Consider the following 57,671-nt stretch of genomic DNA (forward strand, 5'->3'; position numbering starts at 1 on the left):
GTGCATCTTCGCTTAGCTCAGATTGGAATGATTTCAAGGCAACAGCACCGAGTGGCGTGTCGTCATTTACTTTACGTAAACCATCGTTAGTTAGCAGGTAGTTTTCAATAAACTCGACAGCTAAATCTTGGTTAGGTGATGCAGTACTGATACCCGCGGTTAGTACACCAACGAAAGGCTTAGAAGGGTTACCATTTAGTTTAGGTAGAACAGCGACACCATAGTCGATACCCGCTTTATCAATGTTGCCCCAAGACCAAGGGCCATTGATAGTCATTGCCACTTCGCCTTTGTTAAAGCCAGATTCTGCAATTGAGTAATCAACGTCTGGTGCAATCACACCGCCATCAACCAGTTTTTTCACGAAGGTCATCGCGCGTTTTGCGCCATCGTTGTTCACACCCACATCTTTTGCATCGTAGCCGTTAGCTGTGAATTTGAATGCGTAACCGCCATCAGCCGCAAGTACAGGCCATGTGAAGAAGGGTTCTTGTAGGTTCCACATGATGGCTTTCTTACCATCTTTTTGTAGTTCCTTATCAAGCGCAGCCATTTCTTCCCAGTTTTTAGGTGGCGTTTTGATCAAGGCTTTGTTGTAAATAAGAGAAAGAGCTTCTACTGCAACAGGGTAACCAACGTATTGACCGTTGTAAGAAACAGCATCCCATGTGAAATCAACAAACTTCTTCTTAAAGTTAGCTGATGGCTTCACTTCTGCTAAAAGACCCGCTTGTGCATAACCACCAAAGCGATCGTGGGCCCAGAAAATGATATCTGGACCATCGCCAGTAGAAGCTTGCTGTGGGAACTTCTCTTCTAGTTTGTCAGGATGAGAAACAGTCACCTTAATACCTGTTTCTGCTTCAAATTGTTTACCGACTTCAGCTAAACCGTTGTAGCCCTTGTCACCATTGATCCAGATGGTCAATTGACCTTCTTCAATTGCTGCATGCGCATTGATTGAACCAAGAGCAGCTAGGGTACAAAGCGCTACAGTACTGAGGACTTTCTTCATTTTAAACATCCTTCGTGATTGTTATTTTTTATAGGTATGACAGACCTGTTCACACCGTAATTTCAGTCTTCATCTTCCATTACTCACCAGCAAGTCACATCCTCCTATCTACTACGCCCCCGAAGGCTAAGAAGCAAAAGCGTGATCACTGTCGATATGAGTCCGTGACAGAGATCTAATAACCTCTGTTTTTTGTGATAGAAAGCACATGTTATTGGGGTATAAAAAAAACCTCACCCCTTTAGTTTTTAAACTGTGATCTAGGCACTCCTCCCCCTTTGTCACCCTATTTTAATTTCTAGCAAGGAGGATGTTATTGATTGCTATCTTAATGAAAATGGCTCCATACCCAACAGGGTTGTTGAAGATGTTTAACCGCATTGACAGTTATTGTTTTTTGACCGATGTAATTCTGGTGTCGACATACCGCTGGAATTAAATACCACATAGCTTCTTGGGGAAGTAAGCTATGTGAGATTGGTAAGGTAGCGGACTGATAGCCGTTAGGTGAAAGCCGCTACCGTTTTTTCTTCAACATACTCATAAAATTCTTTACCTGTAAGCATATGAATGAATACCATAATGCTTACAGGCGACAACAAAACTTAGAGGAATGGCTCGATGACGAGTGTCACTTTACGAAATGTATGTAAAGCATATGGAGATAACCTGATTTCCAAGAATGTCGATCTCGACATCGCTGAAGGAGAGTTCGTTGTATTCGTTGGGCCATCAGGTTGTGGTAAATCAACGCTACTACGCTGTATTGCTGGCTTAGAAGAGATCACATCAGGTGACCTATTCATTGGTGATAAGCGAATGAATGATGTCCCACCATCTGAACGTGGTGTTGGTATGGTATTCCAATCCTATGCACTGTATCCGCACTTGAATCTTTTTGACAACATGTCATTTGGCATGAAGATCGCCAAAGCCGATAAAGCTGAAACTAAAAAACGCGTTGACCATGCTGCTGATATTCTACAGCTCGGTCACCTGCTAGAGCGTAAGCCAAAAGCCCTTTCTGGTGGCCAACGTCAACGTGTTGCTATCGGCCGTACGCTTGTTGCTCAACCCGATGTATTCCTATTAGATGAACCACTGTCTAACCTAGATGCTGCACTGCGTGTTCAAATGCGTATCGAGCTATCTAAGCTGCACAAACAACTTGGCAGCACCATGATTTACGTTACCCACGACCAAATTGAAGCCATGACAATGGCTGATAAAATCGTCGTGCTTGATGATGGTTTTGTATCGCAAGTGGGTAAACCATTAGAACTCTACCACTACCCTCAAAACCGCTTTGTTGCTGGGTTTATTGGTTCGCCAAAAATGAACTTTATGAGCGTGTTCATTGAACAGGCAGAAAAAGACCGCGTCATGGTACAACTCGCCAATGGAAAAGCGTTCTGGATCCCAGTTGATGGAACAACTGTCACCCGTGGTGAGCGTATGTCACTGGGTATTCGCCCTGAACATTTAGTGCCTTGCGCTGAAGGTGATGCGTGTATCGAAGGTAAAGTACAAGTGGTAGAGAAACTAGGCCATGAAACACAAGTATACCTAAGCCTAAGTGGCGTCGATGCTAACTTCATTTACCGTGAAACCGATACCCTGAACATCGATGCGGGAGATACCTTCGAGATTGGTATCCCAGCTAACCGTTGTCACCTATTCCACAGTGATGGTAAAGCGTGTCAACGTCTGCATAAAGAAGACGGTGTATAACGTTTACTGATTTTTGCTCGCATTTCACCTTATCCCCTGTGGTGCTAGCATGGTTTAGTCTATAGAAAAAAGGCTGGTAGTTTAGTCACTACCAGCCTTTTTGTATCTATTCCATGAATTCACTACACAGACGCTCCTAAGCCAAAAGAACCATTGGGTCATGGATAGAATGGGTCGTCATTATTCACTCTCTGACAGTACTGGTGATTTAAAAGAATCTGGCTTTAATGTAACCACCGAGCAGTCTAACTGATTCAAAATAGATTCTGCGGTATTGCCCATCAGAAAACCGGCAATTCCTTCCCGCGAAAGTGAGCCAAGAATCACTAAATCAATATCACTATTTACGACATACTCAGGTAAAACTTCACGCGTCTCGCCCTCAAGTAATTCAACGTTCGTAGTGATGGCACTATTCTTATAAGGTTCAAGCAAAGACTGTAACCGAGCCATACGATCATCTCGCATACTTTTAGAAAGCAAAGCGATATCAATATCTTCATATCGGTTCCACTTTCTCAAAAAACCCTCTGACTCTAATCGCCAAGCGTGGCAAAGGATCAGCTCTGCGCCAAACACAGAACAAACATCTGACGCTAGTGCTATGATTTTATGATTAAAGTTCTGATAATCTTGATTGGTAAGATCAATCGCAGCAACGACTCGCTGAACTAATGTCGCATTTGTACTGATCGACCAAATTGGTACTTCAGACTTTCTCATCAAATTCAGCGTATTACTCCCTCTCTGACAAGCGACTGTTTTATCAGCACGGTGAGAGTCAATCGCCACCATAGTTGCATTTAATTCTTTGGCCTCCTTAATAATTTCAATATAAGGAACACCAATACGGATCTTGGTATGAAACTTAATATTAGCGTATTGGCTTTTCAATAATTGAGCCTGTTGAGTGAGTGCCTGCTCATAAACCTTTGTCGCTTCATCTAAAATATTAAGTGTGGTACCCGAGTAGCGATAAATTTCTTTAAACTCAGCAAGATCCTCAATCACAGTCAGTAAAGTGACATGTGAAGAACATTGATCAGCGAGCTTCAACGCTTGGTGGAGGGAGTCATTGATGGATTGGTCTGGCACAATGGGGAACAATAGTTGAATACATTTCATACAAGCTCCTGATCGCAATTTATGGTACTGGCATTGCTTGTTAGCCTACCGTGCAGAAATATTTATTAGCATAGATAAACAGTCGCAATAAGTCATTAAACGCAAAGCAGTTGTATGTAACGAAAATAGGAAAGCCCCACCATCACTAATTAAAGCAATAAATGGGGCTTTGATATTAAGCTAAAACAAGCCTCAGCAGTGATTCTTATTCAATACGATTAAGCAGATACTGCGGCTTCTTCTGTTTCATCTAACTCGCGTTGTTTCACTAAGTCGTTAAACTCAATACGTGCAGCTTGTGCTAGCTCAGATGCTTCAATTTTATCTTCTTTCGCTAGCATTGCTTCATTGGTTAAACGATCCAATTCATCAATCAAATCTTGTGGAATAGCATCGTCTTCACTTTCATGAACACCTTTTTCAAGAGCAGCAACACGAATAGCCTTCTTAATTTTCCAGATTGCATTCAAGGCCGCTCTTTCATTCACTGCAGCTTCGATTGCAACATCTTTCAGCTGTTCAAACTTAGAAAGTGCCATGCCTTCTTTAGACCAAGGATCAACATCCGGTAATTCTTCAATGTTAATCACTGGATCTTCATAGCCATCCTGATGCGTTAGATCGAGTGTCGCCGCTTTCACCGCCGATATCATCAACATCACCGCAATCACAAGCAATGGTAAACCACCGACAATCGCCGCCGTTTGTAAGGTTGATAAGCCCCCCATGAACAGCAGAACTGCAGGCATGAATGACAACGCAAATGCCCAGAACAGGCGATTCCAACGTAGTGGGTCTCCTGTTACATTCGTTTGTACAACAGATGCAAGAATATAAGAAATTGAATCAAATGTTGTCGCCGTGAAAATCAAACAAAGCAGCGTAAATACCGCAATCACAAACGTGCTGAATGGCAATTGTTGTAAAATAGAGAAGATCGCTTTATTTGCACCTTCAGTATTTAGGATACCCACAACATCTAGCGCACCAGATAGCTGTAACGATAAGCCATAGTTACCTAAAATCATGAAGAAAAGGAAACAACCCATCGATCCAAAAAAGATCGAACCAGTTACCATTTGCTTGATAGTACGCCCACGTGAAATACGCGTAATAAATAAACCCATACTTGGCGCAAACACTAACCACCAAGCCCAGTAGAAGATTGTCCAATCTTGTGGGAAGTGAGTATTTTCAAATGAGCCATAACCACCAAAAGGTTCAGCCCATGTCGCCATCACAAAGAAATTAGACAGCATGCGGCCTAATGAATCTAAGCCTGTTTCCAACATGAAAATGGTTGGGCCAGCAATAAGAATAAACGCAAGTAAGCCGATCGCACCCCAAAAGTTAATGTTACTCAGTAACTTAATACCTTTTTCCATACCAGCATAAGCAGAGTAACCAAAAATTGCGGTACAAACGAAGAGTACACCAATCTGTGTCATCATCGTTTTTGGTATACCAAATAAGTAGTTCACACCTTCGGTAATCAAAGGGGCTGCTAAGCCTAGGGTAGTTGCACCACCACCTAACAAACCAAAAATGAACAATACATCAATAACTTTACCAATCCAGCCATGGCTACGTGCTTCACCAAGCACAGGCATCAGTGCTGCAGAAACTTTCAGTACAGGCTGCTTACGTACATAGAAGAAGTAAGCCATTGGAATCGCAGGTACTAAATAAATAGACCAAGCAATCGGACCCCAGTGGAAAATACCGTAAGTAGCCGCCCAACGAACGGCTTCTTCACTGCCCGCTTCTAACTGAAACGGGGGATTTTGATAGTAATACGCCCATTCAATTGCGCCCCAGAATAAAATACTGGCCCCGATACCACCACAGAAAAGCATGGCAGCCCAAGACGCAGTTTTAAATTCGGGTTCTTCATCGCTGTCACCCAGTTTAATCTGACCAATATCCGAAAAAACGATATAAATCATAAAGAAGAAAGATGCAAGACCAAGACCTAAATATAAGAAACCTAGCTTATCTGTCATGAATGTTTTAGCAACGCTAATCCATTCTGCACCTTCAGTTGGAAAAATAAGTAGTGGTAGCACAACCGCTATCAGCATGCCTAACGCACCGAAAAAAGTGGGTTTATCTATTAGCTCAAAGTGTTTATTACGAGTATTCACTGTGTCTCCTTACAGCGATGAATCCAATCTGGATACCGCGATAATCAAGACTTCTCACTACGATGACAAACGAACTATTTTATCGTGTTCATTAATAATTTTATTTAATCTTTTATATGGCAACAAACATCAAAAAAAAACTTTAATAAGTATTGCGTACGATTTATAAAACCTCTTTTTACTTTCTTTTATGCACAGGAAAAAAGCCTCAAAGTGGCATAAACTGATCATGAAAATCCATTTATTTATGTAGATGAAAATCATGGGAGGATTTCTAATGCACAATAGAGAGAGACTCGAAGATATCGAACTTCGTATTGCGATGGCATATGAAGAGGGTAACTACCACGAAGCTGCATTACTTGAGCAAAAGCTAACTCACTTTCGTGGTAAAGCAAATCTCTACGAGAGTAATGAGCCATACTCCATTGAAGGGCGTACATTTTTAGATGAATAACAGCGTCCATTTCAACTACATGTAAAACACTAAACGCCTTCGGCCCTTTTATACGAAGTGACAAGGGCTTTTATACGCAGTGCCAAAGGCGTTTGTGATTTTGAATAGTGAAAGAAAGCGAAGTAAAAGCGGTCTGTTTTTCTGAGTCACTTCATCCGAGGATTCAGTATGTTTATCAAAACCGCACTTGCAGTGCTGACATTAGCTTGCAGTTTTATAGCCGAAGCAGACTTACAGAATATAGGTCATTTTAATGCTAATGGTATCTACCAGCCCGGCTACACCAACTACAACCACGCCCGTGAAAGATCGACGGATACCGCAAGCAAACCGCTATCCATTAACCACCAAGCGAGAACAGGTGCCATAGAACCCAACTATGTGAACTACCCGATAGATACACGCACACATCGCACAGCATCGACTGGCGATCAACTCTCTAAAATTGGGAATTATAAAAATGGTATTTATGAGCCTGGTTATTTGAATCATCAACACATCAGAAATTAAATTCAATTAAAGGCATTTGTTTTCATACCCAAATGCCTTTTTAATATTCAGCAGCCTGCATTCAGTTATGAGTATAAAACCGTGACCAAAATCTTATTATCAACACTAAATAGAAAATAGATTGTGAATTGATCACAGTTATAATTTCACGTTATTCATTAACAAACACTGTCTTGTCACAATTTTTATTCATAATAAAAAGCAAAACGTTTAATAAGCCTCACTCATCCCCCTAGGGCATTACTTATTACGTGATTAAGTTCAAATTAATTACATGACGACGATCACACCTTTTTTATTAAAGTGATCTTCAACACATAAAATTCGCCATTTAGCTCAATTTTCCTTTATGAAATAACAAAGTGTGACCTACGCACTCCTCCTCCCTACTCCTCCTAAAATTAATATCAAGGAGGAGGATGCTGTTAATTAACAGCAAGAGCACAATGAGTTCATCCAAATACGGATAAGAGTTTTATTGCTGAGTTCACTCTTTTTCTCACATGCACATTTGAGATTTGACCAAACGGTCGGCGGGAGGAAAACCCTGATTCCCGCCAATTCTTTGCAAAGCTTTATTGTCATAAGCAATGGCTTTGCAAAGAACTATAAAAAGGGCGGTTTCATCAGCCTAATTGTTATAACGGAAAAACAACAAGAACATAATGTTTCACTTAAGGAGTTACAAATGAAGATGAGCAAAATCTGCCTAACAGCAGCTGCTGTCTCTGCAGCTTTAGTATCAGCATCTGCAATGGCATCTGATGGCGTTGATTTCCATGGTTACATGCGTGCTGGTGCAGGTATCAGCGGCGACAATGGCGGCATGATCTCTGAAGCGAAAAACGGTATCGGTCGTTTAGGTAACGAAAATGACGCTTACGGTGAAATCGGTTTAGGTAAAGAAGTTTACAACCAAGACGGTAAGTCATTCTACCTAGATTCAATGCTTGCAGGCGGTTCAACTTCAGACAAGCTATGGAGTGGTCAAAACCCACAAATCGTTCAATTTAACGCACAAGCGAAAGGCCTAATTGAGTCTGACGCTGATGCCGTTATCTGGGCTGGTAAGCGTTACTACCAACGTCACGACATCCACATCACAGATTTCTACTACTGGAACACATCTGGTGCTGGTGGTGGTGTTGAAAACCTAACTGCAGGCCCAGGTAAACTATCTCTTGCTTGGATCCGTGATGACGTAGATGTTAAGACTATCGGTGAAAAAACAGAGCTTAAAGTAAACCCTGATGGCACTGTTAAAGAAGTTAAAACACCAGCTCAAGAAACTGCTTCTGTTAACAACAACATCATAGATGTTCGTTACGCAGGCCTAGGTCTTTGGGAAAATGGTTCACTAGAACTGGGTGTGAATGCATTCATTCCTAACGAAACCAAATCTCAAAGCGATTCAGACCTTAAGTCTAAAAGCAGCTACATGTTCACGGCTGAGTTAACTCAAGGTGACCTATTTGGTGGCTTCAACAAAACTGTTCTTCAATACGGTACTAACGGTAGTGCAGAACAAATGACGACTTACGGCGCAGGTATGGGTGTGAAAGCCGTTACTAACGCTGACCAAGGTTACCGCTTGATCAACTGGGGTGTTGCTGCACCATCAGAGAAAATTGAAATCGGCCACCAGCTAATGTACGCAAACACTAGCTTCAAAGAAAACCAAGATGACCACAGCGTGTACAGCATTGTTGTTCGCCCTATGTACAAGTGGAACGACACTATGCGTACCATCGTAGAAGCGGGTTACACCGCTGAGAAAAACGGTGATCTACGCGATGGTAATGCAATCACTAGCGATTACCTACCAAACACTGAAACTGGTGATAAAGCACTGAGCAAGTTCACTGTTGCACAGGCATGGTCTGCGGGCTCTAGCTTCTGGGCACGTCCTGAAATCCGTGTATTTGCAAGCTACATCACAGATCACGAAAACGACAATGCATTCGGCGACAGCAAATCTGAATACAATGTTGGTATCCAAGCTGAAGCTTGGTGGTAAGCACTGCGCTCACCCAATAAGTTAATGTATCAGCCAGTCTCAATGACTGGCTGTATTTGGTTTAGCCTATCGCTATTTTCTTAGTAGATTAAACCAAATACAGCTCATAAAAAGGTGGAAGACATAATGAAAAAAACACTCTCCATGCTCATCGTTGCCGCGTTACTCGGTGGTTGTGTCACAAACACTGAAACCGTCACTACCCAAGCGCCAACCAATGCTGTGAACACCGTCAATACATCATTAGCGAACCTACAATGGCTCCCTCTTAGTGCCCCAAGCAGCAGTAAATTCACTATTGATGCTAATAGCCAAAAATTGGTTGATAACATCAGTGCGGGAAACATCGCCGCCTTTACTTTACCAGCTGACCAAGGGGCCTTAACCATTAAACTGGATAGCTTCGCTAAAAAAACAGTTTATGCCCCTGTCGTGTCTGTTTATAACGAAAAAAATGCACTGATCGCGACCATTCCTGCAGAAAACTTCAATTATGTACCTGCAGCCATGTTAATGGATGATCACCTATCTGGCGCAATCACTTTCATGCCGCCAAAAGACACCAAAGAAATACGTGTTTTGATTTCAACTACACGCGATGCACTGACAGAAACAACAACCTTATTGCACCCAGCCAAAGCCTCCGCCATTGCCCGTAATACCCAGCCGCCCGCAATTGCAGATCCAATCGCAACTCACACCGATATGGGTCGACTCGAATTGACAGTGATGACAGTCGCAGATGACAAGCAATATCAAGCTGAACGCACTGACTATGCACCAAGCCCTGAAGAAAGATCATCTTACTACTTGAATTCCATTGAGAATGCTGTAAATAATGGTGATCTTAATAAAGCTATGAAACTACTTGATGAAGCAGAAAAACTGGGGATTGCCGATGCACGACCAACCTTCATCAACGCCGTTGAAGCTAAGAAATAATGACAATCAGGACATTTATTCAATTACCATTATAAATATTTTGCAGTTTTCTGCTGATTATTGGTTTGAATAGACAAAGGCTGCCTTGGCAGCCTTTATTGCGTATTGAGGATCCCATGGACTGGCAAGTAACCAAAGGCACCGCAGCCCCACTTGGTGCAACTATCACAGCGACAGGGTGTAATTTTGCAATTCACGCCCCACATGCAAAAGGGCTCACTCTTGTTATTTTTGATGACAAAAATGATCATCACTCTATTGCGCTACATAAAAATCATAGCCATATCTATTCAGCCCATGTCAGCGGTATTCAAGCAGGTACTCGCTACGCTTATAGTGTTGTATCATCGAAAAAAACACAGTGGCTGATCGACCCTTATGCTTATAAGCTGGGTCTAAATCCACTGTCAGAAACAGTACCCGTCGCGATTACTGTGCAACATGCATTTGATTGGCAAAGCACAGAAAAACCACATATCGAGCAGGCTAATACGCTTGTCTACGAACTGCATGTCAAAGGCTTTACCCAGCTCCACCCCGATATTCCTACGGAACTTCAGGGTAAATACCTTGGCCTTTGTCACCCTGCATGTATTGAACATTTTAAATCGTTAGGTATCACAACTCTTCAGCTGATGCCTATCGCAACCAGCTTAGATGAAGAACATCTTCACGATAAAAAACTCACGAATTTTTGGGGCTATAACCCACTCAGCTGGTTTGCTCCGGACAAAAAATTTGCAGTTTGTGACCCGGTTACTGAACTAAAAACCATGGTACGTACCCTGCATCAGCATGGTATAGAAGTGATTTTAGACGTTGTTTATAACCACACAGCCGAAAGTGGTGATGGCGGGTTAATCTTTAACTTTAAGCAACTGGCGCCAAAAACCTACCTAATGAATGGCCAAGGCCAATTTGAGAATTACTCAGGCTGCGGCAATACCGTTGATCTTAACTACCCACCCGCGCTAAGAACCGTGATGGACTCTTTGCGTCATTGGGTTGAAGAATATCAAATTGATGGCTTTCGTTTTGATTTAGCGGCAACTTTAGGTCGCCGAGGGCCTCTGTTCGATCGCAGAGCTGCCTTTTTCCAAAGTATCCACCAAGATCCCGCCTTGCAGTCCACCAAACTCATTGCTGAACCGTGGGATATTGGCCCAAATGGTTATCAACTGGGTGGCTTCCCAATGCGCTGGAATGAGTGCAATGATAAATTCCGCGACATAACGCGGAGCTTTTGGAACCACAAATCAAGCTTGGGTGATTTTGCCACCCGCTTAATGGGATCTCGTGACTTGTTTAGCGCCTCAAAATGGCCCGATAAACTCAGTGTTAATTACATTAGTTACCACGATGGTTTTACTTTGCAAGACCTGGTGTCTTATAACAACAAACACAACGAAGCGAACAAAGAAAATAACCGAGATGGTCATGGTGATAATCGCTCCTTTAACCACGGTGTCGAAGGACCTACCGATACAGCAACCATTGTTACACTACGAGAAAGACAGAAGCGTAACCTGATCACTAGCTTATTATTTAGCTTTGGTATCCCGCACCTACTGGCTGTTGATAGCCTATCACATACCCAAAAAGGCAATAACAATGCCTACTGCCAAGACTCAGACATTAGCTGGGCAAACTGGCAATTAGACAATGAGCAAGCCCGTTTCTATCAGTGGCTACAGCAAATTATTACTGCCCGCAGTAAATACATGGTGCCTTTTATTGAAGGATTTTCTGGGGAGAGCCGGGGTGAGCACCGCATTAACTGGATGAAGCCCAATAGCCAACGCTTAAACGTAGATGACTGGCATCAGCATTCGCCAATCATTTTACATTTGGGGTTATATCACTGCGGTTCTGAATTACTGTATCTGATCAATCCAGACAAAATCCCAACGCGCTTTCGTCTACCAAAAGGCAGCCCGTGGGAGATTATTTGTGATACATCAGATCTAAATCCAAGTCAGCCAACAGTGTGTACCACTTACATGCAGTCTGCACATTCAATGACAATTCTGCACCGAAGATAAGTATTCCTACATTATAAATACCAAACAAAACGCCCGCTCTGATTACCAGAACGGGCGTTTACTTATCAACTTTATAGTTTGGTGCTAAACCCTGTGTACAAAATAGCAATACAACTTAGTTCTGCAATTCTAATCAGACAACAAAAGCCGCGACTTTATCATTCAAATCTGATGCTTGGCTGCTTAATCTTTGTGCTTGTCCACGAGATGATTGTGCATCCACCGCGAGCTGATCAGTCACATCTTTGATCGTCGTAGTATTTTGCGTAATCTCATCGGTTACGTGCGTTTGCTCTTCAGCAGCGGTCGCAATCTGAGTCGCCATATCACTAATCAATGCCACAGAACTACTGATCTGATCCAGTGCTGCCGTCGCCTGATCGGCATCATCTACCGAACATTGCGCAAGCTGCGTACTGGTTTCCATCAAACCGACCGCTTTCGACGTTGTTGTTTGCAGTGTGGCAATCATGCTTTGAATTTCTTCAGTCGAAGTATGCGTACGCTGAGAAAGTACACGTACTTCATCTGCAACAACTGCAAAGCCACGACCCTGTTCACCCGCACGCGCCGCCTCTATCGCCGCATTCAATGCCAGCAGGTTCGTTTGCTCTGCAATACCTTGAATCGTCGATAGAATACTATTGATGCCTTGTGCATGGCTGTTTAACTCACCAATCACTTGAGTCGCTTCATTCACTTCCGTTGCAAGGTTATTAATAGATGCACGGCTTTGTGTCACAAGTGCATGACCACTGCTGGTATGGGAAGTTGAATCTTGTGCCGCCCGCGCAGTTTGCTCTGCATGAGAAGCGATCTCTTGGGTCGCAGAGGCCATTTCGGTGACAGCTGTCGCAACAAGAGTGATTTCATCTTGCTGACGGTTTAATTCAAGCGCCGATTGTTCAGCACGTCTTTCGGCTTCTGCAGATGTTTGATTTAGCTCTACACCTTGCGCACGAATATGGCTAATCAAGGTCTGAAGGCTAGCCACAAAGCGGTTAAAGTTGCGGGCAAGGTCACCCACTTCATCTTTAGTATCAATATCAATTCGCTGTGTTAAATCTCCGCCGCCTTGTGCTATTAGCGCAAGAGCATCCGAGACTTGCTGTAGTGGCTTGAACAAATAAGCGCATAGCATATTAAATAAGAACACACAGACAATAACAGCTAATAGTGTGGTAAATAGCTGCTCATACAAGGAAGTATAAAGTGGCGAAACAACCGAATCGTAATCAATCACTATCACGGTATTAAGGTTAGTACCTTGAATCGGCGCCACAAAAACATAACTCTCATTGCCAGTAATGTCTTGCTGAGAAACCTTACCAGTACGGGCAAGACGCTGTAATAAATCAAAGGTTAAATCATGGTCTTTAGCATTCACTGGCTTATTAAGTAAAGAGGTATCAGCATGCGCAAAAATATTGCCTTTATCGTTGGCAATAAACATATAACCTTTACCCGGTAAGATAACCTCATCGAGCTGCTTAATAATATCAACCATCTCAACATCGGCCCCCAATACAGCCTGCTGTCCAAAGATATTGATCGCCTTGCCCATAGATACAACACTCGCACCTGTCGCTGCTGCAACTGTTGGGTTTTCGACAGTAACTTTACCGTTTAGCTTGATCGCATTTTGAAACCAACCCCACTGGCGAGGATCATCATTTCCTGGTGGTAAAGCCACCTTATTTGCGTTGTCTTGCGAACCATCGCTATACGCAAGGAAGACATTGTCAAACTTGCCAGAATCACGAACTTGCTCTAGATGCTGTTGTGTCGAATTTGGTGAAATAGCTGTTGGCATTGCTGATAACGCCGTTCCCTTTGCATCTAACCAATCAATTACATAATGGTTATATGCCGACGCAACCCCTTTTAAGCGCGTACTTAAATCTTGATCTAATCGCCCCAAAGAAGAAACAAAAGATAAGGCTGTTACTACTAATCCGCCTAAAATAATGGCAATACTTGCCGACATTGCCAGTTTTTGCCTAAGTGTTAAATTCATTATGTTTAACCTTAACGTTATAATTGTGTGTGAATACTTTAAATAAACAATCAAAACCTGTATTTTTTTCACAGGTTGAAATAAATACAATTATTACATTTTAAGTACAAAAAATAAATCGCCAAAGGAATAAGTGAAATATCCAATACCACATGCGACATTTATACGCACCACTTATGTATTGGAGGTATGCAGGCGCAAAAAAGCCCCCATTACTGGAGGCTTTGGTATATACAATGAAAAACTAGATTTACGGCGAAATAGACTCAGAACTGATTGCAGCTTGGTTACTATCAAGTACATCGCTCATATACATTTCAACGTATCGCTCTGCAGATTCTTGCCAAGAGAACTTACACGCCATTGCATTTTGCTGCATACGTTTAAATTCTTGGGGTTGCTGGCAATACAATAGCAAGCTGCGTTGCAATGTAATTAGCAGTCCTTCCGCTGTTGGTGCGTCAAACATAAAGCCTGTTGCCACTTGTGGCGTCTGATCGTAATCAATCACCGTATCTTTCAAGCCGCCAACACTACGTACAATCGGCAATGTGCCATACGCTAAACTATACATCTGGTTCAAACCACAGGGTTCAAACTCTGACGGCATTAAGAAGAAGTCAGATCCCGCTTCCACACAGTGTGCGAGTGGGTTGCTGTAAGTTTCAACAAATGCGAGTTTTTCAGAGTTTGCTTTTACCAAGTCATGCAGTTGTTCAGCAAGGCGTGGGTCACCAGTGCCAACAATCGCGACCTGCACATCGTGTACAAGGAATTGTTGTAAGATTGGCAGTAAGTAATGAATACCTTTCTGCTCAGTCAAGCGACATACCATACCGTACAAGGGCACATCTTTAACTGGTAAATGGACTTGCTGTTGCAAATCACGCTTACACGCTTTTTTACCGCGCGTCATGCTGATCTTATTCGCTTTGAAATGTTGCTTAATGAATGGATCCGTTTCAGGGTTCCAATCATCGTAATCACAACCGTTCACAATACCGAATAGGTCACTGGCACGTTGATTAAAGTCAAAATCCATCCCATGCGCACCCAATGGAGTGAGTAATTCAGACGCATAGTTTGGACTTACAGCATTGATTTTATTCGCATAAGCAACACCCGCTTTTAACATGCTAATGTGTGCAGCATCCATTTCTAAATGCATATAACGGTGCTGAATAAGCTCTGGGATCAAACTAAATTGATCGTAGTTATATACACCTTTAAATACGGCGTTATGGACAGTTAATACACTCTTTGTCTCAGCAAAGAAATGGCTGCCTGCATAACGAGTGCGTAATAAAAATGGAACTAAACCTGTGTGCCAATCATTACAGTGGATAAAATCAGGCTGGAAGCCCACTTTTTCACATAAATCGAGCGAAGCTGCACTGAAAAATGAAAAGCGTTCACCATTATCAACGTAGGCTTCATTATTTTCAGCATAGAGCTCTGCACGATCAAAATACTGTGGTGCATCAATCGCATATACAGATACATCACCGCTACGTAACGGCATGACCTGATAAGGTACTGCTGTAGGCTGCGAAGCAACCTTCAACTCAGTACTTAGACAAGGTTCAAGCTGTTCGCGCTGTGCAAGAACACGATAATAAGGCATCGCAATGCGCACATCGTGCCCCATCGCTTTCAGTGCCGCAGGTAGAGACTTCGCCACATCGGCAAGCCCTCCTGTTTTCACTAAGCCTTCAACCTCAGAAGATACAAATAAGATTTTTAACGGCTTATTCGTTACCACTTTTTTCTTAGTAACCAATTTTTGCTCCTTTAGGGATAACGACGATTCCTTCGTCTGAAACGTGATATTTCTTACGATCTTCCTCTAGGTTTTCACCTATCACAGTCCCTGGTGCAATCATGACATTTTTATCAATAATTGTGCGGCGGATTGAACAGTTGGCACCAATTTTTACATCACCCAAAAGGATAGATTCTGAAATTGTGCTACAGCAGTCCACATTGGTACGGAAGCCAAGTACTGACTTATGAATGCGCGCACCGCGGATATAGCTGCCTGCTGAAATCATACAGTTATTAATATCAACTTTACATTCTTCGCTATCAAGCACAGTTGCTGGTGGTAGCGGTGGGTAGAAAGTATGCAGTTGCCATTGACGGTTATAAAGCGAGAATGGGGCATCTTCCGACAATAAATCCATGTGTGCCTGCCAGTACGATTCAATCGTACCTACATCACGCCAGTAACCGTTATTTTGTTCGCCAGGGATAACATTGGTGTTGAAGTCGTAAACAAACACCTTACCTTGAGGAACCAGTTTTGGAATGATGTCTTTGCCGAAGTCATGGCTTGAATTTTCATTCTCAGCATCTTCTTCAAGCTCTTTGCACAATACGCCTGTTTCAAAGACGTAGTTACCCATAGACACAAGTGCGTGCTCTGGATCACCAGGGATCGATTTTGGATTAGCTGGTTTTTCTTCAAAACCCACCATGCGCCCTTCTGCATCCACTTCAATTACACCGAATGCGCTTGCTTCATGCAGTGGCATACGGATAGCTGAAACAGTAAGTTGTGCTTCTTTTTCCTTGTGGTAGTCAAGCATTTGCTTTACATCCATTTTATAGATGTGGTCACTACCAAAAATACACACTTGCTCTGGCTCTGCGAGTTCGATAAATCGAATATTTTGATAAATGGCGTCAGCCGTACCGTCATACCAGCGTTTACCCATACGCATCTGAGCAGGAATAGGATCGATGAAACGATCTGTGATACCTGTGATGTTCCAGCCTTTTTTCATATGAACGTAAAGAGACTGAGATTTGAACTGAGTAAGAACGTAGATTTTCATTAAGTCTGCATTAACAAAATTGTTTAACGCAAAATCAACCAGTCGGTAACTGCCACCAAATGGCACTGCAGGTTTTGTACGTGAATCCGTTAACGGACGAAGACGAGATCCTTCTCCGCCTGCCAAAATCATTCCTAAAACGCCAGCCATGGTGTACCTCCGTGTTATTAATTTAAGCAATCGCTGTCATATATATCACACTCTGTAGGTGGTTGAGAATATCCTTGCAGTGAATACTGGTGAATATTTCCCAAAAGTGCGACATTAACTGCCAGTACAAAAAACCAAAAGCAAACGAAAAAACCCGCCATAACACCTTATGATACACTGAAATACCAGCAGTTAAAGCTAAAAATTAAATAAAAAATAGATAATTAATCTAACAAATAAAGAGGAAGTAATTTAATTTTTCTGTAATAATAATTACAACATTACTTAACCGCACAGATACAGAGAAGGCATCATAACCGTAATTATGTGAAGAGTGATGATGAAAACATGACATATTTATTACGCATAAAAGAAACCAGCCGACTTAAAACTTGGGATGTAGTATGAATAATGAGTCATTCGCTATTGTTCAAATCAGTTACAAATAGCAGCCACCGAAAATGGTACTAGATTGTTAATTTACAACATAAAACAAACAACAACTGAAGAGTAATTCAGAAAAGGGATATTGTAGTGGAGTTAATTTGCAATGAAAAATCAGCTATAGGCATACAAAGTAACAACATTTTAGCGCATCGCGTTAGTGTTGTTACTCGTTAAAAGCATGAAAAAACATATGCCAATTTTTGTCGCTAGTCGTGATCAATCGTCATGATTTGTCCCGTATAAAGATCTAGTTCAATCTCAACTTTATTACCTATTTTATTACGTGCTTCCACCTCAATCTCTCTGTCATCTTGCTCGAGCTTGATCTTCCTAAAATCGTAATAGCCTTGGTCTTGCAATATACGTAATGCTTTTTGCACGGTCAGTGCATTACTAGGAGCTGTATGGATAGGATCTGCAATACAAGTAACAGGGGCTATTGCTAATGTTAAAGTCAATAAGCTGGCTGCTATAAACAACTTCATCTTTATATCTCCAAATGTGGTCGCAAGCATCATAACAAAGCTAAACCTCTCTCGAATAGCGATGTATCTGCCACCTCGTGAATCGGATCACACATTCATTTCATTGTGCTCGTTACAGTAGTCTCCTATTGATTAACCATGAAGTTGTTATGTCTACTCATCTAACTGGCGTATTTGACCCTATTCGCTTTCGCCACCATTTACACCGTTATCCCGAGCTTTCATTACAAGAACAAAAGACCGCATCGGTCATTATTGATCAGCTTTTAAAGTTTGGGCTATCCCCTCATACCAATATAGGTGGCTTCGGCATTGTCGTTGACATCAATAGTGGGAATCCAGGAAAGGAAACATTATTACGAGCTGATTTTGATGCCTTGCCAATCAGTGAACAAGCAGAGCATGACCATACATCTCGACATGGAGGCTGTATGCATGCATGTGGCCATGATGGCCATACTGCAAGTTTATTAAGTGTCGCTGAGCATCTCAGCCTGCACCCTCCCGTTAATGGCCGTATTATTTTACTGTTTCAGCCTGCTGAAGAGATTGGGCTTGGCGCAAAAATGATGCTGGCGGATCCAAGGCTGCAACAGTTTAATCCTGACGCCGTCTACGCCTATCATAATTTGCCGGGCTATCCGCTTGGCACTGTGGTCGTCAAAGAAGGGGCATTTGCATGCGCATCCACCGGTGTGAGTATTTCGCTAAAAGGTAAAACATCGCACGCAGCTAAACCTGAAAATGGTCGTAGCCCAGCCACCGCAGTCAGCCGAATTATGGCCTATTTAGAAGATCTTCCAGACAGCATTGAGAATGCATTCTGCTTAGTCACTTTAGTGCACGTCAAAATTGGTAATCCAGGATTTGGTACCTCTCCAGGCAGAGCGGATGTAATGGCAACAATACGCAGCGATAGTGACCATGCACTTGCCAGCATGCAAAAACAGTTACAGGCTTTTGTTGATACACAAGCAATTGAACAGGGATTAACCTCAACCATTGAATGGGTTGAACCTTTCTCTGCAACTCATAACCATCCAGCTTGTACCCAGCAACTGATTTCAGCAGCAAGAGAATTGGGATACCCAATTGAAATCCCATCGAAACCTATGCGATGGTCTGAAGACGTTGGCGAATTTTTAAGCCACTGGCAAGGAACACTATTTTGCCTTGGCAGCGGTGAAACACACCCTGAATTACATAACCCTGATTTTGATTTCCCCGATGAACTTATCGGTATTGCATCTCGCTTATTCATCAAGCTACTAGAAGAACGTCATACCCATTCAGGTAAGTAAGTGTTCATAAAAAAGCGCGCTTTAGATAAGGCGCGCTTTAATCACTCAACGTAGAGCGAGTGTTTTCTCTTTACAGCGATGACTGATGCTCACTAATTAGTGCTGCCATTTGTACTTCCGCACGCTGTTTTGCATCTTCGTAGCTCTCATCTTCAAGCATCTGCTCGACAACTTCGTAATAGCACTTCACTTTAGGTTCGGTACCAGATGGACGTACCACCACCCGTGCGCCATTCTCAAGATGATAAATCAACACATCACTGGCTGGTAAATCTATCGACTCTGTAGGCTTCGCAGCAAGAGAGCCAGAGAAGGTGCGTTGGGCAATTTGCAAGTCATCTGTTTGTACAATATCGACGCCAGCAATACGCGATGGTGGCGATGCACGTAAAACACTCCCAATGGCAGGAGAATCGGGTATCAAAGCGATACTGCGCTGTGCATTCAAATAAAAGCCGTGCTGACGGTAAATAGCTTCAAGCTGAGACCAAATCGACTGACCTTTTGCTGTAAGTTCGGCTGTCATTTGGGCAAAAGCAACCAAAGCGGTTAAACCATCTTTGTCCCACACTTTGCTACCCACGGTGTAACCCAAAGCTTCCTCATAAGCGAACAAGAATTGGCTCGTTTCAGTCTGCTTTTGCATCGCAACGTTCGTCAGCCATTTAAACCCAGTCAGAGTTTGAAAGAAATTCGCCTGATGTGCGTGGGCAATTTTTTCAAGCAAACTCGAAGACACTATCGTTGTCCCCACTAGATTCTCACAACTGCCACTCGCCACATTCAGCAAATAATGTCCAAATAAAATACCAACCTGATCCCCTGTTAGCATTTTATACTCGCCATGCAAGTCACGAACAGCAACCGCAAAGCGGTCTGCATCTGGGTCGTTGGCGCACGCTAAGGTCGCATTATGCTTTTTGGCTTCTGCAATGACTAAATCCATAGCCCCTGCTTCTTCAGGGTTGGGAAAATTAACAGTAGGGAAAGTACCATCAGGTTCGCGCTGGGCAGCCACACTATAAACATGTTCAAAACCAACGCGTTTAAGCATAGTTTCTGCCATATCAGCCCCCACACCATGCATGGCGGTGTACGCAATCGAAACGGCTTCTGGTTGGTGGTGATTCTGCAACAGCGGGTTCACTAACTGTGCATCTAAATACGCTTGATAAAAATCATCTTCTAACCACACAAGCAAGCCTTGGTGCTCTGCTTGCTCAAGATCCATCAAGTGCAAAGGTTGGGCTGCGGCTTTATCAATTTCAGCGGCAATGCCTGAATCATGTGGGGCGATAATTTGTGCACCATTCTCCCAGTACACTTTAAAGCCATTGTACTCAGGGGGATTATGGCTTGCCGTTACCACTATACCTGCCGCTGTTCCCAGCTGTTTTACACCAAAAGCCACTAGCGGTGTCGCAGCCACTTTACTTGTTAGGTATACCTTAATGCCCATGGCTGTTAGCGCCGCAGCAGCATCTTGAGCAAATTGTTTCGAATCTAATCGGCCGTCATAACCAATAACGACACCACGATGATCGGCCTCTTCAATTTGCAACAGCAAGTACTGCCCTAAGCCCGTTGCTGTTTCTTGAATCACGAGGCGGTTCATACGATTCGGACCGGCACCAACTACACCACGTAACCCTGCGGTTCCAAATTCAAGGCGTCCCGAAAAACGAGCTTGCAGTTCAGCCTCATTACCTGCGTCGATCAAACCTTTAAGTTCTTGCTGAGTTTTAGGGTCTGGATCTCGAGTAATCCACTGAGAGATGATTGTATTCATGATTAGATTCCTGCGGCTTTGTTTTAACTGAAACTACAGCAAATGATATTTATTCTCATTAAGTTTATTGAAGTAGAATCAATTTTGAGGACGGTATCGATTTCGTCCTATGTTCATTAAGGTGATTTATTGAATGAAGTATAGATATAAGAAAGTGATAACCCTGAATAATAGAGTGTGACCCTGTCGGCATTATGAGAGAAAGAGGCGAAACCACCTCTTATCTCACACACGACCATTAAACCACTATCACTCTGGGATGCAGGCTAGTTTAGCGGAGCAGTTTAGTCTCTTTGGAATGGATAGACCGAGCCTAATTGAAGAATTTGAGTCAACTCATCCAGCGCGGTGCGTGACTCAATCAATAATTGCGGATCGGCTAAGTCTGATTCTTGTAGTTCATCACGATAATGAAAATCAACCCAAGTATTTAAGCGTTCAAATAATTCCTCATTCATCAAGGTAGATGCATTCACTGCTTTTAATTCATCATCATTTAATACAACTCTTAAACGTAAACATGCAGGCCCACCGCCATTAGCCATACTCTGTTTAAGATCGAAGACTTCAACCCTATCTATACCTTGCTGCTGAGCTAACATCGACTCTACATAGGCCCATACGTTTTTATTTTGACGGCATTCATCTGGCAAGACCAATACAGTTTCACCATTTGGCATGCTCAATAACTGAGAGTTAAATAAATAACTATTTACCGCATCATTAATTGATACCGCACTTGTCGGCACTTCAATCACTTTAAAAGATTCGCCCACTTTAGCCGTTAGTTCATCATAAACCCCTTGTTGATCTAAAAAAGCTTGTTGATGGCAAAATAATAAATTTCGATTACCCACCGCAATTACATCGTTATGGAATACGCCTTGATCAATAACCGCTGGGTTTTGTTGTGCCATAACCGTATGAGTTCCATCTAACTGGTGTAACCGAGCAATGGCTTCACAAGCTTCATAGGTATGCCTTGCAGGAAATGTAGTTGGCGCAGGATGACGACTATCAAACGCATGACGGCCATAGACAAAAAATTCGACGCCCTTGTCACCATATTGCTGACAAAAACGGGTATGGTTTGCGGCACCTTCATCACCATAATGCTCAACACTGGGTAACGCGGCATGGTGGGCAAAGTAACGCTCATCAGCAAAGGTCGCCTGTAATATTCGCCCTGTTGTTTCATGTTCTATTGAACGATGGAATTTATTGGTAAGGTTTGCAGGTGTGAAATGTACGCGACCATCAGCAGTATCGGCCGAAGGGGAAACAGTAGAAGCATTTGCCGTCCACATACTGGACGCAGAACAACACGCAGCCAACACTTTAGGCGCTTGCTTCGCAGCTTGGGCAATAACATCACTGTCTGAGCCACTAAAACCAAGTCGGCGTAAGGTGAAAACATCAGGCCGTTCTTGTGGTGCTAATACGCCTTGCACTAATCCCATATCAGCCAAGGCCTTCATTTTGGCAAGCCCTTGTTTGGCTGCTTGTTTAGGTTTTGAAGGCGCAGCTTGGTTTTTAGCTGAAGCGACATTGCCAAAAGATAAACCACTGTAGTTATGCGTTGGGCCCACTAACCCATCAAAATTTGCTTCATACGCTTTCATAAACATTCCATGTTGATAAATCACCCATTAAACATAACAAAGTATTTACATTTTAAGCAAGTGCCGAGCAAACACACACAAAACACCTAAAAAGAAGATACTCATTCTGCTTTGACACATAAAGATTCACCGACACTTTCAGAACAAAACCAAGAAATCAACAAGGAAATAGTACCGCCATCTGTTGCAACTCACTGTTATAGAGAGCGATAGCTCACTTATTCTTTATCAATTAGTGTACTAATCAAGCACGGTAAATTGTCAAAAAAGGCATACGTAGTTTAATACTTATATAACTGTCGAATAAAAATTGAGCGGATATTTTTCTAAAAAAAATGACAAATAAACAGAAAAGCCCTTCGAAAAAGGCAGACAATTCGTTAACAACTGAGCAACTTGATTATATTGATGATCAAAGCGCAGCCTTGTTATTAAACACCCCCAAAAGTGCACGTCGTATGCTGTGGGTGATTGTATTGTTTTTCGTTATTGCTTTCGTATGGGCTTCACAAGCGCAGCTTGATCAGGTCACTGTAGGTAGCGGCAAAGTTATTGCCTCTTCACAACTACAAGTAGTTCAAAACCTTGAGGGAGGCATAGTCAAATCCTTGCTCGTTACCGAAGGCGATGCTGTCGTGAAAGGGCAAGAACTACTAATAATTGATGACACTCAATTTCAGTCTGATTTCAACGAACAGAGTCAATCTCTGGTAGGGACACAAGCCGATAGTGTTCGCCTTAATACCTTGCTCGCCAGTATTCACATTGATAAGTCACAAGCGAAAAAAAATTGGCAAAAAAGCATAGTGATCAAGCAGCAAACTTTGACGTTTCCTAATGAACTAACCCAGAATCAAGTTCGCTTAGTTCAGCGCCAGAAAAATGAGTTTGCCGACCAATTGTCGCAACTCGAAGGCCAACTTGCCGTAGTTGAACAACAGATCAACCAAAAAGCACGCGAACGAATAGAGACCCAATCACGCGTAGGCAGCTTACGTAACAGCTATGGCATTGCCAGCAAAGAATTAGCAATCACCAAACCGCTTGCCGATGAAGGGGTGGTGCCAGAAATAGAACTACTTAAACTGCGACGCCAGCTTAACGATATCCGCCGAGAGCTTAAATCTGCCGAATTACAGCTGCCTATCATCAAAGCTGCAATTCAAGAGGCAATATTAAAACGTATCGACATCGCGCAAAATTTTCGTTCTGATTTGCAGCGTGAGCTCAACGAAATAAGCGATCAACTTGCCAGTTTATCGGCCTCACAGATAGGGCTTCAAGATCGAGTAAACCGAACGACCATTACCTCACCTGTGGCAGGCATCATACAAACACTACATACCAACACGGTTGGTGGTGTCATTCAACCCGGCATGGATGTCATCACCATAGTCCCCACCGACGATAACTTGCTGATTGAAGCGCAAATCGCGCCAAAAGATATTGCCTTCCTGAGACCAAAACTTCGCGCAATGATCAAATTCAGCGCCTATGATTTTACTGTCTTTGGTGGATTAGAAGGCACACTAGAAACTATCAGTGCCGATACCATTAAAGACGATGAAGGCAATAGCTTTTACCAAATCAGGATCCGCACCGCTCAAAATTATTTACTCAGCGGCAGTGGTGAAATCTTGCCTATCATCCCAGGAATGACGGCATCTGCCGACATCATCACAGGGAAGCGCACGGTACTCGATTATTTGTTAAAGCCCGTGATATCCGCTCAACGAAATGCGCTAAGAGAGTGAATATGAAGAGAAATGCTTTTATCGTCACTTTGGCTTGCATGGGGTACAGCCTAATTAACTCCCCAAGTGTATTAGGGCAATCGTTAGAACAAGCTATTGCCCAAACACTCGCCAGTAACCCAGATATACGCCATGCTTATCATGAGTTTATGATCCGCAACGAGCAAATACGTGCTTCGCAAGGTGATTACTTGCCAGATGTTAACCTTGACGCAGGCGCTGGGTACGAAAACTACAATAACGAAAGAGGCAGCAAAGGGGACTTTCAACCCCGTGAAGTACGATTAAGCGTCCAGCAATTATTATGGGATGGTGCCATTACCTACAACGATATCACACGGAATAAATCTGAAACTGAAGCGCAACGCTATCAACTGCTTGCTGACGCGCAAGATAATGCACTGCGCACCACACTAGCCTACTTAGATGTCCTACAAGCTCAAGAAGTCTTGTCGCTTTCACAGGCCAATTTCGATGTCCACCAGCGCATTTATAGCGACATTAAAAAGCGCGCCGATTCAGGCATAGGTTCAACCGCTGATTTAGCACAAGTTGAAGGGCGTTTAGCACGCTCAAACACCAATTTAATTTCGGCGCAAAGTAACTTAAATGACCAAATTACCGAATTTGTCCGTATTGTTGGTCAGTACCCTACCGCACTTGAAAAGCCAGAAGTCGACATCAATTTCATTGCAACATCACTTGACGATGCAATGGCTAAAGCCAAGGAAAACAATCCAATCGTCAAAGTCGCGCTCAATGACATTGATGCCGCGCATTCCCAATATGATCAAGCAACTGGGACTTTCTACCCAACCTTCTATGTCGAAGCGTCACAGCAATGGGGCGAAGAATTGGATGGCGTACCAGGCAGTAATGATGAATTTAAGGCCATGCTCAGAATGCGCTATAACTTGTACAACGGTGGGAGCGATCAGGCCAAAAGCCGCCGTGCTGCGTATCAAGTAAACCAGTCTAAAGACGTGCGCGATAGAGCATTACGTCAACTCGAAGAAGGAACCCGTCTCGCATGGAGTGCTATGGCTCTCGCCAATGATCAGACCGAATTTTTACAGCGCCATGTCGATGCATCTGCCCGTACCGTCATTGCTTATGAAAAACAATTTAAGATCAGTAAACGCACCCTACTTGATGTGCTAAACACCGAAAATGAGCTGTTCGAAGCGCGTAAAGCCTATCTGGATGCTCATTACAATGGCATTTATTCTAAATACCGCTTACTCAATGCCACGGGGTTATTATTGTCTGAATTACGCGTTGATGTACCTGAACAGTGGCTCACTTCTGTTAAGTAATACAAGGAGGTATTACGATGAGATATCTACTTTTTCCGTTCCTACTACTGCTCGCAGCGTGTGCAACCTCAGTGCCCAATGACATGCCGCTGGCGGAACAATCAAAAGATTTACGTGACGACGACGACGATGGCGTCATCAATGCTCGCGACAAATGTGCTAACACACCGCACACTGCGATTGTCGATAATGATGGTTGCCCTACCTACGTCGCGAATCCAGAGGAAGGACGAATTCATATCTTATTTGCTAATGACTCCACCCAAATCACAACAGAGTACCAAAGCCAAATCAGCGAAATGAGCCAATTTCTTAAAATGCACCCGTCCACCTATATCGAGCTAAAAGGCTATGCGAGCCCAGTAGGCAGCAGCGACTACAATGTCGGGTTATCACAGCGTCGCGCTCAAGCTGTTAAGCAATCTCTGCTTGGTGCTGGTATTACGCAAAACCGCATCATGACAGTCGGATTCGGTGATACAGAGCCCGTTAGTGCTGAAAGCCAAGAAGTCACCAATACATTGAGCCGCAGAGTCACTGCGCAAGTCAAAACCGCTTTCAATAAGGTTGTTGAAGAATGGACTATCTTTACTCTTCGCCAAAATTAGATTTCATCAACAGCGCTCACAATGGCTAGTTTTTTCAATGTTTTATGCTATTCGTTAATAGTATGCGCGTTGTTAACGCAGCACTTGGTCGCCAGTGATGAAAGACGCGAGCCGTTAACAGCCATTAATCGACAAAATATTGATTTAATCCGCCAGTTTTACGGTGAGAGAGCAGGAAAACGTGCGACAGCGTGGCGACAGCTTTTGCACCAATTAACGAACACGCACAATGAAACTCGGACGGATAAAACATCGATTTCTGAGTCTACTCGGCTAGAAGGCATCAACCGATTTTTTAACCAGTTACAGTTTATTGATGACGATAAACTATGGGGTGAGACAGACTACTGGGCCACCCCGAATGAGTTTATTGGTGCTGGTGGTGGTGATTGTGAAGACTTCAGTATCGCTAAGTATTTTTCGTTGCTGTCACTGGGTATCGATGACGAAAAGTTACGATTAGTGTACGTGAAAGCCCTGACGCTGAATCAGTTTCACATGGTTGTCGCTTACTACCCGCACCCCGCAGCGGTACCGCTCTTGTTAGACAACCTTGATGGTGAGATTAAACCGGCAACAGAGCGCGTAGATTTGCTGCCGATATACAGCTTTAACGGTAGCCAGCTGTGGCTCATGAAACAAAAAGGGCAAGGTCAACTAGCTGGCGATGCCGCTAAGCTCAGTGCATGGAACGATGTGCGTCTCCGCAATACCGAACAAGAATTGCGCCGCCCAGCTATCAACTTGGATGAGTAACGACCATGACTTTATACCGACAACTGCTTAGTGGAATGCTGTTACTGCTAATCGTCCTGATCTTTGGCGTATTCGTGGTGCAGTTCCAAACCACCAAAGACTTTTTACAGCTGCAACAAGAAAATGAACTCGACAACACCATTAACTCTGTCGGTATGGCACTCACCCCCTACCTTGATAAAAAAGACATGGTCGCGACAGAGTCACTTATCAATGCGACATTTGACGGTGGCTTTTATCAAACAGTGACACTGTCACTCATTGATAGTGATCACACCATCGAGCGTCAATATCCCAGTCAAATCCAAGGCGTACCACAACTCTTTACCTACCTCATTAATTTAGAGCCTCTCAGCGAAAGCCGCGTTCTGACTAGCGGCTGGATGCAAGTCGCCAAACTCACAGTGACGACCAACCCAACTTTTGCTTATCTCAAACTGTGGCAAGCCAGTGTGCAACTCTTTCTTGGGTTTATCGCCACCAGCTTATTGGGAGTCGTCATGGTTTCTGTATTTCTTCGCCGCGTGCTCACACCACTAACAGCGATTCAGAACAGTGCCAAAGCCATGTCTAATAATGAATTTAAGCAGCCCTTGCTGGTACCCGAGATCCGCGAATTAAAAGATGTGGTTACAGCATTTAACCACATGAGCCTACAACTTAAATCGCACATAGATCATCAAGCGCAAGAAGCCGATAAGCTCAGGGTGCGGGCATATCAAGATCCCGTGTCTGGCCTAGCCAATCGCCACTATTTAATCACCAAATTAGATACGATAATTACGCACAAAACCTTTGGTGGGGTCATTTTATTACGAGCTGATTTCATTGCCGATAGCTATGAAAAAGAAGGCTATGAAGCAGGTGATAAACTAACCGTGAAACTGGCTCACAGCCTACAAGATTTAGCCAACGATGAAATCACAATAGCTCGACTCAACCATGCTGAATTTATGTTGCTTGTCCCTCATTGCAGCAGTGGTGAATTAACGCTGCTTGGTCGCGCTGTATTGCAAAAGTCAGCCGCCCTACAAAGCGATCCACTGAATATTGCACCCTTACATGCTGCTGTTGGGCTGGTTATTGCCAGTGATAGCGATACCAGTGGTAGTCTACTGGCGCAAGCTGATAATGCAGTTAACCAAGCACGCCAACAAGCGACTGAACACTTATTCCTCATCGACAGCATGGATCAAACACTGCGGCTGGGTAAGCAACAATGGAAGCGCCTTGTCGATAATGCGATCAGCCACGATCAACTCTCACTGACCTTTCAACCCGCAACAGATGAAAACAATAAGGTGCTTCACCAAGAAGCGTTCAGTACCATTTACGACGGACAAAAAAGTTATAGTGCAGGTCAATTCCTTGGCGCGATCGAGCAGCTCAACGCAGGGCCTGAATTTGATCGTTACGTGATCGCCAAGATCACCGCCATGCTGGTCGATAATCCAGATCTTGACCCAATCGCCGTCAATATTACTCAGAGCAGTATCAGTGATGCGGGCTTCATGCGCTGGCTAGGGACACTATTAAAAACCAACCCTCAGTATCGCGGCCGCCTACTATTTGAATTACCTGAGATCAGCTTTTTAAATCAACTCGATAACATCGAACTTTTGTGTGACATCATTCATCGTAACGGCTTTCAGTTCGGTATTGATAACTACGGCCATAACTTTAGCTCGGTCAGCTACCTTAATCGTTTTAAACCCGCTTATGTCAAACTCGACTTTGCCTATACACAGCACATCGATGATGCCTTAAAAGCCGATGTTTTATCTTCTATCACCCGTAATGCACAAGCATTAGGGATCATCGCTATTGCATCACGCATTGAAACCCAAGACCAACGAGAAAAGCTATCTGCGTTAATGATCAATGGCTTCCAAGGCTATGTCACCCAACAGCCTGAGCAAGAGGATTAGCAATGAAAGATCCTCTGCTTCATAGCCTAACCTACCTTTGCCGCTATTACGGTCAAGGCAATTCACCTGATGCCTTAATCGCAGGTTTACCGCTCAACGATGGCTGGCTTAGCCCCCATTTATTGCCACGAGCCGCTGAACAAGGCGGGCTTCACGCCAAGCTAAACCAAGTGTCACTGGACGCTCTCTCGCCCTTATTATTACCCGTGATCTTAGTGCTTAACCACAATGATGCCTGTGTCTTACTCAGCATTAACACTGATACCCAAGAAGCCGATATTGTTCACCCACATCTGCAGCTTGAACCACAAACCGTCTCGCTTGATTCACTGAGCACCAATTACAGTGGTCAGCTTTTCCTGATCAAAAAACAGTTTCGCTACGATGAGCGCTCACCTGAGTTATTAAAAACACGTAAAGGGCATTGGTTTTGGAGTACTTTATGGGAATCGAGATCCATCTACCGTGACGTATTAATAGCTTCGATATTGATAAACATTTTTGCTATCGCAACTCCCCTTTTTACGCGTTTGGTTTACGACAAAGTTGTACCTAATTTAGCATTCGATTCACTTTGGGTACTGGCCAGTGGCATGGCAATCATCTTCATCTTCGATCTTGTTTTGAAACTCATGCGCAGCTTCTTTATCGACATCGCAGGTAAGAAGTCGGACTTATTGCTGTCCGCTAAAATTTTTAGCAAGGTGCTCGGTATCAAAATGGAAGCTCGCCCCCCCTCAGTGGGGGCCTTTGCTCGCCATCTACAAGAATTTGAATCCATCAGAGAGTTCTTCACTTCAGCCACGGTTTCAACCTTGATCGACCTCCCCTTTGCACTCCTTTTTCTACTAGTGATTGCCCTAGTCGCAGGGCCTCTCGCTTATGTACCTCTGGCGGCGGTCATTCTATTAGCGCTATACAGCTGGCTCATCCAAAAACCACTCAAAGAGAGCATCGAAGAAGGTTCTCGCTTAGCTTCGCAAAAACACGCCAATTTAATTGAAAGCCTGCATGGCTTAGAAACCGTTAAATTATTTGGCGCACAGCATCAGTTTCAATACCGCTGGGAAGAAGCGGTCGCACACTTGGCAAATTGGGGTATTAAGTCTCGTCGGCTTACCGATTCGGTCCAAAACAGTGCTGGGTTCTTACAACAGTTTGTCTCGGTGGCCATGATCGTTTTTGGGGTCTACCTGATTGCTGCAGGACAATTAACCATGGGCGGATTAATTGCCGCGACGATGTTAAGTAGCCGTGCTGTCGGCCCTTTAGTACAGCTGTCATTACTCTCGACTCGTTATAACCAAGCCAAATCAGCCATGACCATTTTAGAGCAGTTAATGGCAATGCCTTCGGAACAAGATAATGATAAACGCTACATCCACCGCCCTGTATTACAAGGTAAAATCGCCTTTGATAATGTCAGTTTTGCTTACCCCAATAACAGTGCGACAGAGGAAACTAAAACGGCACAACCCGCATTGCGTAACGTGAGTTTCACTATAAACCCCGGGGAAAAAGTGGCAATAATCGGTCGGATTGGATCAGGAAAAACCACCATCGAACGTTTAATTATGGGGCTGTATCAAGCGCAAGAAGGTTCTGTACTTATAGACGATACTGACATAAACCAACTCCATCATATTGATGTCAGAAAAAACATCGGCTGCGTCCCCCAAGAAAACTTACTGTTTTTCGGCTCGATTCGCGACAACATCACCTTAGGTCGACCACTTGCAAGTGACAGTGATATTTTGCGTGCAGCGCAGCGTGCGGGGGTGACCCAGTTTAGTCAGAACGACAGTGCTGGGCTGGAAAAACAAGTGGGTGAAGGCGGTAATGCGTTATCAGGTGGACAACGCCAAGCCATTACCATCGCTCGCGCCTTGTTAGGCGAACCACCTGTGCTATTGATGGATGAACCCACCAGCAGCATGGATAACCGCTCCGAAAGTGGCATCAAAGCACAACTCGCTAACCTTCAAGATCACGAGACACTCATTTTAATCACCCATAAAACCAGCATGCTTGATGTGGTCGATCGCATTATTATTTTAGAGCAAGGACAATTAATCGCAGATGGTGAGAAAAAACAAGTACTAAAGCAACTCAAAGAGGGACTGGCCTTTACTGCAGGCTCCCACACTATGAACGCCACCAATATAAAGACTCGCCCAGCAAAGAAAGCGTAATAATGGAAACTTATATTTCTTGATATAAATAAAATGCATTTATTCTTGCGCTTGTTAATTATGTTTTTATAACACTATAAAATACGTTATAAGACTATAATTTTCATATACATTTATAATTACCACTTGAATGGAATCATCCTTATATACACATTCAAACGGATGCAAATAGAAATTAACACACTTGTCATTAGTAGCATTAAAATGTATCGTTTATTAACTTTAACGAAAAGAAAATCCAAATAGGATTAATTATTATTTTGGCAGGTCAATACTAACCATATATAAATATTTTATAAACACTATGACTAATATGTAACTTAACTCTAAATATACTTAGTGCGTGATAATCATGCTTTATAAAATCTAATAAAATAATATGGAAATTAAATAAATTAATACAGGGTTATAAATGACAAATTATCTCAAAAAGCTTACCGTTATAGTTAGCTTAACATGCACACTTCTATTGTTTGGGTGTAATTCAGGAAGCTCTAGTGATGGACCGTCATCAGAACCATCATTAACGAGTATTCAGATAGCACCAACTAACACGATTGTTAAAGGCATTTCAGCGCTCAGCTTTCATAAAGGCACAACAATGAAATTCGTAGCTATCGGATATTATTCTGATGGCACCAATCAAAATATAGACTCTAGTGTCGATTGGAATGTTAACAATCTATATACTGCTTACAATGTAGGTTCTGGCTACCTGAACGGCTTAAATAAGGGTTCATTTAAAGTTTCAGCGTCATTAAAGGGCATCACAAGCAATACGTTAGACGTTGCCGTGAGTGAAGCTGCGGTGACGGACGTGCATGTCACACCACTTATTGCCACATTCCCCAAAGGTACCCGTGAGCATTTAACAGCTACGGCCTCATACAGTGACGAGACCTCGCAAGATGTTACCTCTTCAGTGACATGGAACTCGTATGACACTAATGTCGCAACCATTTCGAAAGATGGTGTACTAAGTGCGGTTAGCCCAGGATACGCAGATATCACTGCTACGATTGAAGGTATCGAAAGTCGTTCAATCTTGGCACATGTCACAAGCGCCGAAGCCAAAAGTATCACTTTAAATTCAAACTCTGAAACTATTATTAGTGGTCAAACTATAGCATTAAAAGTCACAGCGCATTTTGGTGACGGTTCAACACGAGATATTAGCCAAGCGATTACTTGGATATCTCAAGATGACACCATAGTGAAAAATACAGAGCAGTTATTACTTAAAGGATTAAAACCCGGTAATACGAGCGTAGAAGCAAAATGGGGCACCTTACTAAGTAAACCGGTTAATATTACAGTCAGTGGTGCCATTTTAACAGATATTGAAATCTCACCGCCTTATATTGCAAGACTCATCAAAGGGAATAATGCTCAACTTAAGGCTACGGGTACCTATAGCGACGGGAAAAAATATGACATTACCCAGCTCGTACAATGGAGTATGAGTGATGCCAATAATAAGGGAATACCTCTCGTTGTTTGGGTTGATAATCAGGATAAGGTCCATGGTGCCAAAGAAGGTAATACCGAAGTGAGCGCTATACTTGGTGGTGTTACAAGCGCAAAAGCGGTGCCAATTACAGTAACACGGGCTGTAATTACTGATCTGACAATCGCTCATGCACCAATAAAAATGAAAGCTGATCAAGAAAAACAACTGTTATTAAAATCAGTAGCAACGTACAGTGATAACTCAACGGGTTATGCTGATTATATTAATTATAGATCTTCTAACCCTGAGATTCTAAGCCTCTCATTTTTAAATGATCATACAATTTTAACTGCTCATCAAGCAGGTACTGCAACCATTATCGCAACCAGCGTACAAGACCATGTAAACAGCGATCCTTTAAAAGTAACAGTATCTAATTAGTTTAGAGCACGGTAATCATTCTAACTAATGCATATCCAAGTCCGAATTTATCTCATAAATTCGGACTATAATTTTAATCATATCTCTATGCCAGACAGTGAATTCAGACCGTAAACGAGTGCATTCACGACTGTTTTGCTACCCTCCCGATCCCGCTATTGCTATAATTCTCCGCTCACTTTTTCAGGGTCAAACAATGAACAAATACGCGCTGCTAGAACAGATAATTACACAGCTGACTATCACTCACCAAACAGCATTGGATGCAGCTAAACGCGCCCATGAAACGGCGACTAATGAAGAAAATGCCCCTGAGAATGAATACGATACGCTATCGCTAGAAGCGGCATACCTTGCCCATGGGCAATCACAACGTGTTGCTGAATGTGCTGCAGACATTCAAGCCTTTAAAGCACTTGATCATAGCAATCCACGTACCTTACAACAGGTGATTTTAGGAAGTTTGGTCGAACTCGTTGACGAAAACGATCATACTAAATGGGTTTTCTTTGGTCCCGGCGCTGGTGGTTTAAAGTTACAGATGAGCACCTCTAGCGAGAATATTGAAATCACTGTTGTGACTCCAAGTTCACCGTTAGGACAAGAGCTACTTAACCGAAAAGTTGATGATGAGGTCGAATTAGTGATTGGTGGTAAAAAGACATTTTTCGATATTATCGCTTTATACTAAACAAAACCTCTTACATTGCTCTAACACACCCCACTTCCAGCAAGGCCGCTGAAACCAGCCACCTTGCTGCCTGTTTTGATGAACGCCTCGCTAATCCACCAGCAATGACACTTCGGTTTCAATATCAAACAAATGACAATGCGACATATCAAAATGCAGCGGTTTGATATCACCGTGCTGAATGGCTTGGTCAGCTTGGTAAGACACGCGGGCGATGAGTTGGTCATCCCCCACACTAAAATACAAATACACTTCATTTCCCATCGACTCAACCACATTAATAAGTGACATTTCGATGTCTTGCAGTGTTGGCGTTGGCGGCTCAAGATCAACCATACTGATGTGCTCAGGACGCAAACCAAACCACACTTCTTGTCCTACTTTATTTGCCACTTGGCGTGCTTTTTCTACAGGTAATAAGAATCGAGATCCGCTGTTAGTCACAACGAAATACTGTCCATCTTCAAACACTACCATCGCTTTAATTAAGTTCATCGCTGGTGAGCCTATAAAGCCAGCGACAAACTTATTAGCTGGACGCTGATACAAGTTCATCGGTGTGTCAACTTGCATGATCTGCCCTTGATTCAGTACGCAAATGCGATCGCCCAATGTCATGGCTTCAACCTGATCGTGCGTCACGTAAATCATGGTCGCATTTTGCCCTTCGTCTTTCAGCTCATTATGTAATTGAGCAATACTGACACGGGTCGACACTCGTAACTTGGCATCCAAATTAGACAAAGGTTCATCAAACAAGAACACATCAGGTTTGCGCACCATAGCACGGCCCAGCGCCACACGCTGACGCTGTCCACCCGACATCTCGCCAGGTTTAGACGCTAATAAGTGGCTAATTTCTAATGTTTCTGCAGCATCACGAATGCGACGATCTATCTTATGCTGATCCAACTTTTGCTGACGTAGCCCAAACGCCATGTTTTCGTACACACTCATGTGTGGATACAAGGCATAGTTTTGGAACACCATAGAAATACCACGATCTTTCGGCGGTAAATCATTCACCCGTTTGTCACCAATATAGATATCGCCACCCGACACCTCTTCCAAGCCCGCTATCATGCGTAACGTGGTTGACTTGGCGCAGCCAGACGGACCAACAAAGACCATGAACTCACCTTCTTTGATAGTCAAATCCACACCTTGTACCGCTTTAAATCCGTTGGGATACACTTTTTCTACTTGTCGAAGTACTACTTCAGCCATTGCTTTATCTCGCTAAACATTCAGGTTCAAAATCAGCCACTGAGGCCAAGATGAAGTCGGCGTGAGGGGCTAGTTCATCCTGCGTTGCAGTGCCGGTCAATACACCGACTTTCCCTGCGCCCGCATTCAAGCCAAACGCCATATCAGAAACGGTGTCACCAAACATCACCACTTGAGCAGGCGTTAAATCGCAACGTTCACAAAAGCCTTGCAACAATGCAGGGGCAGGCTTAGGGGCTATATCGCCATCTGAATAACCGAGGTAATCAAACAAATCAATCAACCCTGCTTTCTCTAAGCTATAAATCGTTGAGTCTTTGGTATCTGCCGTTGCTATGCCGAGTCTAAAACCTTTTTGTTTCAGTTTAATGAGGGTGTCTTTAACCCCTGGCAATGGTTGAATCAAAGATGGATTATCTTCAACCTGTTGATTGAAAAGCGCTTTAACTTGAGCGGTAAAAACTGCCAACTCACAGCTTGGTGTAAGCATTTTAAACCAAGCCTCCGCTGTATCTTCGACAGGGTTTGCGGCCAATAAACCATGGTTATCCACATATTCGCCGTGGATCCCAATCGCTTCTAATAGGTGATCTTCCGTCAGTAAATGCCTCTGCATTTCAGTGCAGTAACGGTGCGAAAGTGCAGTAACAACGCCTTGAGACACCTTCAGCCACATTTGATGAAACTCTAATAAGGTGCCATCTTTATCAAACAATAAGCCTTTAATATCCATTACTTTACGGTCCATTTATTTTGAATCATGTTTTTAGGGGTGATGTTTTTAGGAGTCATGTTTTTAGGGGTTATGCTTTTTTGAATTCTATTTTTTTAAATTCTGGATATTCAATGTGTCTACCAACTCACCCCATGTTGCTAAGGTCGGGTTTGAAAACTGAGGGAAAGAAGGATTGAAAACAGGGTTAATTAAACCAATAAATTCCCTATCATTTTGCTGTCGGCCCGCACGGCGGATATCAAGGCGAAGCCAAGCATGATCTGTCATATCAAGACTAAACTCAGTAACACCATCACAATGGGCTTTCAGTGGGTAACTACCAACGACCTTGCCATCCGCGATTAGCTCAACGAAATAGTCATGGAACTCATCCTCAACCGACAAGCGGTATGTCACTATAGGGCTAGTAATGGCTTGACCGGGTAGCATGTCTCCCTGATTGATCTCAAACGCCAATCCACAGCCTCGTTCAACATAGACTTGCCCTGCACGAAGCCCTGCCAGAATACTTTCTCCGCTTAGGCCATGCGCATACACATAGGTCGTTGGATCACCATATAACGAAGGCTCGTGTGCTTGGGGATTACGTTCGTGCGGTGCTAAATGTGCGTCGCTCCCCCCCACTCCCGCAATCCGATGACCAGCATTCCACATGGCGCTTAACACGGTTAACGCTTCTTCCGTCGCTTGGGGAGAAGTTGCCCATGTAGGGTCACAGCAGACTTCAAGGGTATTCACCTTTGCCAGCTCCATGTCGTTATAGTGCCAATGCCACGGCTTCATCATGGGGTGATTAATGCTTATTGAACCTTGTGCTCCGCCCGCTTTTTGCTCATCATCCATTAAGCTAAGCCCTTGCTGGATCAAGGCTGCACTTGAATAATCAGCATCACGCATATCAAGACCGCGCTTAGGCCCATGCACATTGAAATGGCCTTTATCTGTCGTGACTTCTACGGCGGGTAACATCAGCACTTCGTCAAGATCAGGTAGCTGTGGATGGCAGATGTTATGTTCAGTCAAAAAGAAGAAATCGAGCCCTTGCTGCTTAATGATCTCCGTCGCAGCAGCAAGGCTATTATGACCATCAGATAAACAGGTATGGGCATGCAAGTCCCCGCTATACCAAGCCGACTCCATTCGTTTCACCTTGCTGTAATCAAACGCAATGATATTGTCCGCCGTTAACGAGGGTGTTAACGATTCTAGCCCCATCAAATCATTCGGCTCAGGTTGCGGCTCGAAAGCTCCTTCACATTCCACTTCGCACTCTACTTCGCATTCGACTTCACACCGGTACTGCATGGCTTTAGGCGTTCTTTCTTCACCTTCTAGATTATAAATATGGAGTTGCCATTCACCTGCTGGCAGCTCACCGACAATACCACCGAGTGACGCCTTGTGCGTTGTGAGTGTTAAATGCTTTGGCGCTTTTTGCCATAACTGACAGCCGCGTAAACGCTGGTTCGCATCAAACAAATACGCGTACATAAAGCCTTTTTTGACTGTTGTACCCGATAAGGTCATCGCTTGAGTATTCTCAGGCACATCAATCACTAACTTTCGGTGACCAAAGGTTAGTTCACCATTCAATTTCAACATCTTGTTTCTCAATCTCACTCGTACAAATTAACCCAAGTACGCCAAATTCAAGGCGTACCTGAGTATGTTATTGCTGAGTTGTTAACTACAGTTGTTAGTTACGAACGATTAGCACGGTCTAACGCACGCTGGGCGCGTTTCGCCGCTTGTTTCAGGGCTTTTTCCGCAGGAATATTTTCGATTTGTACTTGGTCTGCCGCAATCGCTAGCGCATCCATGATCTTACCGTTGGTTGGGTCAAAGAAATTCATTTGTGCAAAGCCCGCTTGCTGCAATGGAATAAGCGCGTGAGGGTTTTCTTTGGTATAAGCTTGGTATTCTTCGACGTCTTCTACGCTCTTACGAACAGGGATATAACCCGTAAACATTGACCAACGCGCTGTATTCTTGGCGTTGGTGTAAAAGCGCATAAACTCAAATGCACCTTGCGCCGCTTTGTTATCTGTCCCTGTCGGCATCACGAAGATCTGTGCCGCCGCTTGAGGCTTGGAAGGGTTCGCCCCCCAACCTGGCTGTGTCGTTGCCGCTAAACGGGTGAAGTCGAGATCACCTTGGTCACCCGATGAACCTGTGTAGCCCAATGCTCGGTTTTTCATGACATCGTCAATAGTCTTGTACCAGTATTCCCAACCTTGGCCACCGTGGTGAATACGCATCACATCATCATCGTGGATCCATTGACGGAAACCGTCCCACACCTCGACCCACTCTTTCGAGTCGACCATGACTGTCTTGCCATCATCGCTTAGCACTTTGGCGCCGTTAGAGAAGGCGGCATCAATGAGGTTATCTTTGCCCCACATCGGCTCCCAACCGTAAAATGAAACGTTGCCGTTCACATCGGTTTTACGTACCGCTTTCGATACTTTCGCCACGCCTTGCCAGGTTTTTAGATCATCAGCCGTAAAGCCATGCTCCGCTAACACCTGCTTGTTGTAGTAGAACACCTGTGTTGTACCGTACGCAGGTAGGCCATAAACCTCACCATTAGTTTTGGTCACTTGCTGACGGAAAGCACCTAGAAAGTCATTAAAGTTAAAAGCATCGTCCATGTACACCGACATATCACGCACTAAGTTACGCTTTGACATGGCAGAGGCTTGCTCGGCTTTTAGCAATACAAACTCAGGTGCAGTACGCGAGGCCATACCCGCTTGCAACTTCTGATAAGTTTCGGCGTAGTTACCTTGAAGCGCACCTTTGATCTGGTACTCATCTTGGCTCGCATTAAACTCATCAATCAGTTTGGTCATCATTTTTTGGGGCTTCACGCCACCTGAATACCAAAAATCTACTTCTGTTTTCGCCAACACGTTACCTGTGAAAGCCAATGACGAACATATAACTGCTAAGGTTTTTAGTTTCATATCCATATTACTCTTTAACACCGTTATCGTTGGTGATTCCCGTTAGAATCGTTTTCTGACATAAGATGAACAACACAAGCAGGGGTAAGACAGCAATCGTGCTGGCTGCCATAATCTGTGACCAATTCAGGCCATAGTTACCTTCTGCGATAAAAAATTGACGTATACCTGTGGCGATAAGGTTCAGCTCTTGTGAGGTGATCACCAAGCTCGGCCACATATAACTGTTGTAGTTAGTAATGAAAGTGATCAGAAATAAGGTCGCCAAGGCGGCTTTACACTGAGGGAGAATGATCTTCCAAAGAATTTTCAACTCACCCGCGCCATCAATACGCGCGGCTTCGATTAACGATGGGTGAATTTTCAAAAAAACCTGACGTAAATAAAACACCCCGAATACACTGGCCGCATTAGACAAAATCAAACCCATGTGCGAATCCAATAAACCAAATCGTGCCAAAGTGATATAAGAAGGAATGTAAGTCACCGCCCCTGGCAGCATGTAACAGCCCATCACCACAAAATATAAAAAGGTTTTAGATTTAAATTTCAGCTGCGTTATGGCGTAAGCAAACATGGCTGAATTAATAATCACTAACAAAGTGGTAAACAAAGCCACGCTAAAACTGTTAATGATGTACAAGCCAAACGGCGCACTATTAAAAGCATCGACAAAACTTTGCCAATTAAAGGTGCTAGGAATAATCATTAATGGATTAGCAAAAATCTCATCATTTGATTTCAACGAACCTGATAACATCCAAATAAATGGAAAGACCATTAATAAGCCTGACATCAGCAAGAAGCCATGTTTCAACGTATTCTTAAAACCACGTTCAAGCACTCGATCTCGCTGAGTCGTACTGTTCGCTTTTACAGGTTTGGCTGTATTAATGCCCTGCTTGCGGGACGCATCATTGATAACAACCTTGTGTGTATTCTTTGCTGGGATAGCCAGCGTATCCATAGTGCTCATTGGTTAATCCTTAGTAATACACCCAGCGTTTACCCATCACAGTATTGGCAATGGTTAATGCACCTGTGATCAGTAAGATAATGAGAGACGTTGCCGCTGCAGGACCCATATCGTATTGCTCAAATGCCTGCTGATAAAAGAGATACAACAGAGTACGCGTACTGCCACTTGGGCCACCTTGAGTTAATATTTGGAACTGATCAAACGCTTGAATCGCGGTGATCATATTGACGATCACCAAGAAGAAAGTGGTCGGTGATATCAGTGGTAAGGTGATTTTGTAAAAACGTGTCCACGGACTACAGCCATCAATTAATGACGCTTCATACAAAGAGGTAGGGATTTTATTGAGCGCACTGATATAAAACAGCATGGTCCAGCCCACCGCTTGCCACACAGTCACGACCATTACTGCAAACATCGCGGTATCACCACTTTCTAGCCATGGAATAGGGGCAATACCGACTTTATCGAGCAGTAAATTCACCAGACCCGATTTGGATTCAAATACCCAAGACCAAACAATAGAAATCGCAACCGTTGGGGTGATCCAAGGCGAGAAGATAACCGCACGATAAAATTGACTGCCTTTAAAATTGTTATGAAGTAATAACGCAAAGACTAAACCGATCATGACAGTGGGAATAACAACACCCAGCGCAAATATAAAAGTATTTTGCATCGCTTGAATGAAATCACCGTCTTCAAGCATGTACTGGTAATTTTCCAACCCAACAAAATAATAATCAGGCGAAATGTAATCCCAGTCAGTAAAGCTGATATAAACACTCCAGCCAAAAGGAACTAGCCAAAATGTAATTAATGGGATCATTAAAGGAGCAATAAAAAACAGAACTTTGCTGCTGTTTTGCCACTTTTGTAGATTCAGGTTCATTGTTGTTGTCACTTATTATTCAAGACAGGATCAGCTTATATTCAGTCTGTGACAGCGGTATTTGCATACACATCACTTTTTCCAAACACAGCCCCAAGAAAAACTTATGGCCCTTGTCATCTAACCTAAGAAAAGCTATCGCTTGCACGCTGGCGGGGTTAGCTCGCTATATTGCTGGTGCAACCAATCACAAAAGAAATTCACTTTTGCTGTTCGCTGCTTATTGGTTATTAGGTAATGTGCAGATTCCGATGGCATCGCCCCTTCCACAGCAATAACGACATCACCACTTTCTAACCATTCTTTGGCAACAAAAGAGCGCACAAGCAAAATACCCAAACCATATTTCGCAGCTTGTAAACCATGAAGTGAGTTGGTTATTTCAAGCTGAACCGAAGGAGGATGAAGTACATACTGATTATGATTAAGCCACTGAATCCAGCTTTCTTCGTACCCTTTCACTTGAATCGCGGGCAAGTGTTGTAACTGCGCGGTCGCTAATTCTTCGATGTGCTTTCGTTTAAATTCAGGGCTACACACCATTAACCAGTTTTCTTGAAATAAGCGCTCAGCACGAGTGTTACCACATTCGGTAAAACCATTGGTTATCTCCACATCGGCTTCCTGACAAGGCAACTGTGATGGCCAATCAACCAAGGAAAGATCAAGGCGAATGAAAGGATGCTTCTGAGCAAAATCAGTTAACTTGGGCAGCAGCCAATTGTGACCAATAGAGTGATTCACCTTCACCCGCAACACATCAGCTTGTTGCTCACCAAACAAAAATTGAGTTTGTACTTTTAAGTGCTGGAGTGTGCCAGTCACAACAGGCAAATACTGCTGTGCTTCATGGGTCAAGGTCACGCCACGTTGGCTTCTGTGGCACAAGGTCGCCCCTAGAAATTGTTCGAGGCTTTTCAGCTGAAGGCTCACCGCGGCTTGCGTGACATGCAATTCACGCGCAGCCGCTCCGATTGATCCTAATCGAGCCACGGCTTCAAAAGCGACGAGTGATTTAAGTGGAGGCAGCATACCTTTGCCCTCTCAGAAAAAGAGCAATGTAATTCAGAGAGTTGACAGGGAGATGACTAAATTAAGTCAGGGAGATGACAGCGAGAAAATGTAAACGGCAAGTCTAACTTAGCCGCTTACATTTAGAGAAATATTAAATTATCAACTGTCCATAGCGGTTAAAGGCGTATTTATTTACCAATGACAAGGTGGTCGCCACAGAGAAAACTGCGGCAAGAAAAATCGCGACCATAATAACCAGTTGGTATTTCACGGCTAATAGTGGCTCGGTACCGCCAAGGATCTGACCTGTCATCATGCCTGGTAAGCTCACAATACCCAAGGTGGTCATTGACGCTAACTGCGGCGCTAATGCCGTTTTAATCGCTTCTTTAACGAAAGGTTGTGCAGGCTGAGGCGCCCCTAATGATAAATAATACTGATATTCATTTAATCGGCTTTTCAAGCTGCTATGCCAACGCTCAAGAGCAAGCACATTGGCTGCCAAGCAGTTACCAAGCAACATGCCCGCAACGGGAATAAGATACTGTGCCTGCCACCATGGCGAGAGTTGAATCGCCATGACTAAAAGCATGGGCAGCACCACAACTAATGCAACGGCTTGCCCTGTTAGCACTGCGGGGAGTACTCTTTTTAATGGCAATTCAGCACGTTGGCAAATACTCACGCCAGCAACGCCTGCCATGATGGTTAACCAAGCTAAGTTAAGCAGCGGATTTTGGAAATCAAACAAGGTCTGTAAGTAAATACCAACCACTGCCAGCTGCAGCGTCATACGTAAAACTGCGGTGACAATACTGCGTGTTAATCCAAGCTGCCATCGCGCAAACAACGCGATCGGTATAAGTAGCAACAGGTAAAAAGCCGCCATTCCCCACAAACTGATCACAACCGTATCATTCATCCCTGCTCTCCATTTGATGAACAAAATCGCAACTGGCTAACCAATGAGGATCATGTGAAACCGAAATTTTAATGGCCTGCGTTGCAGATAAGAGGGCAATAACCTTATCGCGACTTTGTGCGTCTAACGCTGATGTCGGTTCATCCAATAACCAAATGGCTCTTTTCATTAGTAATGCACGAGCAAAGCCTAGACGTTGCTTTTCTCCCCCCGATAATGCAGCCACTGGCTTATCAAGGCTATGGTGCAAACCAAGCTGAATAAGCGCCTCTTTGCATTCGACTTCGCTAGGAGTGGCTGACGACATAGCTTGTAAGTGCCAAGGTAATTGCAACACGTGTTCGATCGTATCGCCCCCCATGACAGGTTGCTGCGGGAGATAACAAATGTCACGTCGCCACAGGGGGAACCGCTGTGGTGTAATAGCATCACCTTGCCAGCTGATCGCGCCCTGTTTGGGCGGTGCTAATCCCGCTAATATTTGTAATAAACTGCTTTTACCGCAACCCGATGGCCCTGAAATAGCCAAGTGTTCATAAGCCGATAATGTTTGATGCAGCGGCTCTACATCTGCAGATTCAAAGCCCGATGTGAGGTGCTGAATATCTAGCTGATCCGTTACCATTCCTGTCCACTCATGCCGTCTGTATATTCAAGTAAATTAGTTAGATTTCACGCTGTAATTGAGTCAGGTAATCACGCATAAATGTCACGCGCTGTTGTGCTTCATCTTTTGCGGCTTGGGTATGTAACGTCTCGGCGATACGGAACAATTTGGTGTAAAAATGATCCACCGTAAACGACTTATCGTTTGGCGTGCGTTGTTCACAAAATGGATCATCATCGCTGTACAGTGTCGATCCCAATACGCCGCTAATTTGTAAGCATCGACTCACACCTATCGCGCCCAAAGCATCTAAGCGGTCAGCATCTTGTACAATTTTCGCCTCTAATGTTTCAGGGGGAATATTAGCACTAAAGCTGTGCGTCGCAATGGCATGATGAATGGCCGAATAATACTGTTCGGGGTACTGCCACTTAGCCAGTAAGATGAGAGCATGATCGGCAGCCATAACGGAACTCTTCGATCTATCAGGGTGATTTTTAGGTACCGTAATACAATCATGTAACCATGCTGCAGGGATAACAATATTGGGGTCAGCTTGCTCGATATTACACAAGTGCTTGGCTGTTTTGACTACGCGAAATATATGCGCTTTATTATGAGCTGCATCTGTCGCAATACTATTTTCTAGTAACGCTAAACAGTGTTTTTCTATTGCTAACATAAAGGTTCTCCTTGGCCTTAAGGGCATAGTATCAAATACACCATCCGTCCCCTATTTTTCCATTCATTTTCAGAATGATACATACAAAGATATGCAACATAAGTGACATTCACCTCTATTCTCTCAATTGCCATTGGCATCGTGAATATAAAACTATATGGTCATAAATCTATTAGGTTAAATATAATCGAAACAGTGATTAACGCATTGAGGTGTATATGGAAGTACGACGACCGCAGCCACTAAAGCAAGGTGATACCATTGGCTTTTTTTCTCCCTCATCGCCCGCAACTTTTTTTGCTCCCACAAGATTTGAAAGGGCAAAACAATTTCTTCTCCAGCAGGGTTATCACCTTAAAGCTGGCACATTAACTGGGGAAAGTGACCATTATCGCTCGGGCTCAATTCAACAGCGAGCCGATGAACTTAACGCATTAATTCGCGATCCCGATGTACGCTGTATTATGTCCACCATTGGCGGTATGAACAGTAATTCGCTCTTGCCTTATATCGATTACGATGCACTGATTGCTGATCCTAAAATCATCATTGGCTATTCCGATATGACAGCATTACTGCTGGGTATTTATCAAAAAACTGGCATTATTACCTTCTATGGTCCTGCATTGGTCGCGTCATTTGGCGAACTAGCACCATTGGTTGACCATACATTCACATCCTTTGCCGCTATCACTCAACCACAATCACTGCCTTATCGCTACAGCTTGCCCGCATTCTGGAGTGAAGCTTATATCAACTGGGAAACTCAAACAGCGCCAAAGTCCGTGGCAGCAAACACCTGTGAATTTCAGGGAGAAGGGATCTACAGTGGGCGCTTGATTGGCGGCAATCAAAATACCATGATGGCGATTCAGGGCACTCCGTATATGCCAGAAATCCAGCATGGTGACATATTATTAGTGGAAGACTCTCTCTCTGATATCGCGACACTTGAACGTACAACCGCACAATTAAAAATTGCAGGTGTATTTGACCGTGTTAGTGCCATCATTTTAGGTAAACATGAATTATTTAAAGACCAGAGTACAGGGCGACAGCCCATTGATGTCTACCGTGAAGTATTAAATGGCCAGCCAATGCCGATTATTAATGGGTTTGACTGCTGTCATACTCATCCCATGTTAACCATGCCGATCGGTTGCACGATAAAGATCGACTTTGATCAGCATACCGTTGATATCATCGAACCTTGGTTGGCGCAGAGTTAACTAGGCACCCTCTCAACTTAAACACAAAGTCGCCCTAAGCAGCGACTTTGTGTTGTTATTTTCCGTTCTTATACCCGTTAAGCAGTACGAACGTTGCAGTTGCAGTTTAATAGTAATAAGTCAGCGCGACTTCAGCGAAGCTTTCCGTACGATACAGATAAAGCGGGTCTTGCCGCTCATCACTGTTAAACCACCACGCATTCACATTCCAGCGCCATGCATTACCTATTCGGCTAGAGGCTTCAACCCGTGCTGTTCGCGAGTCTACATAATCAAAATCTTGTGTTACCCCCAATAAGACTTCAGTACCCGCCATATCATTCGCGACCCACCGCATACCAACAAATCCATCGTTTTGACCGAGAACAGGTGCTGAAATACCGCGAGAGTCATACAGGTATTCTGCTAATACACCGATATCCCAACTGGTGTCCAACACGCCAATAAAGGTATATTCGAAGCCCCCCGTCACGGCCGTTGAAGTATCCAAGCTATCGCGATACAGAGCTTCTAACTTCCACATCCAGTCACCGAATATCCCTTGAATATCCGTACTTATCTGAGACATTTGCGCATAATACGGCACCAATACAGGCGTAATTGCAGACGGATTCTCACCTTGTAAGTACGGATCACGGTTTGTGCCTTGAAAAAGGCTAAAGCCCAGATCCCAAATATCAATACTGTGCGAATAACGAAGCGCTATATCAATATGATGTTGCTCTTGGGATGACTCATAGCGAGCATTATCGGTATCAAGTTGTGGAATACCTAAACGCCCAGATGGGCTAGCAAAGGTCCGTTCTCGAAAATACGGTAAGACAAACCCTTCAAATGTCCCCCAGTCTTGTAGCCAGGTGAGTTGAATCATAGGTTGACCTAACTTGATCTCGCCATCCACACTTTCAACCCCATCGGTTTGGTTGATAACATCCACCAAGTGCTGAGATTCTGTCACACCCCAAAACACTTTACTGATACCCACTTTGAACTCAAACTCATCGGCATAATACAAATAAGATAATTCACGAATATCGGCATGAGTTCGGTTGTCATCGAGACTGTCCCAACGGCCAAAAGGGGTAAAAGTCACACTCGACTGCCCACCATGCCATTCCCAATAGAATTCAGGTTCTAATGTAACCGACGTTTGCTCACCAGCTTGACCTGCAATGCCTTGCTCAAAAAACTGCCGATGTTCAAGCGCAACTTGCCCTCGCACTTCCATACTATAAGAGGGAAAGCTCCCTCCTATCGCCAGTAATAAAGCAAGGCCACTTTTGTTTAATACACCGATTTTCAATGTAGAGCGGAGACGTTCGCTGAATCTATGCATTATTAACGACCTCACACAGCCTCCTTAACGCGCACGTTTTAAGCTAGATTGACTAAAGTCAGCCTCTGTCAGCCCAACCTTAAACGTGATGTCATGGGTGGTAAGTGTCGTACTTTTTCCTGTTTGATGATTTACCATTATCATGGTGTGTGCACGCCAATATTGAGTTAAGTATTGTGCGTAATCACTGAACAGCAGTGTTTTCAGTAAGGCGTTTTTCCGATCGTAAAACTCCATTTTTAGTGGGCGATAATGCTCTTTATCCAACCAAACAAGCTGCTTGGTATACCCCGAATATTGATCCGTTGGCGTTTGCTCAACTAAAAAACTACTCTGACCATCTATCTGCTCATCCCCTAAGTATTTGAAATGGTATTTCTCTATTTCAAACGAACTCAAATCTTCATACGCAAATTCACTGCCCATAAAAGGCCCTGATTTATTACGTGAGGCTATCCGCTTTACGCGTTTTAATGCAGGCAGAAATAACCACTGGTCATCAGGCTTTACTGTATGTGCAAAACTCAAGAAAGCCGTCCCTTTAACATCCCGAGGTTCATCAAAGATGGTCAAACTTTTATCACCATCGTTGATCACCTCTAAGGTATCAATTCGGATTTTTCTATCACTGCTTTCACCTTGCGCATTTTCCAATAACATACTGAGGGACGCTCTTGAATCCTGCCACCCGCTATCACGTAGCTTTCGTTCTTTCGCTATTTCTAACCCTTTATCAAATTTAGCGTCTACCGCAGCAACGACATTAACGGCAAAAGCAGATAAGCTTCCAACTACACAGAGCATCATGAAACGCTTGGCGAATAAGCGCTGTGTCAATTTATTATGAGTCGATAAGTTCATACTATTTTCTATCCTTGAATATATTAAGATACGGCAGTAGCAGGTACTGATTGAACTTGCGGGCTAAACTCTCGGCGATCAAGCCAAAGCAAGGCGGCGGGTAATAATAGAAAATCTACCACCAGCGCGAAGATGATAATAATGGCGCTTAGCTGCCCCATATCCGCATTTAATCGGAACGAAGAGGAAGCCAACACCATAAAGCCAGCGACCAGTACCAAGGTGGTAACGGCTAATGCGCGCCCAACAGTATTGAAGGCGTAACGAATCGCCTCTTCGGTGTTATTACCTTTACGACGGGCATATTGATATTTACTCAAGAAATGCACCGTATCATCCACCACGATGCCTAACGTCAGTGAAATAACGACCGACAAACCAAGATTAATTTCACCTGATATAAGAGCCCAACAGCCAAAACCTAAAATGGCCGGAATTAAGTTAGGTAATAAACTAATCATTCCCAACCGCACTGAACGTAAAGCAAAAATAAGTAACGCTGAAATAAGCACTAAGCTGACGGGTAACGACTTCAGCATACTATCCATATTCACTTCACCAATATGAGCAAACATCAGTGATGGACTGGATGCAATCACGTCATACTGCGGGGCATGCTGGCTGAACCAATCGTAAATACGTTGTTCTAATTCAACCAACTCTTGGCTACCTAAGTTATCGATAGTTAGCTGGACCTTTACCGAGGATTTATCGATATTCACTTCATTATTTAGATCTAAACCATAAGGCAACGACATTTCATAAAGCAGTAAATACTGCGCTGCTAATTCAGGACTCTGCGGTAAACGATAATAAGCCGGATCATCACCATGCATGTTCATATTCAAACGACGATAGGTATCGGATAAACTCGCCACATGATCAGTTTCAGGTTGTTGCCGCAACCATTGCGTAAAATCACCAAGCACATTGATCAAGACGGGGTTGCTGACGCCCTGTGATTCATTCGTTTTTATCGCGATACTTATGGTTGTCATACCGCTGATGGTTTGCTCCATAAAATCAGCCGCTTGACGAAATGCATTGCTGGTATCGAAATACCGAATGGAGTCATCATTAATCTTATTTTGTCCAATCAGTAACCCAGCCCCAAGAGCAATCACAGCAAAAGACGGTAAAATCAACTTATAGCGATGAATAACAAAATTGGCTAAGCCATCCATCACTATTGATGATTTTTGCTGTGACACTTGTTTTACTTTAGCGGGCAACAATACCAACAAGGCAGGCAATAATGTTATCGATAAAACAAAAGCAATCATCACACCCAATGCCGCTAAATTCCCCATATCACGCAGTACAGGTGAATCGGATGCGTTCATCATTAAGAAGCCTAGCGACGTCGTCACCGATGTAATAAATAAGGCTTTATAATTCAGCTTCATACTGTGCAAGACAGCATCTAGCTTAGTGACTCCTTGTTGCTGCAAGGTTTGACGAAAAGTAGCAATTACATGCACACAGTCGGCGACGGCTAACGTCATCACTAAAGTCGGTACATTCGCAGTTGCCACACTCAAAAACATACCGCCCCAACCAGCAAAACCCAATGTGGCTGTAATGGTACTGATGATCACCAGTAAGGTTGCGAGCACACCCACAACCGAACGGATGAGCACACTCAGTACCGCCAAAATCACCAGAAACATCAAGGGCACTAGCGTACTACTGTCTTTTTGTGCTGCTTGGCTAAAAGATGAATTCAGCGCAATAACACCAGCAGTGTGAAAGTCTACCTCTGGATAATGGGCTCGATATTCTGCTAAGGCGGTATCAACATAAGCACTGATCACGGCAATATTTTCTGTTTTATCACCAGCAGGTAGCTGCATGGTAATATTAACCACCGCCACATCTCCGTTGGCTGAAATCAGGCTATTACGTAAACGTGGCTCGTTAACGGCAATCTCTTTGACTGCGGCGATACGCTCTGGATGTAATGGATGTTCCGCCAACAAAAGATCTTCAACTAACATATCGTCCTCAACCGCTGAGGTATGCTGATAATTAGCGATTGAATCTACGCGACTTGAAAATGGAATTTGCCACGCATCTGTGGTCATTTTCTGAATTAAGCTAAGATGCCGATAAGTAAAAATGTCGCCAGATTGTGGCGCGATCACTAATGATAAATTATCGGTTTTATTGAAGGTTGCTTCGATTTCATCAAAGGCTTGAAGTTGAGGGTTAGTACCATCAAAGAAAATTGCGTAATCACCTCTAAAGTAGAGATTTTTCATACCAAGCGTCGTCAGTATTACCGCTAGCAATACACTCACTAATACCCATTTAGGGTGTTCTATTGGCCATTTCAAAAAGTTAACTTTCATCACTCTCTCCGTTGTGACGATTCGTCAAAAAATAGCGCTTTAAAAACCAACTTTCACTCTACAAACTGAGAAATAAGCTGGTTAGTACTTCCTTAGCACACATGAATTGCCACCGAATAAGCTGGCAAGTTTTATGGTCTGTAAATAATCAAAATCACATTTGACGATTCGTCAAAAAACATCATTTAAAAAACATGCACTGCATGTTAGTGACCAATCGTCAAAATTGACCTTTCGTCATAATAGTTCTTTTTTTGTTCATATCAAGCATTATTTCGCCCGTAAGAACTAATAACATTTTTAACATTTATATAAGGGGAGAAGTGTCTAGCGCAGTAAGTAAACTCTCTAAATACCCGTAAAATCAGGTGAGTATCTGCGTGAAAATATACACAAAGAAAAGACGAATAAGGCCGAAGAAAAAGATGATAAGCAGAACAACAAGTGAGCTCAACGCACAAAATAAGACACTTTAAAAGTAATTAAATACAGAGCGTTACCGTTTTAGCGTCGCAATATAAGCCACTTCATCACTAAATATATCTTCTTCAATATGTTGCCAGACTTGCTGATAGTCGTGTTCAGAAGACAAGGGTAACCAGCCCATACCATCCAGCATAATATTGATGTTCATTAGAATAGATTGAGACTGTAAAATACGAGCAACGCAGCTACTATTTGCAGCATTATTGATTAAAGCGTTCGAGCCAAAGGCCATCGACCAGTTTGCAAAAATAATACTGTCGGTTGTCATCCCCTCTGGTAATGTCAGATCATGACTTGATAAACCACGAGCAAAAATCGCATCGGTAATCGCAACCAATTCTTCTTCTAAACGGTTAATATACGCTAAGCGTTCTGGTGAGGTTTTTTCAATGACCCATGGCGTACGTGACGTCAGTACACACATAGATAAGATAGGCTCTATACGGGCAAATAGATGATAAGCTACATGCATCGCGACCACTTTTTCTCTGCTTAACCCATCATAAGTTTGTGCACGACGAAACAGGGAGATTTCATGTAGTAATGCTTGGCTACCCAAGGCAGAAATAACGTCTTCTTTACTGGTAAAATGATTATAAATCGTGCCTTTAGAGTAAGGACTCGCCGCCGCGATTTTATCCATCGTCAGATTAGCAAAGCCTTCTTCTACTACTAACGCTTTCGCTATTACCAACAATTCATATTCACGATCTTCAATGGCTTGTTGTTTCTTCGTCAGCGTATTCGAACGGTTGTCCGTGAGTTTACAGAACAACTTTTTCCCACCTTTACAACCAGTTACACCAAACATAACACCTCCACTCTACATCCATTTTAAGCTATAACACTACAAAAATTATTAGTGTTCGTGCGCAGTAAAGAATATCACGTATTAATCAGCTGGAAGCAATATATTGACTTTTCGTCATTATTTACCAAATCAAGCACATCTGATCATGGATGATCAAGTAGATCTGCATCAATGCATTGTGCAATGGACCATCATTTCGTTTATAAATCTGTCGAGCTGATCACAAACTTCCGCTAGAATGGCAGCTCAAAAATTTCACGGTTGGAAAGCACACATGTATAAATTGGTTGCATTAGATATGGATGGCACACTCCTTAATAGTAATGGGGAGATCTCGCCAAGAACCCAAGACGCTATCGCCAAAGCGCGCAGCATGGGAGTACATGTCGTTCTTGCTTCTGGCCGACCATTGGAAGGCATGACAAAGGCATTAGCTGATTTAAGTATGACCAGCGACGATGACTACGTACTTAGCTACAATGCCTCAATGGTGCAACGCGTTGCCAGCCAAACCGTTATTCGTAGCCAAATTCTAAAAGGTAGCGATGCTAAAAATATTGCCAGCCTTAGCCGAGATCTCGGTGTACACGTTCACGCCTTTTCACGCCGTTTTGGTTTAATAACACCAGAAAACAATGATTTTACTCGTCATGAAGCTGAAATTAATGGCCTAACGATCACTGAACTTGATTTTGTCGAGCTGGACAACAATGAAGACATCATGAAAGTGATGATGATTGATGAACCAGAACGCTTATCAGCCGCGATAGCTCAGCTACCTTCGATGCTGCACGAACAGTACACTATCGTACAAAGCGCCCCGTTCTTTTTAGAGTTTCTTAACCCGAAAAGTAACAAAGGCGCAGGTGTTGGCATGTTAGCCGAACACTTAGGTATTGATGCGAGTGAAGTGATTTGCATGGGCGATGCAGGTAATGATAAACACATGCTGGAATACGCAGGTTTAGGGGTTGCTATGGCCAATGCGACCGACGATATTAAAGCCATTGCTGATCACATCACCGATAGCAACAACGACGATGGTGTTGCCAAAGTAATTGAAGCATTTATTCTTAATCGCTAAGCAATCAACGTCCGATTACTGTCATGTAAATAATGAAAAGAGCCGTTTTGGCTCTTTTTATGCATTATTCACTTCTATCGAAATATACAAGTCATTAATAAATCAAATATCCCCAACAAGGGGTGACGATCACATTTCTATTTATTCATTCAAATAACACCCACAATAAAGGTAAGTGACCTAAATCTAATTATTGGTATTATTGGCTGTCACCTATAATTTTATAGGCGTAATGTGGATATTCTAAAATACGAATTATCAGAGGTGATTATGAGTTTGTTTTATGTAGATAAAAATGCACAAGATAATGGCGATCATGAAGTTCATACAGCAACTTGTACTCACAGCCCTGGTATAGAAAACTGTGACCCTCTTGGCTACCATACCGCATGTAGCACCGCCTTAAATGCCGCCAAGAAAATATATCCACAATCTAATGGCTGCTACTACTGTTCATATTCGAGTTACTCATCTGTAGATAAATAATAGTTGCGATAAAAACCGTGAGAAAGGCAAGGCACCACAAAGTTAGCATCACAGCATTTAACTTGTCTAAGCAGAGTTAACAAAGGGGGTATTTTAATATCCCCCATTAGCTATGATTAGAGCCAAGTGCTTATTTCACATCACCTATCTTCGCTTTTAATTGAGCGATGACATAATCTGGCGCAATCTTTCCTAGTTCATCTAAACACTGTTCTGTCTTATCATTTGCAGTGCGAACATAAATATCGCACACCGCATATAACTGCTCTGGTGCACCTGAAATCAAGTAAGCTTGTTCAAATGATTTCACCGACTTATCTATATCTAATGGCTCTTGTAACACACCATTTAAATACCAAAAGTAGCTATTAGTTTGTGCCATATTCGCGGCAATTTCGATCGCATCCGCCGCTTTAGCTTTCTGCTCTAAGCGTACTAAGGTTAGTGCTTGTGAGTAATACAAGTTGGACTCATTTGGCTGAAGAACAATCGCTTTATCCAACGCCACAAGAGCTTGCTCATCTTTACCTTGGGCGCGTAAATTATCAGCTACACTCAACCAAACCTGAGCATTTTTCGGATTGGCTTTGAGCAAGGTCTCATACAGCGACTGCGCTTTATCCCACTCTTGATGCCAGCGGTAAACATCAGCTAATAACAAAGCTGACTTTAGATTCAACTGTACATTCTCAGACGTACTTTCTTCTATATCCTCTTGTATATCTTCTTGTATATGGTCTTTTACATTAGCTTGAGCGCTAAGAAATACCACCAGCTCTTGATAGGCAGATTCAATAGTGTGTTGTTGCTTTGGTGACATGTTGCCAAAATCACGGATTAAATTGGTTGTAGCTGTCACTCTGACCTGCTGGTTTGGATCGGTTAACAATGGCTCCAGCATTCGCCAGCGATTAGTAAATTGGTAAGGTTCCGCCGCAATAACAGCAGCTTCTCTCACTGCCTCGCTGTCATCTTGCAAACCTCGCACCACGGCAACAAGACTGTTTTGGCTCGGGTATGGTGCCAGCTGGCGTAAAGCATTGGCTCTTACTTGATCACTCTGGCGTTTATCTTGCACGGTATACACCCACTGTTGTACTTGCTCGGGGCTACTATTAGCCATCGAATTTTGCGCTGATGATGACTGAGAATGAGCATCTGAAGCGAGTGTCGTCGTATCAGCCTGACTCAATACGCTATGTTCCGCTTGGTTCTGTATATCACTATCTGTGTTTACCGCCGAAGCGTTGACAGTCGATGTATTTGCCGCGTACGACTGTGTCGTCATTAACGCCAACGTAGTCAATACTGTTAAGAGTTTCTTCATCATCTTGCTCCTAAAACTTCGTTGGGAATGCGTGCGAACGCCTAGCCTGTAGCGCCATCACTTCATCGCTGTATTTACCATGTGCGACTGGGTTCCCCGTCATACGCAACACATACGCCATTGCCTTGTCTGCATGGCTAAAGAATTTATGCCACCCCGCACATAAATAGTTAAGCCCCGGCTCCCCTTCTTTGGTGCGAATGAAACGATTTTTCGGACACTCACCATGACAAGCAAATTTATAATCACATTGCTGACATTGCGTCGTCAAAGTTAGGGATTTCGCAAAGCCAAACTTTTTCTGTTCAGGGGAATACGCCATCTCATCAAGCTTCTGATGATGAATATTGCCAACTTTATACTCAGGGTAAACGTAGTGGTCGCAGGTAAAGACATCGCCATTTGGCTCCATCGCCAACCCTTTACCGCAGATCTCGCCTAGTGTGCATAAGGGGTTCTTGCGACCCATCCAAGTCTCAACACTGGCTTCAAAGTATTGAACAAAGACTTTACCCAGATCCTTCGTTACCCACTCATCAAACACCGCAATCAAAAAGTCACCCCATGCTTCAGCAGACACACACCAAGGTTCAACTACAGAGGCTTTGTGGTACGGGTTTAATCGGGCATCGCCTTGCGTTAACTGATCTTGTGGCTGCCATTTTTGCGGCGCTGTCGTACGAAATGTTTTTTGCTCAACAATCGGAATAAACTGCATTTGTGGCGACTTCACCACATCACGCAAAAAGCGGTAAACCTCTAGTGGGTTTTGGCTGGTTAAGTTATTCACACAGGTTAAAGTCGCAAAGTTGACCTTGTACTTGTGTAATAGCTCAACCGCTTTCATCACTTGCTTAAACGTACCGCGCCCAGCTTTGTTGGTACGATAGGTGTTATGCAGTAGCTCGGGTCCATCAATACTTAATCCAATTAAGAAATTATTCTCAGCCAAAAACGCACACCACTCATCGTTAAGTAAGGTGCCATTAGTTTGTAAATCATTTGAAATTTTCACGCCTGCTGGCTGATATTTCTTCTGGAATGCGACTATTTTCTGAAAGTATTCCAACCCGAGCATCGTCGGCTCACCACCTTGCCACGAGAAGATGATTTCAGGGGTGTTTTGCCCTTCGATGTATTGTCGAATGTAAGTTTCTAATGTGTCGTCATCCATTTTTGGCGAACAGCCTTTTTTGTACTCCAGCAAATCCTGTTTGCTCAAGTAATAGCAGTAAGTGCAATCAATATTACAAGCAGCACCTATGGGCTTTGCCATCACGTGCAAACGCTTGGACGCCTTACCGTTAAACTGTGGACCTTGAGTGACTAACATATCTCACCTTTCGAGCGACAAACTAAGAGTGACCATAATAAAACCTGCCCTGCGCTATAGCTTGTTATACCCCTTATAACCAATGGGAATGGGAAGATTGCCTACAATGGATGCTCGCTTGATTAGGTTTTGGCTCAGCTCAACATGGCCTCAATGTAATCTCGGCTTAGCTTCGATTTGGAGATACATCCATGTTTGCATTAGGTTCTAAATACTCTCTCGCGGCCATTGCGATAAGCGCAGTTACTCTAACTGGCTTATTTGCCTGCACCATGTCAACAGCACCTCACCCTATCGCACAGCAAATTGATAGCAACATGGTGCGAGTCGAAGGCGGTAGCTTTGTCATGGGCTCAAATCAGCCAAATGCCAGCAAAGCAGAAAGCCCAGCAAGAGACGTTACGGTAGATAACTTCTACATATCAAAATTCGAAGTGACTCAAGCGTTGTTTGAATCTGTGATGGGATCATCACTGAGCTACTTTAAAGCGCCCGACATTCCAGTAAATAACCTCAGTTGGCAGCAAGCCAATTTCTTTATTGAGCAACTCAACGAACTCACAGGCGAAAATTACCGTTTACCCACCGAAGCCGAATGGGAATTTGCAGCAATCGGTGGCAACAAGAGCCAAGGTTTTACTTATAGTGGTTCGAATAACCTTGATGACGTCGCCTGGTATGCGGCCAATGCAAATAACAAAGCGCACCCCATTGGTCAGAAACAACCCAACGAGCTTGGGTTATACGACATGACAGGTAATGTCGGTGAATTTGTTATCGACGCCTTTGACGACACCTTTTACCGTTATGGCCCTACCGAAAATCCCAATAATGCCAAAGATGAAAAAGCAGGTTTAGCCCACAAATCTGTTCGTGGTGGTAGCTTCGCCTATGACCCTGATGAATCAGAGAATTTCCGTCGCGACTTTGCCAGTCAGTCTATAATTATGTCCGATATGGGGCTTAGGTTGGCTAAAGACGCGAATTAAGATCGAGTAAACTCGAGAAGCGACGTTTAATGCCACCTCAGGGGTCTTAGAGTATCTGTCTATGGTTAGGGTGAGGATTAATCACGCTGTTCTCATTGATGTTTCACCTCAATGTATTGCACCAATACACTCAAATTTAGGTAAATAATAATATGAACAAAAAACGTATTTGTACCCTCGCTGTCTTATCTGGCCTATCTTTCTCAACCATGGCGATGGATTGTGATCCCAACCAGTTACCATCTTGGAAGGACGGTGATAGCAAGGCCGCCATTGTAAACTTCGTTGATCAATCCACAGACAAATCAAAAGATACCTTTGTACCTGTCGCAGAGCGCATTGCGGTCTTTGATAATGACGGTACCTTGTGGTCAGAAAAGCCCTATTATTTCCAACTGGCTTTCGCGCTTGATCAAGTCAAAGCAATGGCAAAAGATCACCCAGAATGGAAAACACAGGCACCGTTTAAGTTCGTACTAGCCAATGACATTGAAAGCGTATTTGCAGGCGGCGAAGAAGCACTGCTTGAGATCGTCAAAGTCACTCATAGTGGTATGGCGGTTGAAGAATATCAGCAAACCGTCAACCAATGGCTAACTACAGCCAAAGATAAGCGGTTCAACAAGGCCTATACTGAGCTTACCTACAAACCGATGCGTGAAATGCTCACTTACTTACAAGCGAATGATTTTAAAACGTATATTGTGTCAGGCGGTGGCGTAGACTTTATGCGAGCATGGGCACCAGAGGTTTATAATATTCCAGCAGAACAAATCATTGGCAGTGCCCTTAAATATCAATACGCATACAATAATGGTCAACCAACCATGACCAAAATGGGTGAGATCCTCACTATTGATGATAAAGGTGGCAAGCCTGAAAACATCCAGCATATTATAGGTAAAAAGCCTGTACTCGCCGTCGGTAACTCAGACGGTGACCACGCGATGATGCAATGGGCGACCAGCCAACCCAATTCTATGGCGATGATTGTGCACCACACTGACGAAGCACGTGAATGGAAATATGACCGTAAGTCCAGTGTTGGGCAACTAGACAAAGCAATGGATGAAGCCAATACCCGCGACAACTGGCATCTTATTGATATGAAAAATGAATGGTGCACCGTGTACTAAGCTCTTCAGCCAACACACTAAGAGCTCCTTACTTTGAGGAGCTCTTAAAGCAAAGAATACCAATCGTCAGGTTCTAGTCTCCGCTAACTTTTCTTTATGACTTTCCCCGCTTGCTTCACTTGATTCCTCAGCCACTTATGGGCACTTTCACTGGTCCGGCTCGGGTGCCAAATCGCACATAAGTCATAAACCTTATCGGTAAATGGCAGCGGAATGCCTTTTACATCATAAGTATTTTCAAATGCCTTAATGGTCGATTCGGGCAACATACCTATGTACTCACTATTGTGGATCACAGGTAACATTTCCACTACACCGGGTGCTCGATACTTAATCTCTCGTTTATCAAGGTCTGCGATATCTTCATCGTTCAAGATACTTTTCCTACTGTGCCAACGAGACACCACTACGTGCTGTTCTTTTAAAAACTGTTCAGGTGTGATGGAA

Annotated in this window: 46 protein-coding genes (2 of these 46 only partly in view); 20 read left to right on the top strand and 26 right to left on the bottom strand. The window is 43.4% G+C overall.

Annotated features, from left to right (window positions below):
• On the bottom strand, positions 1-1,015 hold the 5' portion of the coding sequence (malE, locus tag OCU87_RS22945; protein ID WP_062692498.1) for a maltose/maltodextrin ABC transporter substrate-binding protein MalE. 167 nt of this gene lie to the left of the window's left edge; the window shows 1,015 of its 1,182 coding nt (coding positions 1-1,015); its start codon is at positions 1,013-1,015; its stop codon lies off the left edge, out of view.
• A gap of 621 nt (positions 1,016-1,636) precedes the next feature.
• On the opposite strand from malE, the gene malK reads away from it, so the two are divergent.
• Positions 1,637-2,746: a maltose/maltodextrin ABC transporter ATP-binding protein MalK gene (gene malK, locus OCU87_RS22950; protein ID WP_062692497.1), complete on the top strand. Its 1,110-nt coding sequence runs from the start codon at positions 1,637-1,639 to the stop codon at positions 2,744-2,746.
• A gap of 180 nt (positions 2,747-2,926) precedes the next feature.
• On the opposite strand, the gene OCU87_RS22955 is transcribed toward malK, so the two are convergent.
• Positions 2,927-3,871 carry a universal stress protein gene (locus OCU87_RS22955; protein ID WP_261858612.1) on the bottom strand — a complete coding sequence of 315 codons (945 nt, stop codon included), beginning with the start codon at positions 3,869-3,871 and terminating at the stop codon, positions 2,927-2,929.
• 218 nt (positions 3,872-4,089) lie between these two features.
• Positions 4,090-5,952 (bottom strand): BCCT family transporter, encoded by a 1,863-nt coding sequence (locus OCU87_RS22960; RefSeq protein ID WP_261859354.1) that lies wholly within the window; start codon positions 5,950-5,952, stop codon positions 4,090-4,092.
• Between the two features lie 340 nt (positions 5,953-6,292).
• Here OCU87_RS22960 and OCU87_RS22965 point away from each other — a divergent pair, with 340 nt between their 5' ends.
• The 5 genes from OCU87_RS22965 to OCU87_RS22985 all read left to right on the top strand — a co-directional run bounded on the left by OCU87_RS22965 (position 6,293) and on the right by OCU87_RS22985 (position 11,983).
• Positions 6,293-6,472 (top strand): hypothetical protein, encoded by a 180-nt coding sequence (locus tag OCU87_RS22965; RefSeq protein WP_261858613.1) that lies wholly within the window; start codon positions 6,293-6,295, stop codon positions 6,470-6,472.
• A 168-nt stretch (positions 6,473-6,640) separates the two neighbouring features.
• A complete protein-coding gene (locus OCU87_RS22970; protein ID WP_261858614.1) occupies positions 6,641-6,982 on the top strand; it encodes a hypothetical protein in 342 nt (113 codons plus the stop codon).
• A gap of 694 nt (positions 6,983-7,676) precedes the next feature.
• Positions 7,677-8,999, top strand: a complete 1,323-nt coding sequence (locus OCU87_RS22975; protein ID WP_083541050.1) for a maltoporin — start codon at positions 7,677-7,679, stop codon at positions 8,997-8,999.
• Positions 9,000-9,125: 126 nt separating this feature from the next.
• Positions 9,126-9,941: a MalM family protein gene (locus OCU87_RS22980; protein WP_261858615.1), complete on the top strand. Its 816-nt coding sequence runs from the start codon at positions 9,126-9,128 to the stop codon at positions 9,939-9,941.
• Between the two features lie 116 nt (positions 9,942-10,057).
• On the top strand, positions 10,058-11,983 hold the full coding sequence (locus OCU87_RS22985) for a glycogen debranching protein (RefSeq protein WP_261858616.1): 1,926 nt from the start codon (positions 10,058-10,060) through the stop codon (positions 11,981-11,983).
• A gap of 133 nt (positions 11,984-12,116) precedes the next feature.
• On the opposite strand, the gene OCU87_RS22990 is transcribed toward OCU87_RS22985, so the two are convergent.
• The 4 genes from OCU87_RS22990 to OCU87_RS23005 all read right to left on the bottom strand — a co-directional run bounded on the left by OCU87_RS22990 (position 12,117) and on the right by OCU87_RS23005 (position 17,919).
• Positions 12,117-14,000, bottom strand: coding sequence for a methyl-accepting chemotaxis protein (locus OCU87_RS22990; RefSeq protein ID WP_261858617.1), 1,884 nt, complete (start codon positions 13,998-14,000; stop codon positions 12,117-12,119).
• 250 nt (positions 14,001-14,250) lie between these two features.
• Positions 14,251-15,780 carry a glycogen synthase GlgA gene (glgA, locus tag OCU87_RS22995; protein WP_261858618.1) on the bottom strand — a complete coding sequence of 510 codons (1,530 nt, stop codon included), beginning with the start codon at positions 15,778-15,780 and terminating at the stop codon, positions 14,251-14,253.
• Complete coding sequence (glgC, locus tag OCU87_RS23000) at positions 15,770-16,987, bottom strand: glucose-1-phosphate adenylyltransferase (RefSeq protein ID WP_062692489.1); 1,218 nt, start codon at positions 16,985-16,987, stop codon at positions 15,770-15,772. Before glgC ends, glgA begins: the two co-directional genes overlap by 11 nt.
• Positions 16,988-17,640: 653 nt before the next feature.
• On the bottom strand, positions 17,641-17,919 hold the full coding sequence (locus OCU87_RS23005; RefSeq protein WP_083541049.1) for a PepSY domain-containing protein: 279 nt from the start codon (positions 17,917-17,919) through the stop codon (positions 17,641-17,643).
• 149 nt (positions 17,920-18,068) lie between these two features.
• On the opposite strand from OCU87_RS23005, the gene OCU87_RS23010 reads away from it, so the two are divergent.
• On the top strand, positions 18,069-19,220 hold the full coding sequence (locus tag OCU87_RS23010) for an amidohydrolase (RefSeq protein WP_062692488.1): 1,152 nt from the start codon (positions 18,069-18,071) through the stop codon (positions 19,218-19,220).
• Positions 19,221-19,290: 70 nt separating this feature from the next.
• On the opposite strand, the gene OCU87_RS23015 is transcribed toward OCU87_RS23010, so the two are convergent.
• Positions 19,291-21,009: a phospho-sugar mutase gene (locus OCU87_RS23015; RefSeq protein WP_261858619.1), complete on the bottom strand. Its 1,719-nt coding sequence runs from the start codon at positions 21,007-21,009 to the stop codon at positions 19,291-19,293.
• 284 nt (positions 21,010-21,293) lie between these two features.
• Positions 21,294-22,631 (bottom strand): N-succinylarginine dihydrolase, encoded by a 1,338-nt coding sequence (gene astB, locus OCU87_RS23020; protein WP_261858620.1) that lies wholly within the window; start codon positions 22,629-22,631, stop codon positions 21,294-21,296.
• A gap of 335 nt (positions 22,632-22,966) precedes the next feature.
• On the opposite strand from astB, the gene OCU87_RS23025 reads away from it, so the two are divergent.
• The 8 genes from OCU87_RS23025 to OCU87_RS23060 all read left to right on the top strand — a co-directional run bounded on the left by OCU87_RS23025 (position 22,967) and on the right by OCU87_RS23060 (position 33,767).
• On the top strand, positions 22,967-24,385 hold the full coding sequence (locus OCU87_RS23025) for an HlyD family type I secretion periplasmic adaptor subunit (RefSeq protein WP_261858621.1): 1,419 nt from the start codon (positions 22,967-22,969) through the stop codon (positions 24,383-24,385).
• Positions 24,386-24,387: 2 nt separating this feature from the next.
• Positions 24,388-25,701, top strand: coding sequence for a TolC family outer membrane protein (locus OCU87_RS23030; RefSeq protein WP_390961019.1), 1,314 nt, complete (start codon positions 24,388-24,390; stop codon positions 25,699-25,701).
• Positions 25,702-25,718: 17 nt separating this feature from the next.
• Positions 25,719-26,309 carry an OmpA family protein gene (locus OCU87_RS23035; protein ID WP_261858622.1) on the top strand — a complete coding sequence of 197 codons (591 nt, stop codon included), beginning with the start codon at positions 25,719-25,721 and terminating at the stop codon, positions 26,307-26,309.
• A gap of 69 nt (positions 26,310-26,378) precedes the next feature.
• Complete coding sequence (locus OCU87_RS23040) at positions 26,379-27,065, top strand: transglutaminase-like cysteine peptidase (RefSeq protein ID WP_261858623.1); 687 nt, start codon at positions 26,379-26,381, stop codon at positions 27,063-27,065.
• Positions 27,066-27,070: 5 nt separating this feature from the next.
• Positions 27,071-28,993, top strand: a complete 1,923-nt coding sequence (locus OCU87_RS23045; RefSeq protein ID WP_261858624.1) for an EAL domain-containing protein — start codon at positions 27,071-27,073, stop codon at positions 28,991-28,993.
• A 2-nt stretch (positions 28,994-28,995) separates the two neighbouring features.
• Positions 28,996-31,185 carry a type I secretion system permease/ATPase gene (locus OCU87_RS23050; RefSeq protein WP_261858625.1) on the top strand — a complete coding sequence of 730 codons (2,190 nt, stop codon included), beginning with the start codon at positions 28,996-28,998 and terminating at the stop codon, positions 31,183-31,185.
• 412 nt (positions 31,186-31,597) lie between these two features.
• Complete coding sequence (locus OCU87_RS23055) at positions 31,598-33,076, top strand: Ig-like domain-containing protein (RefSeq protein WP_261858626.1); 1,479 nt, start codon at positions 31,598-31,600, stop codon at positions 33,074-33,076.
• Between the two features lie 196 nt (positions 33,077-33,272).
• A complete protein-coding gene (locus tag OCU87_RS23060; RefSeq protein WP_062692476.1) occupies positions 33,273-33,767 on the top strand; it encodes a transcription elongation factor in 495 nt (164 codons plus the stop codon).
• Between the two features lie 90 nt (positions 33,768-33,857).
• Here OCU87_RS23060 and OCU87_RS23065 read toward each other — a convergent pair whose 3' ends face one another.
• The 10 genes from OCU87_RS23065 to OCU87_RS23110 all read right to left on the bottom strand — a co-directional run bounded on the left by OCU87_RS23065 (position 33,858) and on the right by OCU87_RS23110 (position 43,795).
• Positions 33,858-34,994 (bottom strand): ABC transporter ATP-binding protein, encoded by a 1,137-nt coding sequence (locus tag OCU87_RS23065; RefSeq protein ID WP_062692474.1) that lies wholly within the window; start codon positions 34,992-34,994, stop codon positions 33,858-33,860.
• A 4-nt stretch (positions 34,995-34,998) separates the two neighbouring features.
• The gene (locus tag OCU87_RS23070) at positions 34,999-35,742 is read right to left on the bottom strand and encodes an HAD family hydrolase (protein ID WP_261858627.1); all 744 of its coding nucleotides are present in this window, start codon (positions 35,740-35,742) and stop codon (positions 34,999-35,001) included.
• A gap of 72 nt (positions 35,743-35,814) precedes the next feature.
• The gene (locus OCU87_RS23075; RefSeq protein WP_261858628.1) at positions 35,815-37,332 is read right to left on the bottom strand and encodes a CehA/McbA family metallohydrolase; all 1,518 of its coding nucleotides are present in this window, start codon (positions 37,330-37,332) and stop codon (positions 35,815-35,817) included.
• 98 nt (positions 37,333-37,430) lie between these two features.
• Positions 37,431-38,699, bottom strand: a complete 1,269-nt coding sequence (locus tag OCU87_RS23080; RefSeq protein WP_315972501.1) for an extracellular solute-binding protein — start codon at positions 38,697-38,699, stop codon at positions 37,431-37,433.
• A gap of 7 nt (positions 38,700-38,706) precedes the next feature.
• A complete protein-coding gene (locus OCU87_RS23085; protein WP_241149074.1) occupies positions 38,707-39,675 on the bottom strand; it encodes a carbohydrate ABC transporter permease in 969 nt (322 codons plus the stop codon).
• A 10-nt stretch (positions 39,676-39,685) separates the two neighbouring features.
• On the bottom strand, positions 39,686-40,570 hold the full coding sequence (locus OCU87_RS23090; RefSeq protein ID WP_062692471.1) for a carbohydrate ABC transporter permease: 885 nt from the start codon (positions 40,568-40,570) through the stop codon (positions 39,686-39,688).
• A 135-nt stretch (positions 40,571-40,705) separates the two neighbouring features.
• On the bottom strand, positions 40,706-41,602 hold the full coding sequence (locus tag OCU87_RS23095; protein WP_261858630.1) for a LysR substrate-binding domain-containing protein: 897 nt from the start codon (positions 41,600-41,602) through the stop codon (positions 40,706-40,708).
• A gap of 133 nt (positions 41,603-41,735) precedes the next feature.
• Complete coding sequence (locus tag OCU87_RS23100) at positions 41,736-42,506, bottom strand: ABC transporter permease (protein WP_261858631.1); 771 nt, start codon at positions 42,504-42,506, stop codon at positions 41,736-41,738.
• A complete protein-coding gene (locus OCU87_RS23105; protein WP_261858632.1) occupies positions 42,499-43,131 on the bottom strand; it encodes an ABC transporter ATP-binding protein in 633 nt (210 codons plus the stop codon). Before OCU87_RS23105 ends, OCU87_RS23100 begins: the two co-directional genes overlap by 8 nt.
• Positions 43,132-43,171: 40 nt before the next feature.
• Positions 43,172-43,795, bottom strand: a complete 624-nt coding sequence (locus OCU87_RS23110; RefSeq protein WP_261858633.1) for an HD domain-containing protein — start codon at positions 43,793-43,795, stop codon at positions 43,172-43,174.
• 218 nt (positions 43,796-44,013) lie between these two features.
• On the opposite strand from OCU87_RS23110, the gene OCU87_RS23115 reads away from it, so the two are divergent.
• Positions 44,014-45,024, top strand: a complete 1,011-nt coding sequence (locus tag OCU87_RS23115) for a S66 family peptidase (RefSeq protein WP_261858634.1) — start codon at positions 44,014-44,016, stop codon at positions 45,022-45,024.
• Positions 45,025-45,130: 106 nt separating this feature from the next.
• Here OCU87_RS23115 and OCU87_RS23120 read toward each other — a convergent pair whose 3' ends face one another.
• The 4 genes from OCU87_RS23120 to OCU87_RS23135 form a co-directional block, all read right to left on the bottom strand.
• Complete coding sequence (locus OCU87_RS23120) at positions 45,131-46,360, bottom strand: hypothetical protein (protein WP_261858635.1); 1,230 nt, start codon at positions 46,358-46,360, stop codon at positions 45,131-45,133.
• A gap of 24 nt (positions 46,361-46,384) precedes the next feature.
• Complete coding sequence (locus tag OCU87_RS23125) at positions 46,385-47,167, bottom strand: outer membrane lipoprotein-sorting protein (protein ID WP_261859356.1); 783 nt, start codon at positions 47,165-47,167, stop codon at positions 46,385-46,387.
• A 77-nt stretch (positions 47,168-47,244) separates the two neighbouring features.
• The gene (locus tag OCU87_RS23130; protein WP_261858636.1) at positions 47,245-49,572 is read right to left on the bottom strand and encodes an efflux RND transporter permease subunit; all 2,328 of its coding nucleotides are present in this window, start codon (positions 49,570-49,572) and stop codon (positions 47,245-47,247) included.
• Between the two features lie 496 nt (positions 49,573-50,068).
• On the bottom strand, positions 50,069-50,869 hold the full coding sequence (locus OCU87_RS23135) for a TetR/AcrR family transcriptional regulator (RefSeq protein ID WP_261858637.1): 801 nt from the start codon (positions 50,867-50,869) through the stop codon (positions 50,069-50,071).
• A gap of 274 nt (positions 50,870-51,143) precedes the next feature.
• Between OCU87_RS23135 and yidA the strand changes: the two genes are divergently transcribed.
• A complete protein-coding gene (gene yidA, locus OCU87_RS23140) occupies positions 51,144-51,953 on the top strand; it encodes a sugar-phosphatase (RefSeq protein ID WP_261858638.1) in 810 nt (269 codons plus the stop codon).
• Between the two features lie 270 nt (positions 51,954-52,223).
• The gene (locus OCU87_RS23145; protein ID WP_062692681.1) at positions 52,224-52,439 is read left to right on the top strand and encodes a hypothetical protein; all 216 of its coding nucleotides are present in this window, start codon (positions 52,224-52,226) and stop codon (positions 52,437-52,439) included.
• Positions 52,440-52,569: 130 nt separating this feature from the next.
• Here the strand turns inward: OCU87_RS23145 and OCU87_RS23150 are convergent, their stop codons facing one another.
• Together OCU87_RS23150 and OCU87_RS23155 are read right to left on the bottom strand one after the other, a co-directional pair.
• Positions 52,570-53,727 (bottom strand): hypothetical protein, encoded by a 1,158-nt coding sequence (locus tag OCU87_RS23150; protein WP_449301144.1) that lies wholly within the window; start codon positions 53,725-53,727, stop codon positions 52,570-52,572.
• A gap of 49 nt (positions 53,728-53,776) precedes the next feature.
• Entirely contained in the window at positions 53,777-55,099 is a 1,323-nt protein-coding gene (locus tag OCU87_RS23155; RefSeq protein WP_261858640.1) for an anaerobic sulfatase maturase, read from the bottom strand.
• Between the two features lie 272 nt (positions 55,100-55,371).
• Here OCU87_RS23155 and OCU87_RS23160 point away from each other — a divergent pair, with 272 nt between their 5' ends.
• Together OCU87_RS23160 and OCU87_RS23165 are read left to right on the top strand one after the other, a co-directional pair.
• Positions 55,372-56,088, top strand: a complete 717-nt coding sequence (locus OCU87_RS23160; RefSeq protein WP_390961500.1) for a formylglycine-generating enzyme family protein — start codon at positions 55,372-55,374, stop codon at positions 56,086-56,088.
• Between the two features lie 152 nt (positions 56,089-56,240).
• Positions 56,241-57,224: an HAD family hydrolase gene (locus OCU87_RS23165; RefSeq protein WP_261858641.1), complete on the top strand. Its 984-nt coding sequence runs from the start codon at positions 56,241-56,243 to the stop codon at positions 57,222-57,224.
• 83 nt (positions 57,225-57,307) lie between these two features.
• On the opposite strand, the gene OCU87_RS23170 is transcribed toward OCU87_RS23165, so the two are convergent.
• Positions 57,308-57,671, bottom strand: partial view of a LysR family transcriptional regulator gene (locus OCU87_RS23170; RefSeq protein ID WP_062692457.1) — the 3' portion only. It continues 545 nt past the right edge of the window; 364 of the gene's 909 nt are visible here — the last part of the coding sequence; its start codon lies off the right edge, out of view; its stop codon occupies positions 57,308-57,310.

The sequence above is a fragment of the Photobacterium sanguinicancri genome (assembly GCF_024346675.1).
Taxonomy (GTDB): Bacteria; Pseudomonadota; Gammaproteobacteria; order Enterobacterales; family Vibrionaceae; genus Photobacterium; species Photobacterium sanguinicancri.

Excerpts from the sequence above, each read along its gene's own strand:
- OCU87_RS23150 (WP_449301144.1), bottom strand. The coding sequence starts at position 53,727 with ATGACGACACAGTCGTACGCGGCAAATACATCGACTGTCAACGCTTCG.
- OCU87_RS23135 (WP_261858637.1), bottom strand. The coding sequence starts at position 50,869 with ATGTTTGGTGTAACTGGTTGTAAAGGTGGGAAAAAGTTGTTCTGTAAA.
- OCU87_RS23030 (WP_390961019.1), top strand. The coding sequence starts at position 24,388 with ATGAAGAGAAATGCTTTTATCGTCACTTTGGCTTGCATGGGGTACAGC.
- OCU87_RS23065 (WP_062692474.1), bottom strand. The coding sequence starts at position 34,994 with ATGGCTGAAGTAGTACTTCGACAAGTAGAAAAAGTGTATCCCAACGGA.
- OCU87_RS23100 (WP_261858631.1), bottom strand. The coding sequence starts at position 42,506 with ATGAATGATACGGTTGTGATCAGTTTGTGGGGAATGGCGGCTTTTTAC.
- OCU87_RS23015 (WP_261858619.1), bottom strand. The coding sequence starts at position 21,009 with ATGAATACAATCATCTCTCAGTGGATTACTCGAGATCCAGACCCTAAA.
- OCU87_RS23095 (WP_261858630.1), bottom strand. The coding sequence starts at position 41,602 with ATGCTGCCTCCACTTAAATCACTCGTCGCTTTTGAAGCCGTGGCTCGA.
- OCU87_RS23110 (WP_261858633.1), bottom strand. The coding sequence starts at position 43,795 with ATGTTAGCAATAGAAAAACACTGTTTAGCGTTACTAGAAAATAGTATT.
- OCU87_RS23075 (WP_261858628.1), bottom strand. The coding sequence starts at position 37,332 with ATGTTGAAATTGAATGGTGAACTAACCTTTGGTCACCGAAAGTTAGTG.
- OCU87_RS23115 (WP_261858634.1), top strand. The coding sequence starts at position 44,014 with ATGGAAGTACGACGACCGCAGCCACTAAAGCAAGGTGATACCATTGGC.
- OCU87_RS23160 (WP_390961500.1), top strand. The coding sequence starts at position 55,372 with ATGTCAACAGCACCTCACCCTATCGCACAGCAAATTGATAGCAACATG.
- OCU87_RS23080 (WP_315972501.1), bottom strand. The coding sequence starts at position 38,699 with ATGAAACTAAAAACCTTAGCAGTTATATGTTCGTCATTGGCTTTCACA.
- OCU87_RS23125 (WP_261859356.1), bottom strand. The coding sequence starts at position 47,167 with ATGATGCTCTGTGTAGTTGGAAGCTTATCTGCTTTTGCCGTTAATGTC.
- OCU87_RS23070 (WP_261858627.1), bottom strand. The coding sequence starts at position 35,742 with ATGGACCGTAAAGTAATGGATATTAAAGGCTTATTGTTTGATAAAGAT.
- OCU87_RS22960 (WP_261859354.1), bottom strand. The coding sequence starts at position 5,952 with ATGCTGATAGCGGTTGTGCTACCACTACTTATTTTTCCAACTGAAGGT.
- OCU87_RS23010 (WP_062692488.1), top strand. The coding sequence starts at position 18,069 with ATGTCTACTCATCTAACTGGCGTATTTGACCCTATTCGCTTTCGCCAC.
- malK (WP_062692497.1), top strand. The coding sequence starts at position 1,637 with ATGACGAGTGTCACTTTACGAAATGTATGTAAAGCATATGGAGATAAC.
- OCU87_RS23090 (WP_062692471.1), bottom strand. The coding sequence starts at position 40,570 with ATGAACCTGAATCTACAAAAGTGGCAAAACAGCAGCAAAGTTCTGTTT.
- OCU87_RS23105 (WP_261858632.1), bottom strand. The coding sequence starts at position 43,131 with ATGGTAACGGATCAGCTAGATATTCAGCACCTCACATCGGGCTTTGAA.
- astB (WP_261858620.1), bottom strand. The coding sequence starts at position 22,631 with ATGAAAGCGTATGAAGCAAATTTTGATGGGTTAGTGGGCCCAACGCAT.
- OCU87_RS22990 (WP_261858617.1), bottom strand. The coding sequence starts at position 14,000 with ATGAATTTAACACTTAGGCAAAAACTGGCAATGTCGGCAAGTATTGCC.
- OCU87_RS23085 (WP_241149074.1), bottom strand. The coding sequence starts at position 39,675 with ATGAGCACTATGGATACGCTGGCTATCCCAGCAAAGAATACACACAAG.
- OCU87_RS23120 (WP_261858635.1), bottom strand. The coding sequence starts at position 46,360 with ATGCATAGATTCAGCGAACGTCTCCGCTCTACATTGAAAATCGGTGTA.
- OCU87_RS23130 (WP_261858636.1), bottom strand. The coding sequence starts at position 49,572 with ATGAAAGTTAACTTTTTGAAATGGCCAATAGAACACCCTAAATGGGTA.
- OCU87_RS23060 (WP_062692476.1), top strand. The coding sequence starts at position 33,273 with ATGAACAAATACGCGCTGCTAGAACAGATAATTACACAGCTGACTATC.
- OCU87_RS23055 (WP_261858626.1), top strand. The coding sequence starts at position 31,598 with ATGACAAATTATCTCAAAAAGCTTACCGTTATAGTTAGCTTAACATGC.
- OCU87_RS22970 (WP_261858614.1), top strand. The coding sequence starts at position 6,641 with ATGTTTATCAAAACCGCACTTGCAGTGCTGACATTAGCTTGCAGTTTT.
- OCU87_RS22985 (WP_261858616.1), top strand. The coding sequence starts at position 10,058 with ATGGACTGGCAAGTAACCAAAGGCACCGCAGCCCCACTTGGTGCAACT.
- OCU87_RS22975 (WP_083541050.1), top strand. The coding sequence starts at position 7,677 with ATGAGCAAAATCTGCCTAACAGCAGCTGCTGTCTCTGCAGCTTTAGTA.
- glgC (WP_062692489.1), bottom strand. The coding sequence starts at position 16,987 with ATGGCTGGCGTTTTAGGAATGATTTTGGCAGGCGGAGAAGGATCTCGT.
- OCU87_RS23145 (WP_062692681.1), top strand. The coding sequence starts at position 52,224 with ATGAGTTTGTTTTATGTAGATAAAAATGCACAAGATAATGGCGATCAT.
- OCU87_RS23025 (WP_261858621.1), top strand. The coding sequence starts at position 22,967 with ATGACAAATAAACAGAAAAGCCCTTCGAAAAAGGCAGACAATTCGTTA.
- OCU87_RS23165 (WP_261858641.1), top strand. The coding sequence starts at position 56,241 with ATGAACAAAAAACGTATTTGTACCCTCGCTGTCTTATCTGGCCTATCT.
- OCU87_RS23155 (WP_261858640.1), bottom strand. The coding sequence starts at position 55,099 with ATGTTAGTCACTCAAGGTCCACAGTTTAACGGTAAGGCGTCCAAGCGT.
- OCU87_RS23005 (WP_083541049.1), bottom strand. The coding sequence starts at position 17,919 with ATGAAGTTGTTTATAGCAGCCAGCTTATTGACTTTAACATTAGCAATA.
- OCU87_RS22955 (WP_261858612.1), bottom strand. The coding sequence starts at position 3,871 with ATGAAATGTATTCAACTATTGTTCCCCATTGTGCCAGACCAATCCATC.
- OCU87_RS23035 (WP_261858622.1), top strand. The coding sequence starts at position 25,719 with ATGAGATATCTACTTTTTCCGTTCCTACTACTGCTCGCAGCGTGTGCA.
- OCU87_RS22980 (WP_261858615.1), top strand. The coding sequence starts at position 9,126 with ATGAAAAAAACACTCTCCATGCTCATCGTTGCCGCGTTACTCGGTGGT.
- yidA (WP_261858638.1), top strand. The coding sequence starts at position 51,144 with ATGTATAAATTGGTTGCATTAGATATGGATGGCACACTCCTTAATAGT.
- OCU87_RS22965 (WP_261858613.1), top strand. The coding sequence starts at position 6,293 with ATGCACAATAGAGAGAGACTCGAAGATATCGAACTTCGTATTGCGATG.
- OCU87_RS23045 (WP_261858624.1), top strand. The coding sequence starts at position 27,071 with ATGACTTTATACCGACAACTGCTTAGTGGAATGCTGTTACTGCTAATC.
- OCU87_RS23050 (WP_261858625.1), top strand. The coding sequence starts at position 28,996 with ATGAAAGATCCTCTGCTTCATAGCCTAACCTACCTTTGCCGCTATTAC.